The organism is Bacillus sp. 491mf (assembly GCF_900112415.1).
Classification (GTDB): Bacteria; Bacillota; Bacilli; order Bacillales; family Bacillaceae_G; genus Bacillus_A.
This window is the reverse complement of sequence record NZ_FOLV01000020.1, coordinates 1-57671: the sequence shown is the minus strand read 5'-3', so window position 1 is coordinate 57671 and position 57671 is coordinate 1. Positions and strand designations below refer to the sequence as shown.

The 57671-nt window shown below is 36.7% G+C and carries 66 protein-coding genes and 3 riboswitches; of the genes, 46 read left to right on the top strand and 20 right to left on the bottom strand.

Features of this window, described 5'->3' with window-relative positions:
* Positions 1–17: 17 nt before the first annotated feature.
* Positions 18–118, top strand: a riboswitch (TPP riboswitch).
* Between the two features lie 86 nt (positions 119–204).
* From tenA to kdpDN, 18 genes are all read left to right on the top strand, one after another.
* On the top strand, positions 205–900 hold the full coding sequence (gene tenA, locus BM211_RS17070; RefSeq protein ID WP_035433040.1) for a thiaminase II: 696 nt from the start codon (positions 205–207) through the stop codon (positions 898–900).
* Positions 869–1612 (top strand): ABC transporter ATP-binding protein, encoded by a 744-nt coding sequence (locus BM211_RS17065; RefSeq protein ID WP_035433038.1) that lies wholly within the window; start codon positions 869–871, stop codon positions 1610–1612. Before tenA ends, BM211_RS17065 begins: the two co-directional genes overlap by 32 nt.
* Complete coding sequence (locus BM211_RS17060; RefSeq protein ID WP_035433036.1) at positions 1609–2361, top strand: ABC transporter permease; 753 nt, start codon at positions 1609–1611, stop codon at positions 2359–2361. Before BM211_RS17065 ends, BM211_RS17060 begins: the two co-directional genes overlap by 4 nt.
* Positions 2358–3359, top strand: coding sequence for an ABC transporter substrate-binding protein (locus tag BM211_RS17055; RefSeq protein ID WP_090998703.1), 1002 nt, complete (start codon positions 2358–2360; stop codon positions 3357–3359). The genes BM211_RS17060 and BM211_RS17055 overlap by 4 nt, the downstream gene beginning before the upstream one ends.
* Before the next feature lie 10 nt (positions 3360–3369).
* The gene (gene tenI / locus BM211_RS17050; protein ID WP_035433032.1) at positions 3370–3999 is read left to right on the top strand and encodes a thiazole tautomerase TenI; all 630 of its coding nucleotides are present in this window, start codon (positions 3370–3372) and stop codon (positions 3997–3999) included.
* On the top strand, positions 3983–5092 hold the full coding sequence (gene thiO / locus BM211_RS17045; RefSeq protein WP_035433029.1) for a glycine oxidase ThiO: 1110 nt from the start codon (positions 3983–3985) through the stop codon (positions 5090–5092). The genes tenI and thiO overlap by 17 nt, the downstream gene beginning before the upstream one ends.
* Before the next feature lie 143 nt (positions 5093–5235).
* Positions 5236–5439 carry a sulfur carrier protein ThiS gene (thiS, locus tag BM211_RS17040; RefSeq protein ID WP_035433028.1) on the top strand — a complete coding sequence of 68 codons (204 nt, stop codon included), beginning with the start codon at positions 5236–5238 and terminating at the stop codon, positions 5437–5439.
* A 2-nt stretch (positions 5440–5441) separates the two neighbouring features.
* Positions 5442–6212, top strand: a complete 771-nt coding sequence (locus BM211_RS17035) for a thiazole synthase (RefSeq protein ID WP_090998701.1) — start codon at positions 5442–5444, stop codon at positions 6210–6212.
* Complete coding sequence (locus BM211_RS17030) at positions 6205–7224, top strand: thiazole biosynthesis adenylyltransferase ThiF (RefSeq protein ID WP_090998699.1); 1020 nt, start codon at positions 6205–6207, stop codon at positions 7222–7224. The genes BM211_RS17035 and BM211_RS17030 overlap by 8 nt, the downstream gene beginning before the upstream one ends.
* Before the next feature lie 14 nt (positions 7225–7238).
* The gene (gene thiD / locus BM211_RS17025; protein WP_090998698.1) at positions 7239–8051 is read left to right on the top strand and encodes a bifunctional hydroxymethylpyrimidine kinase/phosphomethylpyrimidine kinase; all 813 of its coding nucleotides are present in this window, start codon (positions 7239–7241) and stop codon (positions 8049–8051) included.
* A gap of 91 nt (positions 8052–8142) precedes the next feature.
* A riboswitch (cyclic di-AMP (ydaO/yuaA leader) is annotated at positions 8143–8287 on the top strand.
* A 94-nt stretch (positions 8288–8381) separates the two neighbouring features.
* Complete coding sequence (locus tag BM211_RS17020) at positions 8382–8783, top strand: hypothetical protein (protein ID WP_035433023.1); 402 nt, start codon at positions 8382–8384, stop codon at positions 8781–8783.
* 16 nt (positions 8784–8799) lie between these two features.
* Positions 8800–9024, top strand: a complete 225-nt coding sequence (locus BM211_RS17015) for a hypothetical protein (RefSeq protein WP_035433020.1) — start codon at positions 8800–8802, stop codon at positions 9022–9024.
* 423 nt (positions 9025–9447) lie between these two features.
* A riboswitch (cyclic di-AMP (ydaO/yuaA leader) is annotated at positions 9448–9591 on the top strand.
* Between the two features lie 99 nt (positions 9592–9690).
* Entirely contained in the window at positions 9691–9795 is a 105-nt protein-coding gene (locus BM211_RS17010) for a hypothetical protein (protein ID WP_035433018.1), read from the top strand.
* Positions 9792–9872: a K(+)-transporting ATPase subunit F gene (gene kdpF, locus BM211_RS17005; RefSeq protein WP_020062503.1), complete on the top strand. Its 81-nt coding sequence runs from the start codon at positions 9792–9794 to the stop codon at positions 9870–9872. The genes BM211_RS17010 and kdpF overlap by 4 nt, the downstream gene beginning before the upstream one ends.
* A gap of 19 nt (positions 9873–9891) precedes the next feature.
* Positions 9892–11559 carry a potassium-transporting ATPase subunit KdpA gene (kdpA, locus tag BM211_RS17000; RefSeq protein WP_035433015.1) on the top strand — a complete coding sequence of 556 codons (1668 nt, stop codon included), beginning with the start codon at positions 9892–9894 and terminating at the stop codon, positions 11557–11559.
* 13 nt (positions 11560–11572) lie between these two features.
* A complete protein-coding gene (kdpB, locus tag BM211_RS16995) occupies positions 11573–13663 on the top strand; it encodes a potassium-transporting ATPase subunit KdpB (protein ID WP_141771661.1) in 2091 nt (696 codons plus the stop codon).
* An 18-nt stretch (positions 13664–13681) separates the two neighbouring features.
* Positions 13682–14260, top strand: coding sequence for a K(+)-transporting ATPase subunit C (kdpC, locus tag BM211_RS16990; RefSeq protein WP_090998694.1), 579 nt, complete (start codon positions 13682–13684; stop codon positions 14258–14260).
* A gap of 61 nt (positions 14261–14321) precedes the next feature.
* The gene (gene kdpDN, locus BM211_RS16985) at positions 14322–15467 is read left to right on the top strand and encodes a KdpD-like non-kinase potassium sensor (protein WP_035433009.1); all 1146 of its coding nucleotides are present in this window, start codon (positions 14322–14324) and stop codon (positions 15465–15467) included.
* Positions 15468–15522: 55 nt separating this feature from the next.
* On the opposite strand, the gene BM211_RS16980 is transcribed toward kdpDN, so the two are convergent.
* Positions 15523–16710: an MFS transporter gene (locus tag BM211_RS16980; protein ID WP_090998693.1), complete on the bottom strand. Its 1188-nt coding sequence runs from the start codon at positions 16708–16710 to the stop codon at positions 15523–15525.
* Between the two features lie 156 nt (positions 16711–16866).
* Between BM211_RS16980 and BM211_RS16975 the strand changes: the two genes are divergently transcribed.
* Positions 16867–17337 carry a MarR family transcriptional regulator gene (locus BM211_RS16975; RefSeq protein WP_090998691.1) on the top strand — a complete coding sequence of 157 codons (471 nt, stop codon included), beginning with the start codon at positions 16867–16869 and terminating at the stop codon, positions 17335–17337.
* 338 nt (positions 17338–17675) lie between these two features.
* Positions 17676–18530 carry a patatin-like phospholipase family protein gene (locus BM211_RS16970; protein ID WP_035433002.1) on the top strand — a complete coding sequence of 285 codons (855 nt, stop codon included), beginning with the start codon at positions 17676–17678 and terminating at the stop codon, positions 18528–18530.
* A 33-nt stretch (positions 18531–18563) separates the two neighbouring features.
* Here BM211_RS16970 and BM211_RS16965 read toward each other — a convergent pair whose 3' ends face one another.
* Positions 18564–19865 carry an NCS2 family permease gene (locus tag BM211_RS16965; protein WP_035433000.1) on the bottom strand — a complete coding sequence of 434 codons (1302 nt, stop codon included), beginning with the start codon at positions 19863–19865 and terminating at the stop codon, positions 18564–18566.
* Positions 19866–20098: 233 nt separating this feature from the next.
* Here BM211_RS16965 and BM211_RS16960 point away from each other — a divergent pair, with 233 nt between their 5' ends.
* From BM211_RS16960 to BM211_RS16950, 3 genes are all read left to right on the top strand, one after another.
* Positions 20099–20962 carry an SDR family oxidoreductase gene (locus BM211_RS16960; protein WP_035432998.1) on the top strand — a complete coding sequence of 288 codons (864 nt, stop codon included), beginning with the start codon at positions 20099–20101 and terminating at the stop codon, positions 20960–20962.
* A gap of 378 nt (positions 20963–21340) precedes the next feature.
* Positions 21341–22114 (top strand): L,D-transpeptidase, encoded by a 774-nt coding sequence (locus tag BM211_RS16955; RefSeq protein WP_035432995.1) that lies wholly within the window; start codon positions 21341–21343, stop codon positions 22112–22114.
* A gap of 126 nt (positions 22115–22240) precedes the next feature.
* On the top strand, positions 22241–22495 hold the full coding sequence (locus BM211_RS16950; RefSeq protein WP_035432993.1) for a hypothetical protein: 255 nt from the start codon (positions 22241–22243) through the stop codon (positions 22493–22495).
* 52 nt (positions 22496–22547) lie between these two features.
* Here BM211_RS16950 and BM211_RS16945 read toward each other — a convergent pair whose 3' ends face one another.
* From BM211_RS16945 to BM211_RS16915, 7 genes are all read right to left on the bottom strand, one after another.
* A complete protein-coding gene (locus tag BM211_RS16945; protein WP_035432991.1) occupies positions 22548–22763 on the bottom strand; it encodes a DUF1540 domain-containing protein in 216 nt (71 codons plus the stop codon).
* 75 nt (positions 22764–22838) lie between these two features.
* Positions 22839–23255, bottom strand: a complete 417-nt coding sequence (locus BM211_RS16940; RefSeq protein WP_035432989.1) for a thioredoxin family protein — start codon at positions 23253–23255, stop codon at positions 22839–22841.
* 4 nt (positions 23256–23259) lie between these two features.
* Positions 23260–23685 (bottom strand): disulfide formation protein C, encoded by a 426-nt coding sequence (locus BM211_RS16935; protein ID WP_035432987.1) that lies wholly within the window; start codon positions 23683–23685, stop codon positions 23260–23262.
* 153 nt (positions 23686–23838) lie between these two features.
* Positions 23839–24726: an LCP family protein gene (locus tag BM211_RS16930; RefSeq protein ID WP_090998689.1), complete on the bottom strand. Its 888-nt coding sequence runs from the start codon at positions 24724–24726 to the stop codon at positions 23839–23841.
* Positions 24727–24848: 122 nt separating this feature from the next.
* A complete protein-coding gene (locus BM211_RS16925) occupies positions 24849–25088 on the bottom strand; it encodes a YhdB family protein (protein WP_035432982.1) in 240 nt (79 codons plus the stop codon).
* Between the two features lie 168 nt (positions 25089–25256).
* Positions 25257–25766, bottom strand: coding sequence for a PCYCGC motif-containing (lipo)protein (locus BM211_RS16920; RefSeq protein WP_035432980.1), 510 nt, complete (start codon positions 25764–25766; stop codon positions 25257–25259).
* A 108-nt stretch (positions 25767–25874) separates the two neighbouring features.
* Positions 25875–26474 carry a hypothetical protein gene (locus BM211_RS16915; RefSeq protein WP_035432978.1) on the bottom strand — a complete coding sequence of 200 codons (600 nt, stop codon included), beginning with the start codon at positions 26472–26474 and terminating at the stop codon, positions 25875–25877.
* Between the two features lie 282 nt (positions 26475–26756).
* On the opposite strand from BM211_RS16915, the gene BM211_RS16910 reads away from it, so the two are divergent.
* From BM211_RS16910 to BM211_RS16900, 3 genes are all read left to right on the top strand, one after another.
* Positions 26757–27443: a response regulator transcription factor gene (locus BM211_RS16910; protein WP_035433055.1), complete on the top strand. Its 687-nt coding sequence runs from the start codon at positions 26757–26759 to the stop codon at positions 27441–27443.
* Positions 27430–28839, top strand: coding sequence for a sensor histidine kinase (locus BM211_RS16905; RefSeq protein ID WP_035432976.1), 1410 nt, complete (start codon positions 27430–27432; stop codon positions 28837–28839). Before BM211_RS16910 ends, BM211_RS16905 begins: the two co-directional genes overlap by 14 nt.
* Positions 28840–29011: 172 nt before the next feature.
* Positions 29012–29572 (top strand): nitroreductase family protein, encoded by a 561-nt coding sequence (locus BM211_RS16900; RefSeq protein WP_035432974.1) that lies wholly within the window; start codon positions 29012–29014, stop codon positions 29570–29572.
* Between the two features lie 450 nt (positions 29573–30022).
* Here the strand turns inward: BM211_RS16900 and BM211_RS16895 are convergent, their stop codons facing one another.
* The 3 genes from BM211_RS16895 to BM211_RS16885 form a co-directional block, all read right to left on the bottom strand.
* Positions 30023–30655, bottom strand: a complete 633-nt coding sequence (locus BM211_RS16895; RefSeq protein WP_090998687.1) for a type 1 glutamine amidotransferase family protein — start codon at positions 30653–30655, stop codon at positions 30023–30025.
* A 75-nt stretch (positions 30656–30730) separates the two neighbouring features.
* The gene (locus tag BM211_RS16890) at positions 30731–31693 is read right to left on the bottom strand and encodes a helix-turn-helix transcriptional regulator (protein ID WP_090998686.1); all 963 of its coding nucleotides are present in this window, start codon (positions 31691–31693) and stop codon (positions 30731–30733) included.
* A gap of 231 nt (positions 31694–31924) precedes the next feature.
* A complete protein-coding gene (locus tag BM211_RS16885; RefSeq protein WP_090998684.1) occupies positions 31925–32266 on the bottom strand; it encodes a DUF952 domain-containing protein in 342 nt (113 codons plus the stop codon).
* A 166-nt stretch (positions 32267–32432) separates the two neighbouring features.
* Between BM211_RS16885 and BM211_RS16880 the strand changes: the two genes are divergently transcribed.
* The 5 genes from BM211_RS16880 to BM211_RS26540 all read left to right on the top strand — a co-directional run bounded on the left by BM211_RS16880 (position 32433) and on the right by BM211_RS26540 (position 37484).
* On the top strand, positions 32433–33851 hold the full coding sequence (locus BM211_RS16880; RefSeq protein WP_035432966.1) for a SpoVR family protein: 1419 nt from the start codon (positions 32433–32435) through the stop codon (positions 33849–33851).
* 150 nt (positions 33852–34001) lie between these two features.
* Positions 34002–34490, top strand: a complete 489-nt coding sequence (locus BM211_RS16875) for a DinB family protein (RefSeq protein ID WP_090998681.1) — start codon at positions 34002–34004, stop codon at positions 34488–34490.
* Between the two features lie 119 nt (positions 34491–34609).
* On the top strand, positions 34610–35872 hold the full coding sequence (locus BM211_RS16870; protein ID WP_090998679.1) for a neutral/alkaline non-lysosomal ceramidase N-terminal domain-containing protein: 1263 nt from the start codon (positions 34610–34612) through the stop codon (positions 35870–35872).
* A gap of 203 nt (positions 35873–36075) precedes the next feature.
* The gene (locus BM211_RS16865; RefSeq protein ID WP_090998677.1) at positions 36076–37335 is read left to right on the top strand and encodes a helix-turn-helix transcriptional regulator; all 1260 of its coding nucleotides are present in this window, start codon (positions 36076–36078) and stop codon (positions 37333–37335) included.
* On the top strand, positions 37332–37484 hold the full coding sequence (locus tag BM211_RS26540) for a hypothetical protein (RefSeq protein WP_177206957.1): 153 nt from the start codon (positions 37332–37334) through the stop codon (positions 37482–37484). The genes BM211_RS16865 and BM211_RS26540 overlap by 4 nt, the downstream gene beginning before the upstream one ends.
* Positions 37485–37732: 248 nt before the next feature.
* Here the strand turns inward: BM211_RS26540 and BM211_RS16860 are convergent, their stop codons facing one another.
* Complete coding sequence (locus BM211_RS16860; protein ID WP_090998675.1) at positions 37733–38275, bottom strand: peroxiredoxin family protein; 543 nt, start codon at positions 38273–38275, stop codon at positions 37733–37735.
* 13 nt (positions 38276–38288) lie between these two features.
* Entirely contained in the window at positions 38289–38819 is a 531-nt protein-coding gene (locus BM211_RS27590) for a MauE/DoxX family redox-associated membrane protein (protein ID WP_090998673.1), read from the bottom strand.
* 376 nt (positions 38820–39195) lie between these two features.
* Here BM211_RS27590 and BM211_RS16850 point away from each other — a divergent pair, with 376 nt between their 5' ends.
* The 7 genes from BM211_RS16850 (at position 39196) to BM211_RS16825 (ending at position 45706) form a co-directional block, all read left to right on the top strand.
* Positions 39196–39489 (top strand): PqqD family protein, encoded by a 294-nt coding sequence (locus tag BM211_RS16850; protein WP_090998671.1) that lies wholly within the window; start codon positions 39196–39198, stop codon positions 39487–39489.
* A complete protein-coding gene (locus BM211_RS16845) occupies positions 39470–39862 on the top strand; it encodes a lasso peptide biosynthesis B2 protein (RefSeq protein ID WP_090998669.1) in 393 nt (130 codons plus the stop codon). The genes BM211_RS16850 and BM211_RS16845 overlap by 20 nt, the downstream gene beginning before the upstream one ends.
* A 48-nt stretch (positions 39863–39910) precedes the next feature.
* Positions 39911–41752, top strand: coding sequence for an asparagine synthetase B family protein (locus BM211_RS16840; RefSeq protein ID WP_090998667.1), 1842 nt, complete (start codon positions 39911–39913; stop codon positions 41750–41752).
* A gap of 58 nt (positions 41753–41810) precedes the next feature.
* On the top strand, positions 41811–41951 hold the full coding sequence (locus BM211_RS26535; RefSeq protein ID WP_177206955.1) for a hypothetical protein: 141 nt from the start codon (positions 41811–41813) through the stop codon (positions 41949–41951).
* 121 nt (positions 41952–42072) lie between these two features.
* Positions 42073–43809, top strand: coding sequence for an ABC transporter ATP-binding protein (locus BM211_RS16835; protein WP_090998665.1), 1737 nt, complete (start codon positions 42073–42075; stop codon positions 43807–43809).
* 52 nt (positions 43810–43861) lie between these two features.
* The gene (locus tag BM211_RS16830) at positions 43862–44728 is read left to right on the top strand and encodes an ABC transporter permease subunit (protein WP_090998663.1); all 867 of its coding nucleotides are present in this window, start codon (positions 43862–43864) and stop codon (positions 44726–44728) included.
* On the top strand, positions 44729–45706 hold the full coding sequence (locus tag BM211_RS16825; protein ID WP_090998661.1) for an ABC transporter permease: 978 nt from the start codon (positions 44729–44731) through the stop codon (positions 45704–45706). It begins immediately after the preceding gene.
* A 148-nt stretch (positions 45707–45854) separates the two neighbouring features.
* On the opposite strand, the gene BM211_RS16820 is transcribed toward BM211_RS16825, so the two are convergent.
* From BM211_RS16820 to BM211_RS16795, 6 genes are all read right to left on the bottom strand, one after another.
* Positions 45855–46337, bottom strand: coding sequence for a CcdC family protein (locus BM211_RS16820; RefSeq protein WP_035432954.1), 483 nt, complete (start codon positions 46335–46337; stop codon positions 45855–45857).
* A 13-nt stretch (positions 46338–46350) separates the two neighbouring features.
* Positions 46351–46749: a DUF2871 domain-containing protein gene (locus BM211_RS16815; protein WP_035432952.1), complete on the bottom strand. Its 399-nt coding sequence runs from the start codon at positions 46747–46749 to the stop codon at positions 46351–46353.
* 57 nt (positions 46750–46806) lie between these two features.
* Entirely contained in the window at positions 46807–47178 is a 372-nt protein-coding gene (locus BM211_RS16810) for an HsmA family protein (RefSeq protein ID WP_090998658.1), read from the bottom strand.
* A 223-nt stretch (positions 47179–47401) separates the two neighbouring features.
* The gene (locus BM211_RS16805) at positions 47402–48115 is read right to left on the bottom strand and encodes an ABC transporter ATP-binding protein (protein WP_090998655.1); all 714 of its coding nucleotides are present in this window, start codon (positions 48113–48115) and stop codon (positions 47402–47404) included.
* Positions 48115–49179 carry an ABC transporter permease gene (locus tag BM211_RS16800; RefSeq protein ID WP_090998653.1) on the bottom strand — a complete coding sequence of 355 codons (1065 nt, stop codon included), beginning with the start codon at positions 49177–49179 and terminating at the stop codon, positions 48115–48117. The genes BM211_RS16805 and BM211_RS16800 overlap by 1 nt, the downstream gene beginning before the upstream one ends.
* A gap of 460 nt (positions 49180–49639) precedes the next feature.
* Positions 49640–51841, bottom strand: a complete 2202-nt coding sequence (locus BM211_RS16795; RefSeq protein WP_090998651.1) for an MMPL family transporter — start codon at positions 51839–51841, stop codon at positions 49640–49642.
* A gap of 201 nt (positions 51842–52042) precedes the next feature.
* On the opposite strand from BM211_RS16795, the gene cdr reads away from it, so the two are divergent.
* The 8 genes from cdr (at position 52043) to BM211_RS16755 (ending at position 57524) form a co-directional block, all read left to right on the top strand.
* On the top strand, positions 52043–53707 hold the full coding sequence (cdr, locus tag BM211_RS16790) for a CoA-disulfide reductase (protein ID WP_090998649.1): 1665 nt from the start codon (positions 52043–52045) through the stop codon (positions 53705–53707).
* Between the two features lie 178 nt (positions 53708–53885).
* The gene (locus BM211_RS16785; RefSeq protein WP_035432943.1) at positions 53886–54149 is read left to right on the top strand and encodes a metal-sensitive transcriptional regulator; all 264 of its coding nucleotides are present in this window, start codon (positions 53886–53888) and stop codon (positions 54147–54149) included.
* Positions 54150–54237: 88 nt separating this feature from the next.
* Entirely contained in the window at positions 54238–54807 is a 570-nt protein-coding gene (locus BM211_RS16780) for a sulfurtransferase TusA family protein (protein WP_090998646.1), read from the top strand.
* Between the two features lie 48 nt (positions 54808–54855).
* Positions 54856–55986, top strand: coding sequence for an MBL fold metallo-hydrolase (locus tag BM211_RS16775; RefSeq protein ID WP_090998644.1), 1131 nt, complete (start codon positions 54856–54858; stop codon positions 55984–55986).
* 28 nt (positions 55987–56014) lie between these two features.
* Positions 56015–56242, top strand: coding sequence for a sulfurtransferase TusA family protein (locus tag BM211_RS16770; RefSeq protein ID WP_090998642.1), 228 nt, complete (start codon positions 56015–56017; stop codon positions 56240–56242).
* A 13-nt stretch (positions 56243–56255) separates the two neighbouring features.
* Positions 56256–56624 (top strand): rhodanese-like domain-containing protein, encoded by a 369-nt coding sequence (locus tag BM211_RS16765; protein ID WP_090998640.1) that lies wholly within the window; start codon positions 56256–56258, stop codon positions 56622–56624.
* Between the two features lie 15 nt (positions 56625–56639).
* Positions 56640–56936 carry a rhodanese-like domain-containing protein gene (locus tag BM211_RS16760; RefSeq protein WP_090998638.1) on the top strand — a complete coding sequence of 99 codons (297 nt, stop codon included), beginning with the start codon at positions 56640–56642 and terminating at the stop codon, positions 56934–56936.
* Positions 56937–57044: 108 nt separating this feature from the next.
* Complete coding sequence (locus BM211_RS16755; protein ID WP_090998636.1) at positions 57045–57524, top strand: DsrE/DsrF/DrsH-like family protein; 480 nt, start codon at positions 57045–57047, stop codon at positions 57522–57524.
* Positions 57525–57671: the final 147 nt, after the last annotated feature.

The following is a 57671-nucleotide window of genomic DNA, read 5'->3' as shown; positions in this document are numbered from 1 at the left end:
TTCTTAACAATTTTATAGAACACCACTAGGGGTGCTTAAAAGCTGAGAGAGGTAAAAACCTTAACCCTTATAACCTGATCTAGGTGATGCTAGCGTAGGGAAGTGGAAACAACAAATGAGTTTTTCTTTTGTTTGCTGTGGCCACTTCTTATATGGAAGTGGCTTTTTTATTTGGAAACATACATACAGGAAGGGGAAGCGGAGATGACATTTTGTGAAAGACTATTTGAAAAGGTGCAACCTATTTGGGAGAAGAGTCACAATCATCCATTTGTAACAGGGATGGGAGATGGAACGTTAGAGAAAGATAGATTTCAATATTATATTGTTCAAGATTATTTGTATTTGTTAGATTACGCAAAGCTATATGCAATTGGTGTTGTCAAAACAACAAATCCAAAAGTGATGGCGAAATTTGCTGAACAAATTGATGGAATTTTAAATGGGGAAATGACGATTCATAAACAATATGCAAAACGCTTAGGAATTTCTGTTGAAGAGATGGAATCCGCAAGGCCATCAGCTATGAATCTAGCATATACAAACTATATGATGTCTGTTTCTCAAAACGGTACACTGGCTGAGCTAATTGCAGCATTGCTTCCATGTATGTGGAGTTATTGGGAGATTGGAAAGCGTTTAAATGCGATTCCAGGAGCACGCGATCATGAATTTTTTGGTGAGTGGATTCAAGGATATAGCTCTGAGGAATACGGGAATCTTTGTGTATGGTTAATTGATTTATGTAATGAAATTGTAATTGGGAAAACAGAAGAAGAACGAAATCGTTTAGAAGAGATCTTCTTATATTCCAGCCGTTTTGAATATTTATTTTGGGATATGGCATATCGTAAGGAGATGTGGGGGTTTGAAGAGCAAGAACATACTACAATTTCATAACGTTTCTTTCCATTATGATGAGAAACCGATTATAGAGGGTCTTAATGCTGCAGTACAAGAAGGGGAATTCATTAGTATTATTGGGCCAAGTGGCTGCGGGAAAAGTACATTGTTTCGGCTTATTACGGGACTTGAGAAAGAAAATGCTGGCACGATTGATGTAATGGGAACAACTCCTGTTGGCTATATGCCGCAAAAAGATATGTTACTCCCGTGGCGAACCATTATTGAAAATGCAGCTTTGCCTCTTGAATGCCAAGGAATGAAGAAAAAAGAAGCGCAAATGAAAGCACTAGAGCTGCTGGCGCAGTTTGGACTGCAAGGATATGAAAAGAAGTATCCAAAAGATTTATCAGGCGGAATGCGGCAACGCGTATCGTTTATTCGGACGTTGTTAACGGGAGGCGACCTCTTACTATTAGATGAACCGTTTAGTGCACTTGATGCATTAACGAAGGCATCTCTGCAAGAATGGTTGTTTGAACAATGGAAACATTGGCAAAAAACGATTTTGTTTATTACACACGATGTTGATGAAGCGCTGTATCTTTCTAATCGTATTTTTGTCGTAACAGAGCAGCCGATTACATCATTAACTGAGCGAGTTGTACCCCTTGGACAAGAGCGCTCTCGAAAGGATTTGCATCGCCTGGAAATGCTAGCGTTAAAAGATGAACTTATTGGCATGTTGCAAAGACAGGTGCTTGTATGAAGCGAATTATAGATTATGTTCCGGCTATTATTGTAACTGCTATTTTGCTGATTGGATGGGAAATAGGGGCACGGATTCTTGATGAAATGTACATTTTGCCGTCTCCAAGTGCCATTGTTCGAAAAATATGGGATTTGCGGGATATATTGCTTACGGTGCATTTACCAGCAACGCTTTCTGTTACAGTGATCGGCATTGTCATTTCTATCGTATTAGGCGTTGGGTTAGCGATGTTGATGAGTATGAGCTCATTTGCTGAGAAGGCATTTTATCCGCTCTTAGTTGCTTCACAAACGATTCCCGTTACAGCTTTAGCACCATTATTTGTTTTATGGTTTGGTTATTCGATTTGGAGCAAGGTTGTTGTCACAGTACTGATTACGTTCTTTCCTATTGCAGTGAATACGTATGATGGCCTTTGCAGTACGAAAAAGGATTGGGAAGAGCTTTTAATTACATATGGTGCAACAAAAAAAGATATATTTTTCAAATTGAAATTGCCGTCTGCGCTTCCCTATTTTTTTTCAGCTTTAAAGGTAGCTGTGCCATTTAGCGTGATTGGGGCAGCAATTGGTGAGTGGCTCGGGGCACAAGCGGGGCTAGGCTATTTTAGTAAACGAATGATGACACAAATGGATGGTGCGGGTGTGTTTGCGCCAATTGTTTTATTGTCATTACTCGCTATTTTCTTTGTATTACTCGTTTCGATATTTGAGAAGAAATTGATTAGTTGGAGGAAGCATTCATGAAACTAGTAAAACGCATCTTTGTGTTTACATTATTAATTGCGATGATTGCTGGGTGTTCTAGTAATTCAGCATCAGAAAAGAAAAAAGGTGAAAAAGAAGTAACTGTTATGCTCGATTGGTACCCAAATGCAGTGCATAGCTTTATTTATGCAGCAATTGAAAAGGGCTATTTTAAAGAAGAAGGTGTGAAGGTACATATTAAATTCCCTTCTAATCCAACTGATCCATTAACGTTAGCAGCAGCAGGAAAAGTAACGGTTGGATTGTATTATCAGCCTGATGTTGTAATTGCGAGAGCGAATGAACACATTCCAGTGAAATCTATCGGTGCCGTTGTTCGTTCTCCTTTAAACCACGTTGTCTCGCTAAAATCAGCAGGTATTTCTTCTCCTAAAGATTTGGAAGGAAAAACAATTGGATATTCAGGGACACCGTTAAGTGAAGAATATGTAAAAACGATGATTAAAGGAGACGGGGGAAACCCAAATAACGTAAAAGTAGTCGATGTTGGTTTTGATTTAGTACCGGCTCTTACTACGAAAAAAGTAGATGCTGTTACAGGGGCATACATTAACCATGAAGTTCCAGTCATGCGTCATGAAGGTTACGAGCCAGCATATTTTAACCCAGCGGATTACGGTGTACCGAACTATCATGAACTTGTATTTGTAACAGGCGACAAAACATTGAAAAAAGATAAAGAAACATTACAAGCCTTTTTACGCGGGGCGAAAAAAGGTTATGAATTTATGAAAAAAAATCCAGATGAAGCATTAAACATTTTATTAAATCATCAAGAAAAAGAGAATTTCCCGTTGATTCCAGAAGTTGAAAAAGAAAGTATGAAAATTTTATTAGACAAAATGGAAACGAAAGATGAACCATTTTTATCAGATACAGCAAGTTCGTGGGAAAAACAAAACAAGTGGTTAAAAGAAAAAGGAATGACAAAAGAAATGGTTCCGGCAAATGAGTTGTTTGAAAACATTTTAAAGTAGGCGAATGGATATGAAAGCTGAGCTTCACGTTATATCAAATGGTCGTATGTCATTTGAAGAGTTAGCGAATATAGCAACTGATATTGAAAGTGAAATAGATTATTTGCACATTCGTGAGCGAGAGAAAAGTACGAAAGAGTTATATGAAGGTGTGGAAAAGCTCTTATATAATGGGTTTCCTTCTTCTAAACTTGTCATCAATGATCGGATTGATATTGCAATTTTATTCAATATTAGACGTGTACAACTTGGATATCGCAGCGTGGATGTAAAGTCTGTTAAAGAAAAGTTTTCTTATTTACATGTTGGTTACTCCGTTCATTCATTTGAAGAAGCTGTATTTGCTTTTCAAAGTGGCGCAGATTCTCTTCTATATGGACATTTGTTTCAAACGAACTCTAAAAAAGGAGTTCCGCCAAGAGGATTAGCTGGGATTACTGAAATAGCAAAACGCTTAACAATCCCAATCAACGCTATTGGAGGGATTACTCCTAATCATACAGCAGAAGTACTTGGCACCGGGGCTAATGGTATTGCAATTATGTCTGGAATTTTAAGTGCCGCAAAACCAAATGAGCAGGCCAAATTATATAAGGAAACGATACGAAAGTGGGCGAGAAATCATGAAAAAAATATATGATGTTGCCATCGTTGGCGGCGGTGTAATTGGAAGTTCGGTTGCACATTTCCTTGCTGAAAGAGGTTATAAAGTTGCCATCATTGAAAAACAAAAAATTGCTTCTGAAGCCTCTAAAGCAGCAGCAGGATTATTAGGTGTCCAGGCGGAGTGGGATGAATACGATCCGCTATTTGAATTAGGCAGGAAAAGCCGCGCAATGTTTCCGAAACTTGCAAGTCTATTACGTGATAAAACCGGAATTGATATCGGATATGAAGAAAAGGGGATTTATCGCATTGCTCAAAATGAAGAAGAGAGTGTCCGGCTTCTTCATATTATGAAATGGCAGCAGCAAACAGGAGAAGAGTCCCATTTTATCTCAGGAGAAGAACTACGAAAAAAAGAACCCTATTTATCTACTTCGATTATTGGCGCAGTTTACCACCCAAAAGATGGTCATGTCATTGCCCCGGAGCTGACGAAGGCATTCGCTCACTCCGCTGCGATATCTGGTGCGGACATATATGAAGAAACGGAAGTGTTTGATATTCAAATGAAGAATCAGCGTGTCACAGGATTACTGACATCAGAAGGTGCGATCGCCTGTGAAAACGTAGTAATTGCTGGAGGTTCGTGGAGCACAAAACTATTACAATATTTTCATCATGAGTGGGGGACATATCCTGTAAAAGGTGAAGTCGTTGCGGCGCGCAGTCGTAAGCCGCTTCTACAAGCTCCTATTTTTCAAGAGCGATTTTATATCGCACCGAAGCGCGGCGGACGTTATGTCATCGGGGCAACAATGAAACCTCATACATATAACAAAGCGGTGCGCCCTGAAAGTATTACTTCTATATTAGAGCGTGCATATCGGATTTTGCCAGCATTAAAGACAGCAGAATGGGACGGAGCCTGGGCAGGGTTACGTCCGCAATCGAATCATAATATGCCGTATATCGGCAGGCATGAAGAGATTACTGGTTTATACGCCTGTACGGGCCATTATCGAAATGGAATTTTATTAAGTCCCGTTTCAGGAGAATATATGGCTGATTTGATAGAAGGAAAGCAAGAGAATCGTTTACTAGATTCGCTGCTTTCACAATCTATATAAATCAATCTAAAACCTCTTTCTTTCTTTTGGAGGGCGAGAGCAAGAAGCGGTTAGGGCCTATTAAAACAAAGGGAGAAAGCAAACAGCGGTCGTGTTTTGCTTTGCATAACCGCGATGTATATTTTTCGTAAGGAGATGAAAGCTTGAACTTAAAAATTAACGGAAGACAAGTAGATGTACCAAGTGAGGTTAAAAGCGTAGCTGATTTGCTTGTTCATTTAGGATTAGAAACGAAAATTGTTGTTGTAGAACGCAATCAAGATATTTTACAAAAAGAGGATCATCAAGATACATCTGTTTTTGAGGGAGATCAAATTGAAATTGTAACATTCGTAGGAGGCGGTTGATTATGTTAAAGATTGGGCCATTTACTTTTCAGTCTAGATTGTTATTAGGAACAGGGAAATTTTCCGACTTTGATGTGCAAAAGAAAGCGATTGAAGTATCAGAAGCAGAAATTTTAACGTTTGCGGTGCGTCGGATGGATATTTTTGATGCAGAGCAGCCCAATTTACTAGAAAAAATTGATGTAACAAAGTATACACTTCTTCCAAATACAGCGGGAGCAAAAACAGCAGAAGAAGCAGTGCGCATCGCCAAACTAGCGAAAGCGTCAGGGTTATGCGACATGATTAAAGTAGAAGTAATTGGTGATGATAAAACGTTATTGCCAGATCCAGTTGAAACGTTAAAAGCGTCAGAAATGCTATTAAAAGAAGGGTTTATCGTCCTGCCGTATACGTCTGATGATGTTGTGTTAGCACGTAAATTACAAGAGTTAGGCGTCCATGCGATTATGCCTGGTGCATCGCCAATCGGCTCTGGTCTTGGCATTGTAAATCCATTACATTTAGGCTTTATTATCCAGCAAGCTACTGTTCCCGTTATTGTTGATGCAGGCATTGGTAGTCCAGCTGACGCAGCATTTGCGCTGGAATTAGGTGCAGATGGTGTGTTATTAAATACAGCTGTTTCGGGAGCAAAAGATCCTGTGAAAATGGCAGAGGCAATGAAGCTTAGTATCCAGGCAGGAAGATTAGGCTTTGAAGCAGGACGTATTGCTCGGAAGCGCTGCGCGATTGCAAGCAGCCCGTTAGAAGGAATGAGCGTTCTTGAATAATCGATATTCCCGTCAAGTGTTGTTCTCTCCAATTGGAGAAGAAGGACAGCAAAAAATAAGAGAAAAACATGTACTGATTATTGGAGCAGGAGCACTTGGTAGTGCAAATGCAGAGATGCTCGTTCGCGCTGGAGTTGGCAAAGTGACGATTGTTGACCGTGATTACATTGACTGGAGTAATTTGCAGCGTCAACAGTTATACTGCGAAGATGATGTGCAAAACCATTTACCAAAAGCAGTGGCAGCTAAACGGCGCTTACACGCCATTAATAGTGATGTAGTTGTAGAAGCTTACGTACAAGATGTAACAGCGGAAGAGTTAGAACAACTGATCACAGGTGTAGATATTATCATCGATGCAACAGATAATTTTGAGACGCGTTTTATTGTAAATGATATATCCCAAAAGTATTCTGTTCCATGGATTTATGGAGCTTGTGTTGGTAGTTACGGTCTTTCTTATACAATTTTACCAGGAAAGACGCCGTGCCTCTCTTGTTTATTACAATCGATACCGCTCGGCGGAGTGACATGTGATACGGCGGGAATTATTTCGCCTGCCGTATCCATTGTTGTATCACATCAAGTTGCGGAGGCATTAAAAATTTTAGTAGAAGATTATGAGGCACTGCGTGATGGGCTTGTGTCATTTGATGTATGGAAAAATGAATATTCATGCATGAACGTACAAAAATTGCGAAATGAGCACTGCTTATCGTGCGGAGAAGAAGCCGTTTATCCGTATTTAAGCAAGGAGAATACTTCTAGGGCAGCTGTTTTATGCGGTAGAAATACAGTACAAATTCGTCCGCCACATAAAGAGCAGCTTCATTTGTCTATGTATCAAAATTTGCTGCAAAATCGGGTAACGGATTTAACAGCAAACTCTTATTTACTATCATTTTCTGTTGAGAATAAACGGTTAGTGGCATTTCAAGATGGCCGTGTGCTTGTGCACGGAACAAAGGATATAGCGGAAGCAAAAACGATTTATCATCGTTACTTTGGGTAAAAAGGGTGAGGGAAATGAAAGTGAATAAAGCATTAACGATTGCGGGCTCTGATAGCGGCGGCGGTGCCGGGATTCAAGCAGATTTAAAGACGTTTCAAGAACTCGGTGTGTACGGAATGACAGCCATTACAGCGATTACGGCCCAAAATACGCTCGGTGTACAAGGAGTGTATCCTGTTCCTACAGAAGGAATTGAAGAGCAGTTACATTCTATTGGGACGGATTTAACGCCTGATGCAGTAAAACTTGGAATGTTATTTAGTAGTGAAATTATTAGAGTCGTAGCTGAAAATATTAAATCATTTTCATGGAATAATATTGTGCTAGACCCTGTAATGATTGCTAAAGGCGGAGCGTCATTATTACAACAGGAAGCTGTTACAGCATTAAAAGAACATTTGCTGCCGCTTGCAACGGTAATTACGCCAAATGTCCCTGAAGCAGAAGTATTAACAGGAATGAAGATTGATACGATTGAAGATAGTAAAGAAGCTGCGAAAATGCTGCATGATTTAGGGGCGAAGTTTGTCGTCATGAAAGGCGGGCATGCAGCATATCAAGGGAATAAAGTAATTGATTTATTGTTTGATGGAAATAAGTTTATGGAATATAGAAGTAAACGGATTGCGTCTCTTCAAACACATGGAAGTGGTTGCACGTTTGCGGCAGCTGTAACAGCCGGACTCGCGAAAGGTTATGAAATTGAAGAGGGAGTTCGGGAAGCGAAGAGCTTTATTAGTATAGCGATTGAAGATGAGTTGAACATTGGAAGCGGTCACGGACCAACGAATCATTTTGCATATGGACGTAGAAATATGCGTGTATAAATATGTATTTTTGAAGAAAGCCAGTTGGAAAAATTGGCTTTTTTCATGTTTACTTTTTCCAAAATCAGGAGTAATATATCAGCCAGAATCTATTTTTTGAACGCTGAATCCGAAATTTGGAGCGGAGGAACCAATTTTGTGCATTGTCACTTGGGGTGAATCCTTTTTTGAAGGTAGGGCTACTCTCAAAGCCCGAATCCGACAGCTAACTCCGTAAGCGTGTTGAGAGAGGATGGTGCAAGTGAATACATCAATTCATCGATCCGACTAGCATAAAAAGAATTTTAATCGATAGTTAAAAATTCTTTTATGTGAAGGAGGATCCAGTGCATGGATGAGGAAAAAGAGTACATGCTCATTTGTGTAGGTGAAGTTGCGAAAGTAAAGAGTTTGCATGATTTAATACCTTTTCAAAGTGAAATGGTTATTTTTACAGCAAGTGAATATGTGGCAAGTGAAGTGAAAGCATGTGGATTTCAACAAGCATATTGTTGCCCAGATGACCCGAGCATGATTGTGAAAGTATGCAAAGCAGTTAAAAAAATCATTTTGCTAGGAGATGAATTATCCACAATTAGCTTCTTCGCCGAACGTATTCGCTCTTCATTTACCGCGCCTATTACAGTCGTCACGCGAAATAAACAATATCCTAAGCACCTCTATAAAACGATTGGAATTCAATTAGTGGTGTTTACAACTTGTGATAACATTTCGTTTTTGACTTTAGAGTAGGGCGGAGGAATCGGATATGAAAGTATTACTTTGCCGTGAATTAGCAAAGCGCTGGGCGTTATCGTTAGAGCGAGTACAGGAGTTAGCTGAACATGATCCATTCTTTCCGAAGCCATATGTAATTCTTCCGCCAGAAGGTATCTGTTTATATTTAGAACAAGATATTATTGAATATGAGAAGCAACATGCGGAATTGGTGAGAGTATGTATTCGGGGGCGTAATTTACGGTCTTTTTTATGATTTAGCCCCTTTCTTTTTAGGGTGGGCGAGAGGTTCTGGCCGTGCATAGTAGCGGCCAGGGCCTTTTTTGTGCCACGAGCGGGGTTTAAAACAAAAGGAGCAAGCGAGTACGAGGTCTTGGCCGTTTATAGTAGCGGTCAGGGCTTTTTTTGTCACGTGTGAGGTTTAAGACAAGGAGAGAAGAGCAGGTTATGTTGTGTTTGATTTATAGAGATAATCTTCTGTTTTTTACTTGTAAAAGAACGTATACATAATGAAAAAGGAAGAAAATGAAAGAAAAAAGATGATAAAGATGTATTTATCCTTGATGTAAGCGTTTAAAAGGGGGGATATTTTCATATTTTAGTTATTTTCCCTCTTTACAAGTAAAATTTAGAGGAGTATATTTACATTCATAAATTGTTCATAAAATTTCCAAAAAACAACCTGATATCGCTGAGTCCAGAAATGGAGCGGGGGAACCAATTTTGTGCATTGTCACTTGGGGTGAATCTTTCATGATGAAAGTAGGGCTACTCTTTAGGCCCGAATCCGACAGCTAACCTCGTAAGCGTTTGGAGAGGAGGTTTACTTTTGTGTTGTTCATTTTCGAACACTGAGTAGATCCTCAGTGTTCTTTTTTATGCTTTTGATGGTAAAATTTTACATTTTAGTGAGGGATGAAGAATGTTAGATATCGCTATGATAGCAATTTTAGTTGTGTTAGTTGGGACAATGATCGGTCTTGTAAGATGGTCGGATAACGTTGTGAAAGAAGGGAAGAAGCAATGAGTATTGCAGTATCCATTATTGTTGGCTTACTTACTGTGTACTTAGTTTATGCGCTATTAAATCCAGAAAAGTTTTAATTAGGGGGAAGGGTTTATTATGATTTGGATTGCCGTTTTGGTCACAATGTTATTATTTGTTCTTGTTGCAAAGCCAACGGGGATTTATTTAGAGAAGGCGTTTCAAGGGAATCGTAAATTGGATAAAGTGTTCGGACCTTTTGAAAACATTATTTTTAAAATTTCCGGTGTGAAGCCTTATAACCAGAGCTGGAAGCAATATGCATTGTCATTAGTTGCGCTTAATGGATTTATGATTGTTGTTGTATATTTCATACTTCGTTTGCAAGGCGTATTGCCATTAAATCCAGCTCATGTTCAGGGGATGGAACCTACACTTGCTTTTAATACAGCGATTAGTTTTATGGCAGATACAAACTTGCAGCATTACAGCGGTGAAAATGGTGTATCGTACTTATCACAATTAATTGGAATTACGTTTTTAATGTTTACAGCACCAGCGACAACATTAGCAATTGTAATGGCTTTTATAAGAGGTTTAGCAGGGAAAGAACTTGGAAATTTCTTCGTAGATTTTACACGTGCTTTAACGAGAGTTTTTCTCCCAATTGCATTTATAGCAGCGCTTGTCTTCGTTGCACTTGGTGTACCGCAAACGTTAGAAGGAGCAGCTACAGCTCATACAATTGAGGGTGTGAAACAAAGTATATTACGTGGCCCGGTTGCTTCTTTCGTTTCTATTAAGGAATTAGGGAACAACGGCGGAGGATTTTTCGGTGCAAACTCAACGCATCCATTTGAAAACCCAGGTCAAATTAGTAACATTTTACAGATGATGTTAATGATGCTGTTACCAACGGCTCTGCCATTTACGTACGGAAGAATGGTCGGGAATAAAAAACAAGGACGCGTTCTTTTCGTTTCTTTATTCATCGTATTTTTAATGGGATTTACAACGATTGTGACGTCAGAGTTACATGGAAATCCAGTGTTAAATGAAATGGGGATGCAGCATAGTCAAGGCAGCGTAGAAGGAAAAGAAGTTCGCTTTGGAACAGTCTTTTCGTCACTGTACGCAACGGTAACAACGGCAGCGGAAACAGGTGCTGTTGATACAATGCACGATACGTTGACACCAACTGGCGGTTTAGTACCACTTGTCAATATGATGTTAAATACAGTATACGGCGGGGTTGGTGCTGGATTTATCAATATTATTATGTACGCAATCATCGCGGTCTTTATATCGGGGTTAATGGTCGGACGTACACCAGAATTTTTAGGGAAGAAGATTGAAGGAAAGGAAATGAAATTGATTGCGGTAACGATCCTATTTCATCCTTTACTTATTTTAGGGTTTTCAGCACTGGCTCTTTCCACTCATCTCGGAACAGATGCAATTTCAAACTCTGGCTTTCATGGTTTGACACAAGTTGTATATGAATATACTTCTTCGGCAGCGAATAATGGTTCTGGCTTTGAAGGGTTAGGAGATAATACAGCATTTTGGAATATTACGACTGGTATCGTGATGTTTTTAGGACGTTATTTCAGCTTAATTACAATGCTCGCTGTAGCGGCTTCATTAAAAGAGAAGACGGTAGTACCAGAAACAATCGGAACATTCCGAACAGATAACGGTTTATTTGGCGGTATTTTCATAGGAACAATTGTAATCGTTGGGGCATTAACGTTCTTCCCGATGTTAGTGTTAGGACCAATTGCAGAATTTCTTACATTGAAGTAATGGAGGAGACATGATGAAACCTGTAGTGGTAAAAGATAAACAACCGAATCAATCGGTTATATCGGTCGTAGAAGATGAAGTAAGACAAGCAAAAACGATGGATCGTGACATTATTACAAATGCGATAAAAGAAGCTTTTGCGAAATTGAATCCACGAGTAATGGTGAAAAATCCGATTATGTTTGTGGTGGAAATTGGATTTTTTCTAACATTAATTTTATCATTTCTACCTAATGGATCTAGTAGTATTCCAGGGTGGTTCAATATAACGGTTTCTCTTATTCTATTATTCACTGTTTTGTTTGCTAATTTTGCAGAAGCATTAGCAGAAGGGCGCGGGAAAGCGCAAGCTGATTCGTTAAAACAATCGAAAAAAGATGTATTTGCAAATGTAATAAAAGAAAATGGAAGTGTCGCTAGAGTTTCAGCAACTGAACTGAAAAAAGGTGATGTTGTTCTTGTCAAACAAGGTGAAATGATTCCGAGTGACGGAGAAGTTATTCGCGGTTTAGCGTCTGTAGACGAATCCGCAATTACCGGGGAATCCGCACCAGTTATGAAAGAGGCGGGCGGCGATTTTTGCTCCGTTACAGGCGGAACAATGGTGGTAAGTGATGAAATTACAATTCGAATTACAAGTAATCCTGGTGAATCTTTCTTAGATAAAATGATTTCTTTAGTAGAAGGGGCATCTCGTCAAAAAACACCAAATGAAATTGCTCTTAATACGGTCTTAATGAGTTTAACGCTTATTTTCTTAATCGTTGTTGTGACATTACCAATCTTTACGAATTATCTTGGCTTCCAAATTGATACATCTATACTCGTTGCGCTTCTTGTTTGTTTAATTCCAACAACAATTGGTGGTTTGTTATCGGCAATTGGGATTGCAGGGATGGACCGTGTAACGAAGTTTAACGTGTTAGCGATGAGCGGTAAAGCAGTGGAAGCAGCTGGTGATATTAACACCATTATTTTAGATAAAACAGGGACAATTACATTCGGTAATCGTATGGCACATACGCTTTTACCAGTAGGAAATGAAACAATTGAACAAGTGGCAAAATGGGCAGCGCTTAGCTCGGTGTTAGATGAGACGCCAGAAGGACGTTCAGTTATTGAATACGTACAATCTAAAGCATTCTCTTATAACGGTACACTTGCTGAGCAAGGTGAGTTTGTTCCATTTAAAGCGGAGACACGTATGAGTGGTGTGGACTTAACAGATGGTGTAAAAATACGAAAAGGTGCGGTTGGCGCTGTGATTGAATGGGTACAATCGCAAGGCGGTACAATTCCGAAAGATTTAAATCAAAAGGCGGATTTAATTGCGAAAGAAGGCGGTACACCGCTCGCAGTTGCAGCGAATGATCGTATTTACGGATTAATTTATTTAAAAGATACTGTAAAACCAGGGATGCGCGAACGATTTGAACAGCTTCGTCAAATGGGGATTAAAACAGTAATGTGTACAGGTGATAACCCGCTTACTGCCGCAACGATTGCGAAAGAAGCTGGTGTGGATGAATTTGTGGCAGAATGTAAACCAGAAGATAAAATTGCGGTAATTAAAGCAGAGCAAGACAAAGGAAAGCTTGTTGCGATGACAGGTGATGGTACAAATGATGCACCGGCTTTAGCGCAGGCCGATGTTGGTTTGGCGATGAATAGTGGTACAGCAGCAGCGAAAGAAGCCGCAAATATGATTGATTTAGATTCAAACCCAACGAAAATTATTGAGGTTGTAGGGATTGGTAAGCAGCTATTAATGACACGCGGTGCGCTAACAACATTTAGTATCGCTAATGATATTGCGAAATACTTTGCAATTATCCCAGCGATGTTTACATTGGCAATTCCGCAAATGGAAGCACTGAACGTGATGAAATTACATTCACCGTTATCAGCGATTTTATCAGCGCTTATCTTTAACGCGATTATTATCCCGGCGCTTATTCCACTAGCGATGAGAGGGATTGCTTATAAACCGATGAGTTCTAATGCATTGTTAGGACGTAACCTACTTATTTACGGACTTGGTGGAGTCATTGTTCCGTTCGTCGGTATTAAGCTGATTGACATGATTGTCGGATTGTTTATTTAAAGAAAAGGGGAAATGAAAATGTTTGAAAAACAAAAGATACTTTCACCTGTTATTCGTATAACCTTTACATTTCTTGTTATATGCGGGCTCATCTATCCACTGCTAGTTACAGGAGTTGCACAAGCATTTATGAAAGATAATGCAGATGGAAGCCTTATCTATAATGACAAAAATGAAGTCATTGGTTCGGAATTAATTGGTCAAAATTTTACAGACCCACGTTATTTCCATGGACGTGTCTCTAGTATAGAATATAAAGCAGAAGCATCTGGATCGAATAACTATGCACCATCTAATCCAGATTTAGTAAAACGTGTAGAAGAGAGTGTGGAAAATTGGAAGAAGGAAAATCCAGCCGTTCCTGTTACAGAAGTTCCGATGGATTTAGTAACGAATTCAGGTTCAGGATTAGACCCAGACATTAGTCCACAAGCGGCTTACGTACAAGTAGATCGCATCTCTAAAATAACGAATATTCCGAAAGAAAAAATTAATAAACTGATTGAATCGCAAATAGAAGGAAAAGCACTTGGATTGTTTGGTGAAGATCGCGTCAACGTGTTGAAGTTAAATGTAGAATTACAAAAAATGATGTAACAATACTACCTCAATCGCTTAGATTGAGGTAGTATTGTTTGGCTAGAAAGGGTGCATTTTGATGTATGCGGATGACTATAAGCCAACGTTTCAAAGGCGAACGCCAGAAGAATATTTAGAATACATTCGTCAACTAAATAGAGGGAAGTTAAAGCTGTATGTCGGCGCAGCTCCTGGAGTCGGAAAAAGTTATAAAATGCTTTTTGATGCAAGAGAGATGCGAAAAGAAGGTATTGATGTTGTAATTGGTCTCATTGAAACGCATGGCCGAAAAGAAACAGAAGAGGCGATTGCTGAGTTAGAGGCTGTTCCGTTAAAAGAGATTCATTACAAAGAGAAAGTGTTTCCGGAATTGGATGTCGAAGCAATTATAAAACGGGCACCGCAAGTTGTCATTGTGGATGAGTTAGCCCATACGAATATCCCTGGTTCGAAACATAAAAAACGCTATCAAGATGTCGAAGAATTATTGGATGCTGGCATTGATGTTCTGTCTGCATTTAACATTCAACATTTAGAAAGTGTTCACGATATTGTTGAGCAAATTACAGGGGTCAAAGTAAGAGAGCGCGTTCCTGACTTCATTTTACAAAAGGCCAATGAAATTCAACTTGTTGATGTAACGCCAGAAGTACTTCGAAAACGATTGATAGACGGAAAGATATATAAGGAAGAAAAAATTGGGCGGAGCTTAAATCACTTTTTTACACTAAATAATTTAGGGGCGCTCCGCGAATTATCACTTCGAGAAGTTGCGGATGATATGGACGAGAAAATTAGTCAATTTACTGAGGAACCAATTGGAGTGAAAGAAAAAATTCTTGTTTGCGTGCAGTACAGTTCCACAGCAGAAAAGCTCATTCGCCGCGGATGGCGCATGGCAACCCGTTTAAATGCAGAATTATATGTACTAAATGTAGAAAGAGAAACGATTGAATCTATATCAGAAGGAAAGAAACAAGTGATTGAAGAATGGAAAGCGTTAACGAATCAATTTGATGCAACCTTTTTATTAGAAGAAGCAAAAGGTAGTAAACCGGCCGATATAATCATTAAAGTAGCAAAAGAACGACAAGTCACCCAAATTCTGCTTGGACAATCAGCAAGAACAAGATGGGAAGAAATTCGCAAAGGTTCCATTGTAAATGAAATTATGAGACTGACGAAGAACATTGATATTCATATTGTGGCGGATCAAAGAGGGTAGGGAAGAGAATCTCTAAAGGTGGTTTTTAGAGATTCTTTTTTATGTTCACTGAATTCTAGATTTCTTCTTTTCTTGTATGAAAATGAATGAAATTCTTCATTGCATATAAGAGAAATAATAGAAAGACTACGGATCCTGAAAAGAAAATCCAAAAGTAATTTTGATCAAATACTAGAAAACTGCCAAGGAGCGGGCCTACTCCCATTCCGAAATACCGAATAAAGTTATATATACCAATAGCAGTTGCACGTTCATCAACAAATTCTTCTGTTAATAAGGTTGTATGAGTTGGCATTGATAATCCCATGCTGAATCCGTATAGAGAAGTGACGATGATAAGGATAGGGATCGTAATGTTATAGGTAATAGAAAATAATAAGATACATGCAATATGAAAGAAACTTGTAAAGAGTAAAGCATGTTTTGTCTGGATTTTCTTTTGTAACATTTTATAACAATAACTACCTACCATCATACATAATGACATGGGAACAAAGATGAGCCCAATTGTATGTGGATGAAGATGAAATAAAGTTTTTAACATCGATGGTAAAAAGACAAGGAAGCAAAAATAAAGATAAAATTGCATAAAACCAATTACGACAATGGTAAAACCAATCTTATTTTGTAAAACTCGAAAGTAGTGTTTCGTTGCTTGTTGTTTTATAGAAGAAACTGGTTTTGTTTCTGGAAGTAACACAATGTTTATAAGTAATAAAATGATACTAATCGCTGCTAAAAAGAGAAAGATAGAAATGTGCCCATTTCTATTTCCTAAATAACCTCCCATTAAAGGACCAATAGCAGGTGCCAGTGCTAAAAGTGTTTGGTACATGCTCATTGCTTTGCCGTGCTCATTTCCTTCATATAAATCTCCAATGATGGTAGCTGAAACAACTGGGATAGCTGCTGTTCCAAAGGCTTGAATGGCTCTAAAGACAAGAAATACGTAAATGTTTGGTGAAAACACACAACCTATTGAGCCAATGAAACTCATCGATAGCCCTGGAATAAGGATGTATTTTCTTCCTTTTGTATCAATAAGGGGACCGTATACAATTTGCATAATGGCAAGTACAAAAGTAAAAACGGAAACAGTCAGATTGACCCAATATAATGATGTGTGAAATGCCCCTTGAATCATTGGCAAGATGGGGGTATACATATTTTGTGCGAGAGAACCTAATAAAGCGCTAATACAAATGACATAGAAGATAGTTGTTCGGTTTGTTGTAGTTGCCATCAATACTCCTCCTTTTTAGTTTCCTTGGAAACTAAAATAATTTTAACACGATTTTCTTTTTTGTAAATAGATAATATGGGTTTTGTTTTTAATCTGAAATTCTATGCGGTATAATTGTTTCTAAGGAAACGTAAATTGTGTTTGGAGGGAAACAAATTGAACCGAACAGCTGAGCAAAAACAAATACTAGTCGATATTCAAGCACTTATTCATAAGAAGGAAGAATATAAGAAAGAAGTACAGGAACAGTTTTTAGGGGAAATGGGGATAAATGATATTTCATTATCAGAATTACATGTGATTGCCTGTATCGGACAACAAGGCCTGATGAATGTAACAGCAATTACTGAAAGTATGGGGATGACAAAAGGAGCTATTTCTAAAATTTGTACAAAATTATTTAATAAAAACTTTGTTGAAAAGATGAAAATGTTGAATAACCAAAAAGAAATATTTTTCCGTTTAACAGACAAAGGAAGAGAAATATATCATGCTCATGAAACGTTACATAATGAAGCGGAAGAAGAGTGGTTATCACTTTTAGACAAATATACAAAAGAAGAGCTGGAGGTTATTCACCAATTCATAGCGGATGTAACGATGCATATAGGAACGAAGGGGAAATAACGGGAAGTAATATGGTTAAGAGGGAAGGTGTTTTTTATGTTAACAATGATAAAAAATAACGTATCGTTGATTGCAGGAATTAGCCTATTAATATTGGTTGTGACGAATTCTTTGCTAAAAAATGATGTAGCGGTAATTTGTATAAATTTAATTTTAGTTTCAATTAATTTAATTTTGTATTTTATATCTAGAGGTTTTAAAAAAGTGAATTAGCAAGAAATATTTTCTTTCAGTCAAGTCGTCTGAGTATGGTTTTCTAATCGTTTTTTATATAATAGAAAGAGATAGTTAACAACGTGAATCATTATACAGTATATATAAAACGAGGAGAGAGAGCCATGCTTGAAAATACGGGTTTAGTATTAGAAGGCGGCGGTATGCGCGGCGTATATACAGCTGGTGTTTTAGAATATTTTATGGAGAATAATTTGCATTTTCCATATGTGATTGGTGTATCAGCAGGTGCGTGTAATGCAGCGTCGTATCTTTCAAAACAAAAAGAGAGAAATAAAACAGTAAACATTGAATATGTGACACATCCAAGATATTTATCGTATAAAAACTTTTTGAAAAAGCGTCAGCTCTTTGATATGGATTTTATCTTTCATGAAATTCCATTGCAGCATGTGCCGTTTGATTTTGAAACGTATTTTAATACGGAGCAACAATTTCTTGTTGGAACAACGGATTGTGAAACAGGACAACCTGTCTATTTTGAAAAAGGCCGTTCACAAGAAGACTCATTAACGGTATTACAGGCATCAAGTTCATTGCCTTTTGTCGCACCTGTCGTAGAATTTTCCGGGAAAAAGTTATTGGATGGCGGCATCTCAGATCCGATTCCTGTTCGAAAAGCGCAGGAAGACGGTTACAGAAAATCAGTTGTTATTTTGACAAGGAATAAAGGATATATGAAGAAAAAATCAAAATTTGGTTGGATTGCAGGGAAAGCATATAAAGAATATCCTAAATTAGTAGATGCAATGCTAACTCGCTACGAAGTTTATAATGAGACTCTTCATTATATTGAAAACGAAGAAGCAGCTGGAAATATATTTGTGATTCGGCCGACAGAGCAATTACAAGTGGATCGTATGGAGAAGAATCCAGACAAATTACAGCGCTTGTATGATCAAGGATTTCGAGATGCTGAGAAAATGCATGGAGATTTGGTGCAATTTCTTAGTAAGTAAAAAAGGTGACTCAAAATTGTGAGTCACCTTTTTTTAATGCGGTATAAACACTAACTGATAAGCAAACAAAATAGCAAATACATATACAAGCGGATGAACCGCACGGAATTGTCCTTTTGCTACTTTCATAAGCGGGTATGAAATGAAGCCAAGCGCAATACCTGTTGCAATGCTTGATGTAAGCGGCATGCTTAAAATTACTAAAAATGCTGGGAAAGCTTCATCGAATGCATCCCAATCAATATGACGAACTGCGCCCATCATTAAGCTACCAACAATAATTAATGACGGCGCTGTAATAGCGGAAACGCCAGATACTGCACCAACAAGTGGTCCGAAGAATGCAGTTGCTGCAAATAATATTGCAACAGTTAATGTTGTTAAGCCTGTACGACCACCAGCCGCAACACCAGCAGAAGATTCAATATAAGCGGTTGTTGGTGTTGTACCGAACATAGAACCAATCGTTGCTGAAATAGAATCTGAAAGAAGAGCGCGTCCAGCATTTGGAAGTTTTCCATCTTTCATAAGGCCACCTTGCTGTGAAACGCCAAGAAGTGTACCTGTTGTATCGAATAATGTTACAAGGAAGAGCGAGAAAACAACGCCGTATAATCCGTAGTGAATAACATCAGACACTGCTGTTATTGGATTGGAAACAATTACGCCTTCTGGTAAACCAGGCAGAGAGGTAACTCCGCTTGAAAACGATAATTGTCCAGTAAAGTAAGCGATAATTCCTGTTAAGAACATACCGATAAATAATGCACCGTTCACGTTTAAAGACATTAGTACTAACGTAATCGCAAGTCCAGCTAATGCAAGTAAAACAGACGGAGAGTGAAGGTCTCCAAGTCCAACTAAATTGGAAGGATGTTTTGTCACAATCCCTGTTAAACGCAAGCCGATAAATGCGATAAATAAACCGATACCAGCTGTAATAGCATGTTTTAAGTTTTCAGGAATTGCTTCCATTAATTTTGTACGGAAAGAAGTTAATGATAGCAAAATTAAAATCATACCTGCTACGAATACAGCAGAGAAAGCAATTGCGAATGTCATGCCTTCATGAGTTTTTACAACTGAGTAAGCAAAGTAAGCATTTAATCCCATACCTGGTGCAATTGCAATTGGTAAATTTGCGAAGAATGCCATGCATAATGTTCCGATAACAGCAGCGATGATTGTTGCTGTAAATGCTTGTTCAAATGGAACGCCTGCATCACCAAGGATGACTGGGTTTACGACAATAATATATGCCATTGTTAAGAAGGTAATAATACCAGCTGAAATTTCAGTTTTAATAGAAGTTTGATGTTTTGAAAGGTTAAACATAAAAACATCCTTTCTTTTTACGAATAATTGTTACAACAGTTATATATAATATTCGTTATTTTGTTTTTTGGCAAGGGATTTATCGAAAAAAATTCATTTTTTCGGTGTTTTATGTTGGAAATTCGAATGTTAAACACATTTTCTATGTATATATTTCGTTTTTTGTAAGAATTAAGTATATTTTTTGATTTCGTACATCATAAGAAAGACATATGATAAGGAGGTTTTACAGTATGACGGAACAACCGAAGAAAACACTCCCCCCGCAACATCAAGAGAAACAGCCGGGAATTGAGAAAATCATGAATCCACGCCCGAAATGTATAGATGAGAAGTATGTAGGAAGCGGGAAGCTTAAAGGGAAATCCGCATTGATTACGGGAGGAGACAGCGGAATTGGGAGAGCGGTAGCGATTGCTTTTGCGAAAGAGGGGGCAAATATCGCCATTGCATATTTAGATGAACATGAAGATGCAGAAGAAACGAAGCGCTGGGTTGAACAGCAAGGTGCACGGTGCGTGTTAATTCCGGGAGATATAAGTGATGAGCAGCATTGTCAGCAAGTTGTAACGGAGGCTGCGGCGCAATTGGGTGGTTTAAATATTGTCGTGAATAATGCCGCGCAGCAATATCCGCAGCAAGGTTTAGAGTTTATTACAGCAGAGCAACTAGAAAAGACGTTTCGGATTAATATTTTCTCGTACTTTTATATAACAAAAGCGGCACTTGCTCATTTAAAACAAGGGGATGTTATTGTGAACACCGCTTCCATTACGGCGTATGAAGGAAATGAGCAGCTTATTGATTATTCAGCAACAAAAGGAGCGATTGTTTCTTTTACACGTTCATTGGCAAAATCTTTAGTTCCCAAAGGCATTCGAGTTAACGGCGTTGCCCCAGGGCCAATTTGGACACCGCTGATCCCGTCAAGTTTCGATGAGAAAAAAGTATCTGAATTTGGCAGCAATGTTCCAATGAAACGGCCAGGACAACCGTATGAATTAGCACCGGCGTATGTCTATTTGGCTTCAAGTGATTCTACTTATGTTTCCGGGCAAATTATTCACGTTAACGGAGGCGTAATTGTTAACGGTTAGGGAGTTTTTATGTCGGGATGTGTCGAGGAATCTTTATTTTGTGTCGAAGCGCCGATATATCAAAAATAGCGCCGATAAATGTACCATTTCCGCCGATATATTGTAAAAAGCGCCGATATTTTTGAGAACTGGCCTTAAGGTCAGCTCTCGTTCATAAGAATTGGATTTATCCCGCATTAATGGGCAGTAACACTCCCACCTCAAAATTCAGCAAAAGCAAAGAAGTTAGGTGGGAGATAAACTGCCCGTAAAAGCCCGATTGGTTCAACTAATAATCAGTGGGGGATGAAAAAAACCCCCCACTGATTAAAGTTTCACTTTATAGTAAAAACTAAATGAACCATAGTATTTTCATGATGAGATTTTGAGGTGACAATGATGAAAAAAGCATGTTCACTTGCATTATTGTTTCTTTTCTTTTTTTTATGTGTACCGATCACTTTTGCTGAGAAGGCAGATCATTTATTGCTTATCAATTTAACAACAAATCAATTATCTTTTTTTAAAGATGGAAATTATGTGCGAACTTTTCCGATTACAACTGGCAAGAAACATACACCTACACCAGAAGGATCGTTTTGCATTATTAATAAATATAAAAATAAAGAATATCATCGAAAAAAAATCCCGGGTGGTGCACATAATAATCCACTCGGAACTAGGTGGATGGGCTTAAATAAAAATGAATATGCCATTCATGGGACGAATCGTGAATGGTCGATTGGCCAGCGTGAATCAAACGGGTGCATTCGTATGCATGACCGGGATATTCAATGGTTGTATGAGCGAATTCCACTACAAACGAAGGTAATTATTACTCGTTTTCATACATCACCTGAATATGCGGCGCATCAACTTGGATACCGGGTTGTTAGCTGGAACGGACGTGTGTTAGAGGAGGAACAGATCGGGAAGATTACAACGATCGATCAGACGAAAATATATTGGCAAGAACCGAACGGGAAATTTACAGAAATTCAAACCGTATTACCGAATGAAGTATATCCTGTGTATTCGATAGGAAAGAACGGGCTATATTATATAGGAAATAATTTGTATATTATGGATGGCAAAGAAATAACGGTAAAATATGAGCAGGTTCCTTACTCTATATTAAGTAACATATATAAACGAAAATATGAGGTGAAATAAAGGATACCATTTGGGCATGGTATCCTTTTTTTATTGCCAGTAAAGGCCCAATTTGGAAGTTTCACTTTATATCGCACTTGAATCCCTCTTTGAATAGAATGTTGTAAAGATGAGGGGGAGTATAGGGTGGAAAAGGAAGATGGTAAATTTGCATTTAAAATCTTTTTAATTACATTATGCTTATTCGCTATATATTTGTTTATTTCATTTATCTTTTCGATGTACATTCCGTATGTAGACTTGTTGTTATTAGTAGGATTTGTATGGGCATTTGTTGAAGCGAGGGAGTGTGAAGATAGTATATATCGCTGGGTTACATTAATTGGAACGGCCTTTATTCTTATTGTATATATTGCAATAATGCATGATGCTTGGAAGTAAGGGAGCGCATAAAAAGAAAGCCCATCTCATACAGTACGAGATGGGCAGCGGTTTAGTGTTTGGGCTGAAATGTATGACAACATGTTTCTACGCTTGTTGTTGCCGAACTTTCTACTGCTTGTCCAGATAAAATTGTATCTGTATATGACTCGTCTTCTGAGTGTGTATCCTCTTGAGAGTCCGGTTGTACGAAGATGGCAGTTGCTTGACAAAAGTTTCCTTGTCCCCAAAATGAGCAGTTAGAGACAGAGCATCGTACTTCTGGCATAGAATCCCCCTCCTTATACAAGTAGTGTGAGATTTTTGGGCACACTTCATGTATACAGAGAGTTTCCTTTTCTTGTTACTTTTTCATGTTTGTAAACCACTTTTTAAAGTTTTCTTTCGGCTGTTCTCCTTCAATGCGGCTTACTTCTTTACCTTCTTTAAAGTGAACGATCACTGGTGTACCTGTAATTTTAAATTCATCCCACACAGCATCTGGTTCATTTTCTAAGTCGATCACTTTCATATCAATGTTCATATCTTTTGCCATTGGAACAATAATTGGTGATACTCTTTGGCAGTGTGGACAACTTGTTTTATAGAAATAAATTGTTTGATCTTTCTTTTCTTGGATATTTTTTCGAAGATCATCTAAAGAAATTTTATTTGTATAGTAATCGGTTTTTGTTTCTTCTTTGTTCTCCATGTTTGATACAGCAAAAATAGTAATTAATAAAGCGATGACAATACCGCCAAAAAGAAACATTTTCTTCATTACTTCATCTCCTTGTTTGTTTTAATAAAAGAAAACTACAAATTGAAATGATGATAAACGCAATTAGTGCTAAAAATGGAATTGTGATGAAGCCAAACCAGTTAATATATTGTCCTGTACATGGAACTCGTCCGCATACTGCACCGGCTTCTGAAAAAGCAGGAACCTTTTGAATAGCATAATGGTATAGCGAGATACAAGCGCCGATGCTTGCGATTGGAAAAGAATAGATGGCGATGCGATAATCTTTACGCGCCACTGCAATTCCAAGAAATAACACAAATGGATACATAAAAATACGTTGGTACCAACATAATGTACATGGTTCGAATTTCATAATTTCGGAAAAATATAAGCTTCCGAGTGTAGCAACAAACGCAGTTCCCCAAGCGGTAAATAACAGAGCTTCTTGTTTTTTTTTACGGTCCATTTTTTATACCTCTCTTATAATAGTTACACACAAAATTATAGTACGAGAAGGAGAAGAAAGGAAAGTAAAACATTCGACAAAATAAAAGTTTTTTGCGCTGAAAACTCGGAAATGAAAAAACAAGGTGAGATACACCTTGTCTGTTAAGGGATTTTAGTGGTTTACAGCTTTCGTAGAATTCATAAAAAAGTCTTGAATCGCTTCTTTATTTTTTTGTGAATGAAGTTCTAATACTGCCCCGGCATGTTCGTATGTTTTCGGTTCGTATCCGTTTGCGATTGGGACTCGCATCGTTTCTACTTTTTCAATAGGATGAGCGAGAACGTTACTGCCGAGTGAGAATAACGTTTGCGTATCCATGCTCGTTTGAATATAAGGGAGAAGGTCATGAACGATCATAGGTAATTGGAAGACGCCGTCTACAGATTGCACTTTTTCGGTAAAGGCTGTTTGCAATGCTTGCAGTACTTCTTGCTGGCGCCCTACACGTCCAAAGTCACTTTCGGCATCATGACGGAACCGTGCATATTTTAATAACTCTTTTCCGTGTAATCGCTGAGGACCAGGCTCTACATGTAATCCCATATCATTGATGATTGTCTGCGTGACGTTTACGGAAATTCCTTCTGGTGCGACAGTATCTACAATTTTTTCAAATGCAGCAAAATCCACTGTCACGTAATGAGATACATCGATTCCGAAGTTATGTTGAATCGTTTTTCGTAATAATTCAGGACCGCCATAATAGTAGGCGGCATTAATTTTATTATACTTTTTATCGTATGTAGGAATCTCTACGTAGCTATCGCGCATAATAGAAGCAAGCTTGACCGTTTTTGCTTCTTTATTATACTGTGCGATCATAATTGTATCAGCTCTAGCTTGTGATTCTCCGCGTGAATCGCTGCCGATAAGGAGTACGTTCAGTAATCCTTTTTCGTTTTTCGCTCCTTGAAATTTAGGAGCTGTTTGCTTTGGTGATTTTTGACAACCAGCTATCAATAGTACGATAAGTAAAAGTAAGTAAATGTGTTTTTTCACATCATCACGTCCGTTTGCTTCATTTTCATAATATGTATTATGAACAACCTGTTGGTAAAATATACTAAGACGCTATCCCAGTGCATCGGGATAGCGTCTTATCGTAGTAGGAGTTTAGGTTGTTACATATAGATTTGTTCTGCATATGATTTCTGCGTAGCATGATCAATATATTGAAACAACAGTTGAAGTTGTTTATCAATTTCTGGTAAATCTTTGCCGTATTGATACGCGTGTAGGAAGTGTTCAATTCGCTTTGAAAACAACTGATCTTCTGTTTGTACCATAAGTACAAGCAGCTTCTCCCAATTGCAACAATATGTGTAATAAAGTGCTTTATCGTAGTCGGTGTATGTGTGCATTGTGTGCCTCCTTTTAATGAGGAGTTATATATAGTGTGTGACAGAAAGAAGGAAATACACTTGAAAGAATTTGTTAACAGAGCGAGGGCTTGGCACAAAAAGACGAGGGAGATAATCCCTCGTCTTTATTTCGCTTAAATGGGGAATATGTTAATACATCATAAAAAATCAGCTTTTTGGCATCGGAGTAGGCGTCGGTTTTGCATAGCCTTCTTTATATTTATTATCAATGTATTTTCGAATTTCAAGCGGTGATTTTCCTTTTTCTTGTAACCTTGCCGATTCTAATGCGATTTCAAGGCAATTTACACAAGTTGTTGCATGAGAATCCCAAACAACTTGGCCATCTTTTTTGATTTCACGAATGAAACAGTTTTTATTGCTTTTATGTCCTACGCTCTCACCGCATCCACAGTAGCATGGAATCCATTGAAGTAATTCAGCGTGTTGTCCTGCCACAGCATAAATCTTTTTAATTTGCGCATCATTTCCAGATAAGAAAGAAGGAAGTGTGTCGATTCCTTTTGTTGTTTCGGCAATATCTCTTTGCTCTTCTGTATGATGTTGATGTGATGAACTCGTTTCTTTTACTGGTTGTTTTTGTTCAGCATTGTTACAGCCAATCATTGTAAATGCGAGTATTCCTGTCATACAACATAATAAAAGCGGCTTTTTCATTTAGATTCCTCCTTTAGATTCCTCCGAAAATGGACAGGTATATAAACATATATTAAGCGCAGCTTAATTTTAGAAGTAAAAAAGAAGGAGCGAATATACACTCCTTCCTTATCTTGCTTTTTTCATTTTTAATTCTGCTTTTAATTTCTTCATTTCTGTTTGTATATCCTCTTTTTTCACGTTTAATTTTTCAGCAATTTGTTTTACATTCATACCATCTTTCTTCATTTTTAACACATCATTTAAAGGCGTGTTACTTTTTTGTGAAATAATGTTGAGCACTGCAAGTTGGAACAATGATACTTCATAGTCACGCATTGTTTGTTTCACTTGATCTGGCGTCGATTTTTGCATGTCTGCTACTTTTTGAAACAACTTCACTTTTGCCTCTTTACTCAGATGATGTTTATGCAGTTTCTTCTTATCAACGCCAAAGTGCTTAGCAGTCTCTTTCCAATTCTGGTTTTGCTTATAGTAGTCTAATACAGTGTTAATATCTTTTCCGCTTAACTTAGCAATGCGAGCTGCTTTCCCAATTTCACGCTTTTGATAGCCTTTTTCCGTTAATGATTTGTATTGCTCTTCAGAAATGAATTTATGGTGCTTCGTAGCTGTTTGTGAGCTATCCGTAGAGGCGTATGCAGTTAGCGACGTTGCTCCGCATAATAGTGATACCGCTAACATTCCTGTTACTAGCTTTTTCTTCATAGTTAATCACTCCTATATATAGTTGATTGCTTTTGTTATAGCTTATCCAAAAAGTATGACGAAACTATGAACAAATTATGTTTTAAATAGGTACAAATTGAAAAAACGACGTCAAAAACCCTTTCTGTTTAGGGAGGAAGAGAGCATCTGGCCATGCATAGCAACGACTAATAAGTTTGAAAATTAGAATGGATATATATAAGGAGAAGTAGAGAGTTGTTTCTATGGGATAAGAGCTTTAAAATGAAGAAAAAGATTTCAATGAATGGAGAAGATGCTGCGATGCATGTATTAATTGTAGAGGATAATGAGAGTGTGTGTTCCATGCTTGAAATGTTTTTTATGAAAGAGAACTTTCAAGCCACATTTGTCGCAGATGGTTTAGAAGCATATGCATTGTTTCAAAAGAAAGAATGGGATTTGCTTATTATAGATTGGATGATTCCAGGGATGGACGGTATAAAACTATGTCAAAAAATAAGAGAAAGCAGCGACGTTCCGATCATTATGTTAACCGCAAAAGATAGTGAAGCGGATCAAGTGCTAGGATTAGAAATTGGAGCAGACGATTATGTTACAAAGCCGTTTAGTCCGCTTACATTAATCGCAAGGATGAAGGCAGTTGTCCGTCGTTTAGCAAAAAATCAGATGAAAAGTGAAACGAATCATTTTCGTATTAATGAAGAAACGAGAGAAGTATTTTTAGACGGTGAGAAAGTAAACAATTTAACGCCAAAAGAATTTGAATTACTCGTCTTTTTTACGAAGCACCCGCGCCAAGTATTTCGCAGGGAGCAGCTGTTAGAACGCATTTGGGGCTATCAATTTTACGGAGATGAACGAACGGTCGATGTACATATTAAACGGCTTCGCAAAAAAATTAGAACTGACTCGCATATATGGATTCATACTGTGTGGGGCGTCGGTTATAAATTTGATGAAGTGGTAGCTGGCTGTGAAAAAGATTAAATATTTTTATCAGCTGTTGTTTAGTTACGTTTTTGTTTTACTTGTTGCCTTTATTCTATTAAGTGTCATGTTTTTAAGTTTAGCTAAAAATCTTGCTTACGAGACAAAGGTAGAAGAGCTTACTTCTTATGGGACGAAAATTATTGATGAGCTTGAAAAAAAAGAGATGGATATTCATGTTGTGAAATTGAAACATTTTTCTAGTTTACTACGTGCACGTGACACGAAGTTTTTCATCTTTAATGAAAAGGGAGAAATTACGCAATCACCCGTTCATGTAAAGAAAAATCCATTGTTAAGTGCGGGAGAATGGAAGCAAATTCAACAGGGTGAAACAGTGAAAATAAAACGAGACGTGAACAGATTTGAACAGCCTGTATCAATTGTCGCGATTCCATATATGAGAAATGGTGAACTGCAAGGCGGCGTGATGTTAACAGCTCCTATTCACAGCACGCTTGAAACAATTACGGAATTGAATCGTTATTTATTCATTGCAGCAGGTGTGACGTTTCTAATTGTACTCGTAGTCAGTATTTTTTTCTCGCGCTCTTTAGTAAAACGGGTCCAGCGTCTTCGCGGGGCAACCGCAATGATCGCAAAAGGTCAGTATGATGTACATATTCCTATCGGACAATATGATGAAATTGGCTTGCTCGGAAATGATTTTAATAATATGGCACAGCAGCTTCAAAAAGCACAGACAGAAATCAATCGTTTAGAAAAGAGAAAACGTCAATTTATCGCTGATGTTTCCCATGAATTAAAAACACCGCTCACGACAATAAATGGTTTAGTAGAAGGGATGAAGAATGACCTCATTCCAGAGGAGAAAAAGCAGCGCTGCTATGAAATGATGGAACAAGAAACGAAGCGATTGATTCGTCTCGTTAATGAAACGTTAGACTATGAAAAAATTCTTTCAAATGAAGTTACACTTCAAAAAGAAGAAATTGACGTAAAGGAAATCTTTGAAGTCGTTAGTGAACAATTAGAACTGCAGGCAGAAGAAAACAGAAATAAAATTGAAATCGATGTTTTGGCTCACATATTTGTTTACGCTGACTATGACCGATTGCTGCAAGTTTTACTAAACATCACAAAAAATAGTCTGCAATTTACAGAGAACGGAACGATTCGATTACGAGGAAAAGAAGAAGGACAAACAGTAACGATTGAAATTGTAGATACAGGAATAGGAATGAAACAAGAAGAAGTCGCTGCCATATGGTCGCGTTTTTATAAAGCAGATGCCTCTAGAACGAATAGCTATGGTGAATTTGGATTAGGATTATCAATTGTAAAGGAACTTGTGAAACTACACGATGGAACGGTAGAAGTAACGAGTGAACAAAATAAAGGAACAACGTTTATCATACGTTTTCCTAAATTATGAAAATCGTCTTACATAAAGTAAGGCGATTTTCTTTATATAGTCATAAAAAGAAACGGGTTTTTCTGTATTAAATATTGATTTGTATAAGGAAACTAGATTATAATTGAAATTGATAATCCTTATCAATTAAAAAGTATACATATAGATAGAAAATGATGAAGGAGAGGAAAAGATGACAACTTATACTTCCATCGCAACTGTTGTGAAAGAAAGAAGATCCATTCGTACATTTACAAATAAAACAGTAGAAAAAGAATTGTTAATAGAACTATTAAACGATGCAACATGGGCGCCGAATCATAAGAACCGCGAGCCTTGGCAATGTAAATTATTTATAGAAAACGGCCGCAAAACATTAGTAGACGCTGTGTTAAGCTCGTTTTCAGCAGAAGAAAGACAAAAGCGCGGAAACATGTTAACAGAACGGTTTATGAATACACCAGCTCAAATCGTTGTTTACATGGATGAAGACCCGCGCCAAGTGCAGCGTGATGAAGATTATGCTGCGGTATGTGCATTTATACAAAACTTCCAGCTACTAGCTTGGGAACATCGATTAGGAACGGTTTGGAAAACGGGAGGGCTCATTTACAATCCTGATTTTATGAAAGTAATCGGTTTAACGAAGGGACAGCGAGTTGTTGGTATTTTACATGTTGGCTATTTTGATAAAGTACCAGAAGGGAAAGCGCGTACGCCGATTGTGGAGAAGTTGGAGATTGTTGAGGGATAAAGCGAAATTTCCAGCAGTGAGGGGGCTTTAGCCTTCACTGCTGGTTTGAAATAAAGTTTGATTAAAAGTGTGCTGCAAACGTTGATTTTATTTCCGGATAGATTTAGTTTTTATCCCGCTATTCGTGGGCAGTAATACTCCCACCTCAAAATTCAGCGAAAGCAAGGTCCAGCTCTAGCGGCGCCCCCTCGGACGAGGCCAAAAGCGCCTCTCTGTCAGGGGCGTGGGCGTCCTACGATTCTGAACGAGCCGCTTCCGCTTTTCTTAAGAAGGCCCGTAAAAGCCCGATTGGTTCAACTAATAATCAGTGGGGGATGAAGAAAACCCCCACTGATTAAAGTTTCACTTTATAAAAAAGACTGATTATTTTCTAACAGTGTTATTTCACAGTCACGCCTGATTCTTGAAGAACAGTCCATCATTATTAGCAAAAGAACATGCTATTAAGGCTCATCTAGTTATTGAATTCATTAACTGGAAGAAGTATTCAGGTTTATGAGTCTTATGTAGGTTATACCATGAACGCAATGTATCTGGTGCAAATACATCTAAAATTTTCAGTACTTCCACCGCAAATTCTAGAGGGGCTATTCCTGATGCAGTAACCAAATTCACATCAGATACTGCAGGCCCCATCTCATAAAATTTTTCTCCTTTATAATTAGGACAGACCATTTTAATATACTCTAAGTTATTACTTGTATGCTTTCTAGAGTTTAGGTATCCAATATTCGCCAGTCCCTCAGTTGCACCACAAATTGCAGCAACAATAGTGCCAAGCTTTAAAGCTTCGCCAATTTTTTTTAAGATAGGTTGGTGAATATCTTCTCCCCAAGTAGTTCCTCCAGGTAAAATGATAAGATCTTTACTCTCGAGAGTACACTCATCAAGGGAAATATCTGGTTTTATATTCAATCCTCCCATTGTAGTAATAATTTCTTTAGTAGTTCCTACTGTAACTACTTTTAAAGGTGCTAAATCTTTTTTGAAATATCTTCCTGAGTTTAGTTCAGCAATTAAATATCCATATTCCCAGTCTGACATTGTATGAAATACATAAAGATAAACTTTTTTTGTTTGCATCCAATCACACTCCAATCACTATTGATATAGCCTATTATAAAATAACTTCCCTGACAGCTAATGTCAGGGAAGTTATCATACTTGATGAAATTGTATTAATTCCGACAGAACTTCAATAAGTCTTTTCTTAAGACTTATTGGCTCAATAATTTGAATGGATTTGCCGTACGGTAAAAGTAAATAAGGTACATATGTATGTATTATATTTTTTTCAAGAAGGAATACAGCTTGATTCGGAGTTCGTTCATGTAAATAATGTCCTAAAAACCAATGTTGGCAAACATCATGTAACGTACTTTTATTTCCATTAATAACTAAAGAAATAATCTCCTTCTTATCTTCTATAGTGGGAAGAAGGTTTTTCAAAAAAAAGTCACGTGCTGAAAAATTTTCTGGCCGGTTAAACTTATTTCCAGTTAGCATTAGACTCTCAATTCTCTCTACTCTAAAACTGCGGATATCATTTCTAAGATGACAAAATCCAATCATATACCACCTATTATTCCAATAAATAATTCTGTATGGATCAACCAATCTATACTTTGATTGCTCTTCGCCATTTTTATGGTATTGAATTTTTACAGAATATCCGTCAGCTACGGTCTGCTCCAGCTCCTTCAAGAAAGGTTCCATCGAGAGGGAACTGATTCGATTTATTACTTCAAGACTGGTTAAATGTTGGTTTATCTTTGTTTCTTGCTCTTGGTTTGAATATTTACCTAGCTTTGAAATAGCTCTATTTAGTGCTTCTCCTCCATAATATCCGGCCTCTTTTGCAAAAACAGCAGCGTGAAATAGTGATGTTTGCTCCTCAGAATCAAAAAAAAGAGGAGCTTCAATAAAATTATTCAATAAAGTATATCCACCGTTATGTCCTGTGTCTGAAATTATAGGTACACCACTTGTCGAAAGTGTATCAATATAACGATACACAGTCCTTATATTCATCTCTAACTTTTCTGAAATTTGTTTTGCAGTAATTTTTTCACCTGAGCTAAGCATCCATAGAATTGCTAGTACATTGTCCATCTTAGGCATATAAAGCCACCTCAATATGGAATTTATTATTTATCATATAATTTTTTCCCCTTAATTCGTGTTAAGTAAATTTTACTGTATTAATCATTAGAATTTAACGTGTTTTCCTTGAATTATACTATTCTACCTTAGTAGTTTAATATAACTCTTTTGTGGATTAAGAAAAAATCCTGCCAATATTTCGACAGGATTTTTGAACAAACTTTAATATAAATGATTAATTTGTTTTTGTTATGCAAGTTCTGTTGGAAGAGTGAACGTACCATCTTCATGTTGATGTAATGTGTAGATATTCGTAATCGCACTCGTATGAATGACACCATAAATGTGAGGATATTGTTCTCCGTTTGCAGCGAATTCGTACTTAATTTCAGCTTCCACACGATCGGCATCAATTGCTAACAATATAAGAGAAGATTCTGATGCAAAATGTTTATGAACAACTTGTAATGATTGATTCAGAAATGAACAGTGAATGAAGCCTTCTTCGTGTAAAGAAGGTTCGACAATTACTCCTTTTTCCTTTGCGTTCTCCCATGATTGTATTGTCATAACTTTCATGATTGTTTTCATAATATTGCCCCCTTTGTAATGACTGTTTTTCTAAAGAAAATTTTACATGTTTTTCAAGTGAATCGCATCTACAAAACAAAATAAATGGAGGGAGTTTCTATAATCTTCATGAAAGCTTGCTTCTATTCATACACTTTCATAAGGGAATGTGTAAGGAGGGAAAAAGATGAGAAGCAATGAGGAGAAAGCATTGCAATATGCAATTGCGGAAATTACGGAAATCGCCACAGGGTTTGGCTTAGATTTTTATCCGATGCGTTATGAAATTTGTCCAGCAGACATTATTTATACATTTGGTGCGTACGGGATGCCAACGCGCTTTTCGCATTGGAGCTTTGGAAAACAATTTTATAAGATGAAACTTCACTATGATTTAGGGCTGAGTAAAATATACGAGCTCGTCATTAACTCGAATCCGTGCTATGCCTTTCTATTAGATACAAACGCACTCATTCAAAATAAACTGATTGTTGCTCATGTATTGGCACATTGTGACTTCTTTAAAAATAATATTCGATTCTCTAACACAAAACGGGATATGGTCGAAAGTATGTCGGCAACGGCAGAGAGAGTGAAAAATTATGAGCATAAATACGGAAAAGCAGAAGTCGAAACGTTTTTAGATGCAGTGTTGGCTATTCAAGAGCACATTGACCCTTCACTTATGAGACCAAAGCTGTCGTGGAGTGCAGATGATCATGATGAGGAAGAACAAACAAGAAAGGCCCCTACGCCGTACGATGATTTATGGAACTTAGAAAATCGAAATAAGAAACGCGAATTGCCTAATGCACGGAAGAAAAGAAAAATTCCGCCGCAACCAGAAAAAGACTTACTTCTCTTTATTGAACAATACAGCCGCGAACTAGAAGAATGGCAGCGCGATATTTTAACGATGATGCGTGAGGAAATGCTGTATTTCTGGCCGCAGCTTGAAACGAAAATCATGAACGAAGGCTGGGCTTCGTATTGGCATCAACGCATCCTCCGCGAAATGGACTTAAGCTCAGACGAAGCAATCGAATTCGCAAAGCTAAACGCCGGAGTCGTGCAGCCATCAAAAACAAGTATTAACCCGTACTACCTCGGTATCAAAATTTTCGAAGATATTGAAGAGCGTTACGATAACCCGACAGAAGAAATGATACGACAAGGCGTAAAACCGAACTCCGGAAGAGAAAAAATGTTTGAAGTGCGCGAAATTGAATGGGACGTATCATTCCTGCGAAATTACTTAAACAAAGAACTTGTCATGCGCGAAGATATGTACTTATTCCAGCGCCAAGGAAAAGATTATAAAGTCATTGATAAGGATTGGGAAAATGTCCGCGATCAGCTCATCAATATGAGAACAAACGGCGGTTTCCCATATTTAATGGTCGAAGATGGAGACCACTTAAAGAACGGAGAACTATACATTAAGCATTACTATGAAGGAATTGAACTAGATTTAAAATATTTAGAGAAAGTATTGCCGTACATTTATCAATTATGGGGAAGAACAGTGCATATGGAGTCGATTGTGGAGAGTAAGAATGTTGTGTTTTCTTATGATGGGAAGATGGTGCATCGGAAGTATGTGTGAGGGCCGCTGGAATCAGCGGTTCTTTTTTATTTTTGAAATACCATTGGCGTTTATCAAAAAAGGAGAAGCCTTATTTAACCGAACGTACATTCTTGTTATTTTCTGTAAATTTGGTATTATTAATTTATAAGTGCAAAGGGGGAGATTAAAATGAATGAGAATGACTTAATTCTTTTGAATTTTGAAGAAGTTAGACGTAGAAGTATTAAAGTATGGAGAGCCATTCCTAACCACATGTTAAATTGGAAACCTGATGATGAAGCTTTTACATGTGCAGAAATGATTAGACATGTTCTGGAATCTGAGTATAGCTATTATCAAATAATCCAAAATTGTGGAAGTGTACAGAACCTTGATGAACCATATTCTTCGAGAAACTTTACAACCATTGAAGCGGAACTCGAATTTTCATTACCATATAGAGAAAAATTCTTAAACTTGATTAAATTTCTAACAAAAGACGATTTAGTAAACGTTAAAATTGACCGGTCAGATTTAAGTGATAAAGGATTTACAGGATATATTCGACCATTAGGTGATTTTTTAATGAGAGTAGCTTATCATGAGGCGGTGCATACAGGACAACTATTAGACTATATGCGGAATATGGGAATGGAACGTCCTGATATATGGGATTAATATTCGACGAACTAAGACTTTCTTAAAAAAGGAGAACCTTCTATGGGACTCTTATTTCAATATACAAAACCAAATACTGAATGAAATAACCAATTACATAAATAACTGGAGAGATCCAAATGAGTAAAGTAGGAATATATAAAGTAGATATCACACCCCCTCTAGGTATCGACTTCATCGGATACCATAGAGAAACAGGAATTCGTAATATTGATGAACACATTTATGCAACAGCATATGTGTTTGAAAGCAATCAAACAAAGACCGTATTTATAAGCATTGACAACATAGGAATGTTAATAGAAGATACTGTAATCATTCGGGAACAAATCGCAAATGAGCTAAATGTTCCATTAGAAAACATAATGGTTGTGTATACTCATACGCATTCTGGTCCCGAAACAGTTGGCGATGATGAGTTAATAATGCCTTATAAAACAATTCTCATCACTAATGTAATAAGAGCGGCTATTATCGCAAATGACAATATGCAAGCATCTGAAGTTGGGTGGAACGTAACGTTAGGGGAAATAGGGATAAATCGAAGAGAGAAAACACCTGATGGCAAAGCAAAAATGGGTGCTGATGTAAATGGAGTTGTGGATAAACGAATCGGAGTTCTAGCTATTAGAAACGATCAAACAAAGGATTTAACCGGAATCATTGTATTTTGTACTGCTCATCCAAATGTTTTAAAGGGAGATAGTGATATATTATCAGCCGATTACCCAGGTTTGGCAAGGGAGATCCTTGAAAGAACACTTAACTGTCCTGTAATAATTGTTCAGGGGGCCGCGGGAAATGTGAATGCCAAATATCGTGGTTCAATGGAATCATTAAAACAAATGGCTTACGTAGTAAGTGGAAATGTCTTAACGATGTTGCCAACAATTGCGTACAACTCAATTTCAAAGTTGAAAACTATTTCAAGCACATTACCAATGAAATTAAAAGATATTCCCGAACCCGATGGAATAAAGCAGATGGCACAATTAGCGGAAACACATTGGGGCGTAAATACTGACCAATGGCTTACGATCATGTTAGATAAATACAAACGAAATATGAGACAGTTAGCGATTGATTTAGAAATTCAGTTATTTCAAATCAATGAAGGTTCATATTCTGGAATACCAATGGAACCATTTTCAGAAACAGCCCTAGAAATTAAAGAAAGATTGAATAACGAACTTGTCTTTTTTGGCGGCTATACGAACGGTTATGTTGGTTATCTACCTACAAAAGAAGAATATACATACGGAGGATATGAAGTAGAACTCAATCCTGTGGTGTATGGACCGGTTACAAATTTGTGGATGCCTCCAGAAGAGGGGACTGCTGAGCTTGTAGTGGAGAAAGTTATGGAACTGTATAATTCTTAAAATCTAGCATAACAGCTTTATAGATATTAGAAGAGTGTAAGTAAAGCCACGCTAGTAATTAATGAAAAAGAAGAGGAGGTACGATTAACGTGACAAACGATTAATGGTATCTTCCTTTTTTTATGGAATCTTATATTTTATTGAATATTCAGTGAATAGTTGATAAAATTTTACATAGGAATTATTGGAAGGGGGGGGAGTATATGGGTATTGGAAAAATTATTTACTATCATCGAAAAAAACAGTGCAAGACACAAGAACAATTATGCAGGGGAATATGTTCAGTTACACATCTAAGCAAAATAGAGAATAACTCAAAAGAAGCAAATTTAGATACTTTAAAATTATTATGTGAGCGATTAGGAGTATCTGTTGAAGAGGAAGAGAGAAAAATCCAAGATTTTCAGAAGAAAATAGATGCTTTTTATGATGCAATAGAACGGCTAAACAAAGGAAAGGCAAACTCTTTATACAACTTTTTGAACAATCACAAAGAGTATATAAGTTGCACAAAGCTTATTTTTTTATATGAATTATGTGAATTACGATACTATTTGTTTCTAGATCAATTGGATGAGGTTGAAAAAAGGTTTGGCGGCATTAATAGGTATAAAAGAAAATTTTCCCAGTACGAAAGGTATTTATCAGATTTTTTATATGCTATATATTATTTTAAAAGGAAGGAGTTAACGACTTCATTAAAAGTATTAAATGATATTAGTGAATCCGTTGAAATTTATAGCGATAAAATAAAAGAATATTATTATTACCAAGCTTTAGTACATAGTAAATTGAATCACTCCACTTTAGCTATATATTTCGGTTATAAAGCTTTAAAGGTGTTTCAGGAAACGAGTAATATTTATCGTATCTTACATGTTAAAACAATTATTGCAATTCATCTTATAAGGACAGGTGAATATAAGACAGCTGAAACAGTGTTATTGGAGATGCTAGATGATGCTGAATTGATACAAAATGTTTCAGAAACGGCAAGAACTTTGCATAATTTAGGTTTTTTGTATTATTCTCAGAAAAAACCAGCTGAAGCATTGGATTATTATTATAAATCATTGCAGTTAAAGCAAAAATATACAGAAGACTACTACTTAACGCTAGGAAATATTGCACAAATTCTTGTAGAAATGCAAGAGTATAAAAAAGTAGTTGAGATGTTAAAAGAGGAACTTTATATTTTGGAAAACAAAGAAAGTCCTGAATATGTGAGGTTAAATGTGTTGTATTTACAAGCATTAGGAGAGGAAGAACTTTTAATTCACTATTTAATTCGTCATGGTCTACCTATTATGGAAAGGGAAAATCAACTAAAAGAGGCTTTAGAATATGCAGAGAAGATTTCTTTTTATTACGAAGAAAGTGATCTTTTATTATCTAATCAGTATCTTCGTATAAGTAATAATATATTAAAAAGCTTGTTAAGTAATAAGGGGGAATATAAATGAGAAAGTTAATGAAATATTTTATATTATGTACCATTTCTTTAGTTTTGTGGGTAGATGTTACTATCCACTATAATATATATCCTAATCAAAGCAACGGAGTTCTGCTAGATAATAAGCCTCAAGATCCACCTGGGGTTGTTGGAAATTAATTATTTCTATGAAAGTACAATGGTTCTTACAAGTTATAGTGTAAGAATCATTTATGCTTCTACTAACAAGAAGCAACTTTTGTGTTGGTATCAACGCTTTTTTTACGAAATAAACCTAAGTTCAGTTAATTACTTAATTTATATTTAAATCTAGGCTGAAATCGAAACACGCAGGAGTTTTCCCTGCGTGTTATTTTATATGCTGCAATCTATTTACCATTATGATATTCAAATATGAAATTGATGAATCACGCTGTTTGTTCTTCTAGATAATTGTCTAAGAGGTCTTGTAATACTTCAATATCGGGTATTAAATTTCGATTTTGAACAAAACCAGTTTGATTTACTAATATGGCTTGGGGAACGGTTCGCATTACGTATTTTCGGAAAATTTCTGGGCTTTTTATGTATATTAGAGATGGGGATAACAACTTCTGTATTCCGGTATCATCCATGACAGTATTTTCGTTAATGATTACGAACTGGATATCGTAACGAGACGTAAGGTGTTGCATATGTGGAAGTATCCCTTTACAAATTGAACAATTTGTATCTATAAACAGTAAACATACGTTTTTTTCACGGAGAAGACTTTTTAATTGAACTTCATGTCCCTGTATATCAAGAGCTGAAAAATGCGGAGCTTTATCTCCAATTCTTACTTCTTTGATACCTGGAGAGCGCTGTATAGTGAATTTTAGCATTTTAGACAACCAAAATAACACAAACATTTGAAGGGTGATTAATAAAAAAGCAATAAATAATAATAGGTATATTAGGTCCTGGCGCACTAGGCCATCCTCCTTATCTATTATAGTATGTTTTGAATGTCTCTATATTGTCTTTAAATATAGAAAGAAGCAAGATGATATTAGTAGCTACAAAGAATGAGAAGACAAGTGTAACAAAAGATAGAGACGAAATTTGGATTGTATAATTAGCAAAAAAAGTAACCCATAAAGAAGAAATAAGAGCTACATTTCGCCAGACTAAGGTAACGCTGAGTTGCTTACTGTTAAGGATACCCCCACACCCACATGAAATGTTTGTATGTTTACGTAATAGATTGATAGAGATCCCTACAGTGTATACAAGCAAAAGAGTAGTTCCTATTATGACAGTAAGAAGTCTGACGTTAAGAAGAAATAAACAGCAAGATAAATATAATTCCAAAAATATAGTGATAATTGTGAAAGGTGCTACAGTATATTCGGGTATGAGTTTGTAGTTCTTTACAATCAAGAGATGTTCCTTAAATTTCAGAACTTTATCCAATATGCTAATTGAGAATAGCAGTCCTAGACTGAAACAAAGTGTAGTAAATATAATCTCCATATTCCCCTCCTTATTGTTATTTACTTTCCATATAATGTATATTTTTAGATTCAATCTTTATAGGAGACAATTATATCAAAATCATTCAGTATATCGAATCACTCTAACACATTTTATATGTTGGGAAAAATATATGTAGGGAATATTGGTGTATTATGTGGTCGAAAGTTGTAATTCTTTTGTTTTCGGGAACAATTTTCATAAAATGTATAACAAAGTAGTTCTTTTATTGAGTGAATTTTCCCAATACTCAATTTTTGTGTCGGATGATATATTTGTTTCACGGAAAATATTTAGAATTTTGATTTGTAAAGTACTATCAGTAAAGAGTTCATAAAGTAAAAACACTGAATAGTTAGATGTCAGGAGGTATTGTATGGATATACAAAAAGACTCGCGTATTACATTTAAGAAAGAAATATTTACTTCCAAAGGTGAAAATAATTTTGTCATATTAAATTATGAAACAGGGATATATTTGGGGTTAGATGAGATGGGGGCTATGTTTTGGGAGCTACTAAAACGTTTTGAGGAACTACAAGTGATTGTGAATCATGTAATCAATGAATATGAGGTAGAGGAAGATCAGGTTTGGCAAGATTTATATCGTTTTATAGAAAAATTAGTTCATCATCAAATTGTAACGGTAAATGAGCATGTTAAAGGTTAGGGTACAAGTCTTTCTACTTCTATTTTATATTGATTATCTTTTGGATAAGAAAGGATTAAAAGAAACGTGTGAATGGATAAAAACAAAGAAACGAAAGGTAACACAGGACTCGGTTAAGCCAGAAGAGTTATATAAGATATGTGAGATTATTCAAACGGCATGCAATAAGCATTTTTTAAAAGACAAAGCGCTATGTTTACATCAGTCTTTAGTCGGTTATTACATACTTTCAAAAAATGGGTACAACGTCAATATGTGCGTCGGGGCATCTAAAGTAAATTTTACTGCACATGCTTGGATAGAGTTTCAAGAGCGGGTAATTAATGATACACCAGATGTAAAAGAAGCACATAATGTGCTGTTTTCTATCTGAAAATTTTTTCGCATGTAGATTAGAGAAAACAAAGAAGGGGAGGTTTATTTGAGTACAATTGCAGGTATCGTTACCTATTCCAATCCAAATAATTTTACCCCTTATATTAATGAAATGCTGAGTGTGGCAAAACACAGGGGAATACATTCAAAAGAGACACTACTATGTGCATCTAACGTCGCTTTAGGACAAGCTTTATTATTCACTACACCAGATGCAAAGTATCAAAAGATTTCTTATAAGGTCAATGGACGTAACTACTTTATTACCTTCGATGGTAGATTAGATTATAAAGAAAATTTGCAAAGAAAATTAGGATTAGAAGTGAAAAGAGATGAACCTGATGCTTATTTAGTAGTATATGCCTATGATTGTTGGGGCGAAGATTTCTTACAGGAATTGCATGGGGACTTTGCTTTATCTATATGGGATGAGACGAAGCAAAGCTTATTGCTTGGACGAGATCGCGTAGGGCATCGACACCTGTTCTATTATTTCGATGGTTCTACATTAGTATGGGGGTCTGAAATTAAACAAATATTGATGCATAGTAATGTAACAAAGAAGCTCAACTTACGTTATTTACAAGGGTATTTGTTAGATAATCCGAAGGTAGAAGAGGCTACAGCATACCAGGGTATTTATCGATTGAAGGCAGGGCATTATCTCACGCTTTCTCAAGGGAAGTTATCTGTCGACCGATATTATCATTTTAAACCTCTACCGATTTCCTATAAGAAAGAATCTGAGTACATAGAAGGATTTCGACATTTGTTTGCAAACACGGTTCATAATCAAATTAGAAGTGACGGTGCTGTAGGAATTTCATTGAGTGGCGGTTTAGATTCTTCGTCTATTTTTTCGACTATAGCTCAATTAGACCAGGAATTCAATTCGAAAATTAACATGAAAGCCTACACTTATGTTTTTCAAAAACAAAAAGAGGCAAATGAGGAACCTTATGTTTTATCCGCTTTACAAAAATATCCTAGTGAATCAAGGATGATAGATGGAGACCATCATTGGAATTTCAGAGGTGACTTCTCGTATTTACAATCTTTTGATGAGCCATATCACTTATTCAACTATAAGTTTGGATCAGAAATTCTTCAAGTTATGAAAGAGGATGGGGTTCATATACATATGAGCGGTATGTATGGAGATCAAGTATTGCATGGATCGCCGTACTATTTAGCGGGCCTTGCTAAGAAAAAAAGGTTCGCAACTTTATTAAAAGAGTTAAAGCTCTGGCGAGAAAGTGCTATTCCACTTTGGGAACTGTTCTACAAGTACACACTCAAGCCGAAGTTCCATCAATCTGAGGAATTTATCCCTCCTTGGGTTAATTGTGAGCGTATAGACCCAAGTCTTTTGCAGGAAAGATTTTCGTCGACATATAACGATTGTAAGTGGACAGAGGAGGAAGTGATAGAATATTTCAATTTCTTAATTTATAGAACAGGTAGGGAATGGACAAACCAGTATGTTGCTCATGCGAATGGAATGGAAGTTCGTGCGCCATTTCTTGATTCTAAGATAATGGAATATCTTGCTGCAGTACCCGTTCATTTAAAATATAATCCAAAACATAGTAAATATATTTTGCGCGAATCCATGAAAGGGATTCTTCCGGAGAAAATTCGAACCCGAACTACTAAAGGTGCCCATACAACATTTATGTTAAGTGGGTTTAAAAAAGAATGGCATCAAATTAGTTCGTACTATCATTGCCCTACTTTGACAGAATTGGGATTAGTTAATCCAAAATCCCTTATTGAGATTTGTGAAAAATATTATATGGGGTTATTTACAGACTTTAAGTTTTATACAAGTCTTATGAGAGCATTATCCTTAGAGATTTGGATTCAGGGTAAACTGGATTATTTATAGTAGTTTTTAACTTGGCAGGTATTCGAAACAAAAAATAAAATTTAGGGGGAAATGAAAAATGAAAAAAACGTACACATCTCCAACTCTTGTAGAATATGGTAAGGCAGTTCAATTAACTCAAGCAAAATGTATAGGTGGGTATCCAGAGAGTTATGATGGTTATGACTACTATAAGCCAGACAGATGTCGTCCTTATTAAACACCATAAGTAACATAAGCAAGATCTAAGTATTTATAACTAATTTGTTTGGTGCCTGCCAAAATTAATATTAAAAGGCTTTGTTTAAAACAGAGCCTTTTTAAACTAATAGGGTGGAGAAATGAATAGAAAATATTGGCGCTATATCAAACCATATACATGGTTTTTTTTATTATTAGTTTTTTTAATTTTTTTGGGAACAGCTATCCAATCGTTTTTTCCATATGTGACAAAAATTATTATTGATGATGTATTTGGAAAAGAAAAGTTTGACTTATTGCTAAAAATTCTATTACTTATCATTAGCTTGGCTTTCATTTCTGCTATACTAGATATAGGAAAAAATTTACTGAATACTTACGTCGCAGAAAAAGTGGTTATGCAGGTTAAATCTGATTTTGCGCAGCATATTCGTGGGTTAGCATATCCTTTTTATGAGAAAAGAAGCACAGGAGAACTGGTATCAGTATTTCAAAATGATACAATGCTGATTTCTCATTTAATGAAATGGATATTACCTTCTTTTGTCCAAACGTTGACACAGGTTATAATTAGTTTGATTATTCTGTTTTCGTTAAGCTGGAAGCTTACCCTGATTAGCTTAGCTATTGTACCTATACCATTTATTGTGAATTATTTTATTGCAAAGCCGTTAAAAAAAATTTCATATGAGATTCAAGAACAAATTGCGGTAAACTCAGAAAAAATTAGCGAAAGTCTCCATGCTACCAAAGAGATTTTATTGTTTAATAGGCAAAACTGGGATATTTTAAGATTAAAAAAATCCTTTCAAAGGTTAATTCCACTTGAATTAAGAAACACATATATTCGTTCTGTATCTGTTAGTATCAATACTTTAAGTTATTGGATTATTTTTGCGCTTTTATATTGGTTTGGGAGCCATTTTGTTCAAAGTGAACAGCTTACTTTAGGGACGTTGGTCGCATTTGTTACTTATATTATGAGTTTATTTGCACCGATTAATCATTTATCTCTATTGTATGCCGATATCCAATCTTCTTTTGGAGGATTACAACGTATATCAGAGATTATGAATATGAGTAAGCCTCAACATTATCCATCTGAACAAGGGAATATAGATTTTTCTGGACAAATAGAATTACGCAACGTGACGTTTTCTTATACAGATGGTGTAAGTACTTTACATGACGTGAGTTGTATTCTCCCTAAAGGTAAAATTACAGCAATTGTAGGAGAAAGTGGTGCAGGAAAAAGTACTTTAATAAAACTGTTGACTGGATTGTACTTGCCAAATAAAGGTGAGATTTTAATAGGAAATCATTCTTTACAAAGTTGTTCTACAAAGCAATTCCGAGAACAGATAGGAGTGGTTCTTCAGGAAAATCATTTTTTCTCAGGTTCTGTCTTTGACAATGTTCTCTTTGGAGATCTCCTAGCTTCTAAACAAGATATTTATCACGCATGTAAAATAGCACAAGCTCACGATTTTATCTCAGATTTACCAGAAGGATACCTTACAAATATGGGGGAAAATGGGCATGTATTATCTGGAGGCCAAAAGCAAAGAATTGCCCTAGCTAGAGCGCTCGTAAGGAAACCTCAGGTGTTGATATTGGATGAGGCAACGTCTGCTTTAGATCCGCATTCAGAATATTTGGTGAACAAGGGGTTGTTAACACAGTTTCGAAATAAAATGACTACAATTCTTGTTGCTCATAGAATAGAAAGCATAAGGCATGCAGACTACATTATCGTATTGAAAGACGGAAAAGTAGTAGAATCAGGGACATATACAGAATTGCTTCAAAATGGTGACGAGTTTTGTAAAATTTATTCTCAAGAACATGATAATCATAAGGCTAAGCAATTTGTATAAGTGGGGATGATGAGAAGAAACTTGAAGAGAAATAGAGAAGGGGAAGGGCGTTATGAAAACAATCACAATCCAAAAAGTTACCACAGCAATCACACAACTCATTCTAGCTGTCGCGGGTATTCTTTGTTTAAGTTCACTACCGAGTTTGTTTAAAGGAATGGAAATGGATATAAATAATTATTTTAAAGCTCTTGGGGGCTTATGTAAAAAGCTATTAGATTTTTCTCATTTGACGTATGGGAAAAGTTTACGGCCGATATTTCCGCAAGTTTTTGAGTTTTATTGGCAGTCTTTGGGGCTGTTTATGCTGGCACTTTTCATTTCGGTTGTATGTGCTTTTTGTTTTACCTATCTGATTATTCGCTTTTTCTATGAGAAATTGAAAAGAATGAAGTTTGTGTTGGTTATATTAGAATCAGTACCTGATTTGTTCATCATTATGTGTTTTCAAATTTTGGTGCTTTGGTTATTTAAAAAAACGGATATTATGGTGTTTAATATTGCCACTACATGGAAGAATCAGTCCATTTTGATGCCTGTTGTTTGTTTAAGTATTCCCCCCACGATTATGTTGACTCGTATTTTTCTGCTGCAAGTAGAAGCAGAGCTGCAAAAAGATTATATTGCGTATGCTCGTGCAAAAGGGTTGAATTTCTATCACATATTTCGTCATCATGTGCTCCGCAATGTGTTGTTTACGATGTTTCATTATTCCAAAACGATTGTATGGTTTATGTTTTCAAATTTGTTGATGGTTGAGTATTTGTTTAATGTTCCTGGTGTTGTGTATTTTGTTTTGAAATATCCATTTCCAGAAGTGTTTGTTGTAACGCTTTTGTTGCTTTATATTCCATTTTTTATTCTTTACAAAGCGTACGATCTATTTGTACCTGCTGTTATGAGAGGGGAGGGAGTATAGGTGATTAAACATCTTGTACGGGAAAAACAATTTCTGTTCAGTTTCTTGTTTTTAGTCATACTGATACTTGCTAGTGTTGCGAATACGATTTTCAATGATGGTCAAATTAGACAAGTGACAGCCCTTTATGAGAATGGGAACTTGATTGGGGCGCCGCCATTCTCACCGTCTACTCATTTTTTGCTAGGTACTGATATACATGGATATGATTTACTTCATGTCATTATACAAGGTGCAAAGTTTACCATTGGTTTATCGGCGTGTATTGCCATGCTGCAGGTCGGATTTGCAATTGTGTTTGGCGTCGGGATTGGTACGTTTTTGAAAAGCTGGAGCAGTAAGATTGAATCGTTTTTTGATAGCTTTACGATTATGCCGCTGACGATTATAGCGTACTTTTTGCTAGTAAATGTGATGTCGATGCCGATCGATGGATTTCAGCAGCCGTTTTATCAACGTGCTCTTTTTGAAATGTTTATTCTGACCATTCTTGCGCTTCCGACAACGTCTTTTTATGTCGCGAATGAAGTGAAAAAACTATTCACAACAGAGTTTGTGGAAGCTGCCTCTGTATTAGGCGGATCAAAATTTCACATTTTACGTAAACATATATTCCCACAGCTTCGTTCTACGTTAATCATTTTATTGGTTCAGCAATTCAATAAAGTTCTTCTCGTTTTAGCGCATTTAGGAGTACTAAAGATGTTCTTCGGCGGAACAGTGATTGACCATAGTCCTGCAAAAGAACCGCCACGGACGTTATCATTTGAATGGTCTGGGTTAATTGGAGATAAATTTCACATGCTTTCTATTCACCCTTGGATTGCGCTCGTTCCCATTATCTTTTTCTCTTTAACAGTCGTTGCGGCTAATTTGATGTTAGTAGGATTACAAAATGCATTTGAAAAATCAAATACTTCAAAAGTGCAGAAAGTAGCATATGATCTAGTAGAAGAAAAACAGACTTCTAATTTTTGAAACGGATATAAGTTGTTGCTGTTAACATAGCCCGTGGCAGAAAAAGGCCTTGCCCGCTCCTATACATGGCCAGACGCTCTTGCCCACCTAAAAGAAGAAAGGTTTTCAATAAAAAAAGCCCGATACAATATCGGACTTTTTTTTATCATTAAACACTCTTGCTTACAAAGTTCATTTCCTTTTGTAATCTCATAAATGAACGGTACATGCCAATTCTCCAAGAGACGATCATTGCAAAAGCAAGTAAGAAGAACATACCGCTTAATTGTCCTAAATCAATTGATTGACTTAAATATTCTTTCATACCGAGGCGGACAACAAGTAAACCGACTAAAATAAAGATAAATGCTTTAGAAGGTATTAAATAGATGTCTGTTCCACGTATTTCAAATTTTGATGTTTTAATAAGAAAAATAGAGAAAAATAAACCAACGATCACTGCTTCGAGAATTTCAGATGATGTTAAGCGAAATTCTGGTAAGATGTACATGCATGCTCCCGTACTCATGAAAAAGGGCGGGAGGATAATTTTTTTAAGTGTTACAGGTTTCTTTGCTGATTTTAAGCGAAGAAACATCATTCCAACAGCCATACAAAGAGCAACAATACTTGATAAAACAGGTAAGCTCATGTTTGACCTCCTTTTATCCTTTGAACGATTTTTTTAATAGAATCATAAACCAAACGAGAGCGATACCAGTGATTGTATGAGACGTTCCAGCAATATGACTTAATCCTTTAAAATCAGCTCCATTGAGTTGAAGAAGTCCGCGCGCTGCCATTGAACCAATTGTTAAAACTAGTCCTAAATTATAGACGATGAACCACATGTTAAAGCTTTTTGCCTCATGGAACGCAAATGATTTTGATAGAGCAAAGGCAAGCAAGAAGAATATAAATCCAAGAACTAGCACATGTGTGTGCAACTTGAATAGTGAAGTCGTACCTTCAATTCCTTGTGCTTTTGAGTATTCTCTCGCGAATACACCTGATAGTAAACCGATAATTAAATAAGTGAATGCTGCATTATATAACTTTTTCATCATATACCTCCTAGATAGCATTAGCAATAGTTATTTTTGGATAGTAGACTGCGATTATTAGTGGTTTGTCATTCCGTATATAAGGCCAGAAATATATGGGATCAGCCAAATGAACCAGACGATAACACTTAGCTTGTGGAATGTTGTCATCATTTTTGTATCTTTTTTGATTAACACAATTGTTGCCCAAACAGCGTGGAATAACATCAGTAAAATAGCGGTTAGGCCTGTGATTCCGTGGAAACTAAACAGGGATCCTGCCTCGGCCATTTTTTCCATTAATGTCGTTCCGAGTGTATCACAGACGAGCCCGAGCCAAAAAATGACGACATGCCAAGGTTTTAATGTCTTTTGGAATTTTTCACTCCATACGCCAATTGTATAAAAAATGAGTGCAGCTGTAATGCATGCAATAGCAGACGCTAACACGTTCATCATTCCTTTCTAACTGTCATGTTCCTTATATCAAATATGTTACATGAGAATTATGAATAGAATATGAACGCAATATTACATGTGAGATTGGCTTGATTATTATATTTAAATTGTATTATGTTGTAAACAAAAAATGAAGAGGTACTTGTGAATAAAGAAAAAACTTTCTTATTCCCTATGGAAATAGGGCTAAGAAAGTTTTTTAGATTATTGCGATTTACACTTCGTTTTCTCGTAATAATTTTCCGTCGCGAAGCGTTAAAATTCGATCACATACATCAAGCATTTTTTCATCATGTGTAATCATAATCGCTGCTTTTTTATTTTTCTTCACTTCTTGTTTCATTAATTCAACGACTTCTCTTGCGCGTTTTGAGTCAAGGCTCGCAGTCGGTTCGTCAGCTAAAATTAAATCGGGATCATTCATGAATGCACGAGCGATTGCTACACGTTGTTTTTCACCGCCTGAAAGCTGATTTGGATGATGATTCATGCGATGTCCTAATCCAAATGTTTGCAGTAATTGTTCCGCAAGCTTACTTGCTTCTTTTTTATCTTCTCCTTTTAACTTAGCGATATACAGAAGTTGTTCTTTCACCGTTAAGAAAGGTACGAGGTTTGCAAATTGGAATATAAATCCGATTTTTCGTAAGCGAATATCGGTCATTTCTTTTTCTGATAAGCTTGTTATATTTTGACCTGAAACATAAATGTTTCCTTTTGAAGGAGAGAGAAGTGCACCTGCAATGGAAAGCAATGTACTTTTCCCTGAGCCAGATGGACCAACGATACCGATGAATTCGCCCTCTTTTACATCTAACGTAATAGGGTGCAGGGCAGTTACTTCTGTTTCACCTTGGCCGTATGTTTTGCTTACTTGATCAAGCTTTAATAATGACGATGGGTTATCCCATTTTACTTCCGTTATCATTACATGCCACCTCCGATTGCTTCTAATGCATCTACTTTTAATACTTGATATAGAGAAATTAATGTACCTAGTATACTAATTACGATAAAGGCACCTGTATATTGTAAGATTGTTGTTGTTGTTAATAAGAACGGCATACTAGCTGGTAAAATAGCCTCTACCGCAAAGATTAAACCAATGCCGATAATAAGAGCAACGCCAGTTAAGACTATAGATTGTACAACTAACGTATTTGCTAAATATGAGTTTTTCGTTCCGATTGCTTTTAATACACCTAATTGATGTGTTTTTTGTAATGTAATGACATAGAAGAATACGCCAATTAACAATGCTGAAATAACAAGTAAGAACGTGATAATCATCGTTAATGTTCCTTGTTCTTCTTTATAACCTGGAATACTTTGTAGTACTTCTTTTTTATCAACAACTTTTGCGTTATCGCTTTTTTTATCAGTATTTAGAGCGATTACACTGTAATCTTTTTGATTTGGCAGGGCAATAGCGTCCCATACATTTTCATTCATGTGAACAACAGGTGAATGACTAAACATTTGATTTTGCGAGAATCCGACAACTTTGAAAGCTTTTTTAGAAATAGGATCTACTAGTTGATCTCCAAGTTTAATTCCTTTTTCTTTAATTGATTCATCAGCGACAACTTCATTGTCTGCTAACGTCCCATTTTTTCCTTCAATTACTTTTGGAGCAATGAATGAATCTTGTTTGCTTGAGAAAATAGCAACATCAACTTTATTTGAAGTTCCTTCTTTTTCAAATGTTGATACTTTAATATGCATTGGAACTGCATCTTTTGCATCAACTTGTGCCAATACTTTATCGACATCTTCTTTCTTAATTTGCGAGCGTAACAATTTACCATCTGCATCATCTGATAGGATAAATTTGTTTGCTTTCATTTCGATAATAGAAGAGGCATTATCATGAGATAAACCATTTGCTAGACCTGATATGATAAGTACAAGAAATGATAATAACATCATGATTGTACCGATTAATCCGTAACGTAATTTCGATTGTTTTAATTCTTTAAGTGCTAAAAACATAAGGTTCGTTCCTCCTTGTTTCGTTCTATGTTCTTATCATAAAGAGGAAATATGAACGGAATATGAACAGAAAGTTACAAAAGACGAGTTTGTAGGTTATGTATAGATGAAAAACCGACATAAAGATCAACATAAAAACCATTTTTTTAGATGGGCGAGAGCGTCTGGCCGTGTTTGAAGCGGTCAGGGCCTTTTTTTGCCACGGGCCATGTTAAAACAAATGGAGCAAGCAAGTAGCGTTCATGTTTTATTCTGGATAGCAGCGGCTTATATGTCGGAAAATTAAAATGAATATATAGTAATCCTTCCTCCTATAAAGAAGAGAAGTGGGGAGGAAGAAAAAACTGATGGAGTTTTACTTTTATCGAATAAGAAATGTTTATGAACGGAAGATGAACACGTTATTACAATTGCGAAGAAAACAAAAAGTGTGCTGAGTGCACACTTTTCATTTTTACGGCTATTTCATATCTGTTGGAAGTGAAGAAATATGTTTGGAACGTCTTGGTTTGAAAAAAATTAAAATCGAAGGGAGCAGCATACCGCGCACAAGAAACGTATCAATTAAAATTCCCATTGTCATTGTCAAACCGAACAGAAAGAGTTCTTGAAGGGGCTGAGTAATGAGCACAGCGAATGTAGCTGCGAGTATAATACCAGCTGATGAAATGACGCCTCCTGTTAACGCAACTCCGCGTGCCACTGCTTCTTTCCATTCATATTTTTGCGCTTCTTCTTTGATGCGGGATACGAGCATAATATTGTAGTCGACTCCTAATGCAATGAGAAACACAAAGGTGTAGACAGGGAGGCGATAGCTAATTGAGTCGTAGCCTAAAATGTAATGAAAGATCATCCAACCTAGTCCTAGCGTTGCGGAATACGAAAGTAACATAGTTATCATCATTGTGAATGCGATAATAATTGACCGTGATTGGTATGTCAGCATAATGAGAATGAAAAGGGAAATGAGCGAGAACGTCACAATTGTATCCTTTTCATTTAAAGATCGCACATCTAATTGCTGTGCGGTTTGCCCGCTATAATGTAAGGAATATTGTTTGGAATCAAAGCCACTATTCGTTAACAAACTGTTGCTGTTTTCTCGTAGTAGACGGATTGTATTTAAAGCAGCTTGGTCGTAAGGATTGTCTTGTAAAGTTAATTGCAGTTTGATGGCATGTTTTTCTTCCGATAAGAAATTTTTTGGTAAGTTTGCATTTGGTGCTGCGGAAGTGATTTCCGGCGTGACGGTGTTTACACCATCTAATTTTTTCATTGCGCTTGATAATGAGGTTAATTTATCAAGAAAGGACTGGTCTAAGACAATTTCTTTATCTGATTTTAAAATGACAGTGACAGGTGCTAATTGTCCTGGTGGAAAGTTTTCCTCTAACATTTCAAATCCTTGCCGCGATGAAGTATCATTCGGAAATGACTTCAATAAATTAAATGAATATTTCATAGATCCAACGTTTAGTGAAGCAAGAATAAGCATGATTAACAGTATACTTGCTGTGATGGAAGGCTTTTTCTTTACAAAAGTGCCTATATTTGTCCAGAAGCCGCCTAGCTTTTCTTCTTTTTCGGCTACTTTTGGAATGAACGGCCAAAATGCTTTTCGACCTACGAGTGCAAATAGAGCGGGAATGAGTGTAATGCCTCCAAGAAGAATGAACACCATAGCAACTGAAAAGACTGGGGCGAAGTTATGATATGCATTAAAGACAGCAAAGAACAATGTAAGCATCGCAACTAGCACTGTTCCGCCGCTAAAGAGAATCGGTTCCATTACTTGCGTTAATGCAGCTTGCATCGCATCGTACTTTGAACTCGTCTTTTTTAACTCTTCTTTATAACGAGCTAAGATGAATAAACAATAATCCGTTAAAACAGCAAAGAGTAGAATCATCATAATGGAAAGAGCTTGTTTTTCAACAACGAACCATCCGTTTTGACCTGCCAATCCTAAAATGCGATCGACTACTGCATATACAATACCGGCAATGATTAATGGAATGATAGCAAGCAATGGGGAGCGATAAATGATGATTAATATAATGAGAATTAATCCGATTGTTGCAAACATTAATACGAAGTCAGCATTTTTGAACAGCGTAATCGTATCCGCTGCAATTCCAGCTGGACCTGTAATCTCAAGCTTTAAGTCACCGATATCCATTTGTTTTACATGGTTTCGAATTTGATCTAATGTCTCATAAATTTGATCGGATTCTAAATCTTTCGTTAAGGCAACATTTAAAAGAATGGTTGTGTTATCTTTGGAGAACATTTTATCTTGTGTGGCTTTTGGAAGCTTATGAAATGGTAAGGCACTTACGACATGTTTTGGTTTATCATCTGAGGAAAGCCATTTGCTAATTTCTGAGATTTTTGCACGATCGGCTTCAGTGATTGCGTTTTTTCCATGAAAAACAAGGAGGGCGACGGCCCCATCTTTAGATGGAAATTGTTCGTCTACTATCTTTTGCGCTACAGCAGACGGCGTATCTTCATGGATGCTTCCTTCACCACTGCTTGTTGCGTACTTTTTGGCTGATGGTGCGATGAAACTTAAAACGCCAATAGCAAGAATCCAAGCGATTAACACTATTTTGGCACCCTTTGGACTACTTATGAAGCGAGCAAGTTTAGGAATCACATATATAACCTCCTTATTCTATTTTCAGGAAGATTTTAAAATAAGAATATGAACGGAATATGAACAGAATGTTACAAAAATTAAGATTCTTTTTTGTTTCGAATTTGTGAACAAACAGAAAGTTGGAGTTTGAAGTGTTGCACAATTATTTTTTTATGTTTATTATATACCTATACGGGTATAAGTAAGGAGGAGAAAAGAATGAGTAGAAAAATTGTTGTAGTGGGCGGAGTTGCTGGCGGAGCATCAGTTGCAGCGCGTCTACGTCGTTTAAGTGAAGATGATGAGATTGTTATGTTTGAGCGCGGAGAGTATATTTCGTTTGCGAATTGCGGGCTGCCATATTATATTGGCGGAGTGATTCAAGAAAGACAAAAGTTGTTAGTGCAAACAGTAGAAAAAATGTCTAAGCGCTTTAATTTAGATATTCGCATTTTAAGTGAAGTAATCAAAGTTAATAAAGAAGAAAAAACAGTTGTGGTGAAAAGTGTAGTTACCAATGAAACTTATGAAGAATCTTATGATGTTTTAATTCTTTCACCGGGTTCTAAGCCGATGGTTCCACCAATTCCAGGAATTGACGAAGCGAAAGCATTATTTACATTACGAAATGTACCGGATACAGATCGTATAAAAGGATATATTGATGAACAAAAACCGCGCCGCGCGACTGTTGTAGGCGGAGGCTTTATCGGCGTTGAAATGGCGGAAAACTTGAGAGAAAGAGGCCTTGATGTAACGCTTGTAGAAATGAACAATCAAGTCATGCCGCCGATTGATTATGAAATGGCAGCATATGTACATGAGCATATGACAAAACATGGTGTTCAGCTCATTTTAGAAGATGGGGTAGAAGCTTTTGAAGAAGCAGGAACGGTTATTCGTCTGAAAAGCGGTACGAAAATTCATACAGATATGATCATTCTTTCTATCGGTGTAGAGCCTGAAAGCAGCTTGGCAAAAGAGGCAGGATTGGAACTAGGCGTTCGAAATACGATTAAAGTAAATGAAACGCTGCAAACTTCTGATCCATCTATTTATGCGATTGGAGATGCGATTGAAGTAAAAGATTTTGTCACGGAAACAGAAACAATGATTCCACTTGCAGCGCCGGCAAATCGTCAAGGGCGTCTATTAGCGGATATTATTCATGGCCATGCAGATTCTATATATAAAGGAACGATGGGGACATCCATTGCAAAAGTATTTGAATTAACAGTCGCTTCAACAGGGGTGAACGAAAAAGTATTACAACGTTTAGGTTTGCCCTATGAGGTAGTTCACGTACAAGCGAATTCTCATGCTGGCTATTATCCAAATGCGTATCCGGTTTTACTAAAGCTTATCTTTAACAAGGAATCAGGAGAAATTTACGGAGCGCAAGCTGTAGGCCGTACTGGTGTAGACAAACGAATCGATGTCATTGCAACTGCAATGAAAGGAAAATTGAAGGTAATGGACTTACCTGATTTAGAATTATCATACGCTCCGCCGTATTCTTCTGCTAAAGACCCTGTAAACATGGTGGGGTATGCAGCAAGCAATATTATTGAGGGACTTGTTGATATCGTGCAATGGCATGAAATTGATGACATCGTGGAAAAAGGCGGATATTTAATTGATGTTCGTGAACCGAACGAATTAAAACAAGGCATTATTAAAGGATCTGTAAATATTCCATTAGATGAATTGCGCGATCGATTACACGAGATTCCAACAGATCAAGAAATTTATATTACGTGTCAACTCGGCATGAGAGGGTATGTAGCGGCACGTATTTTAATGGAAAATGGGTATAAAGTAAAGAATGTTGATGGTGGTTTTAAGTTGTATGGGACAGCTTTACCAAACCGCGTTGCGCATTAATATTTCAAGTGTGTTCATCATAAGTAATAAAGTCCTGTCAGTTTTGACAGGGCTTTATTACAAAAAAATAAAAAGAGGGGTTTACAAAATACCCTCTAGGGTATAATATACGTGTATAGGGTTAAATCAACATGTTACTTTAACATAAAACAAGTGAAAGTATGGAGGTGCTCATCCATTGGAATACGGTCAAGATATGAAAAATCGTTTGAAGCGAATTGAAGGACAAATTCGTGGTGTCCTTCGCATGATGGAAGAGGGAAAAGATTGTAAAGAAGTGATTACACAACTAACGGCATCACGCTCTGCAATGGATCGTACGATTGGATTAATTGTCGGAACGAATTTAGAGAAATGCCTTCGCGAGCAATTTGAAAAAGGCGATACATCTAATGAAGATGTCATTAAAGAAGCTGTACAACTACTTGTAAAAAGCAGATAATCTGTCAATTTTTTTGGCAGATTTTAAAAATGATTTTAATATACCCCTATAGGTATGTGTAAAATGAAGGTTTCAGGAGGAATGAAACATGAGTATACAAGTTAATACTACTTTGGATTGTAAAGGTTTAGCATGTCCGATGCCAATTGTCCGGACGAAGAAAGCAATGGATACGTTAGAAGAGGGCCAAGTAATTGAAGTAGAAGCGACAGATAAAGGCTCGGTAGCTGATATTCAAGCTTGGGCGAAAAATGTAGGACATCAATATCTCGGTATGAAAGATGAGAACGGTGTTTTGAAGCATTATTTACGAAAAACACGTCAAGAGGAAATGAAGGAAGCAGTTAAATATTCTCATACAATGACAAATGAAGAATTACAAAATAAATTAGCATCTCAAGAGGAATGCATTGTTTTAGATGTAAGGGAACCAGCTGAATTTGCTTTTGGTCACATTCCATCAGCTGTATTAATTGCGTTAGGTGATTTAGAAGAAAGATTGAGTGAGCTTGATAAAACAAAATTGATTTATGTCATTTGCCGTACAGGTAACCGCAGTGATCTAGCATGTCAGTTATTAGAAAAACAAGGTTTCTTGCATGTGAAAAATGTAGTCCCTGGTATGTCGCAGTGGTATGGTGCTTTGGAGAAAGAATAAAGAGTTTTTAATTTTTTTAAACAAAAATATACCATGGGGGGTAAATTGATGAGTGTTGTAGGATTACAAGCGAAAGATGTTGCTGAGAAGGTGTTGTTTGAAGAACTGTTTATTTTAGATGTTCGTAATGCAGCTGATTATGTGGATTGGAAAATCGAAGGGAAGCAAGTAGCATCTATTAATAAGCCATACTTTGATTTATTAGAAGGTGTAGACGGTATTTTGGCTGAATTGCCAAAAAATCAAGATATTCTTGTTGTATGTGCGAAAGAAGGATCTTCTATGTTTGTGGCGGAACAACTCGTAGAAGCTGGCATAGAGAATGTCTATTATTTAGTTGGTGGTATGAAGGCTTGGAGTGAGTATGTCAAACCAATTAAAGTAGGGAATTTAAAAGACGGCGGTAGCATTTATCAATTCAACCGTGTCGGAAAAGGTTGCTTATCGTATATGGTTGTTTCGAATGGTGAAGCGGCAGTGATTGATTCTGTACGCACAATCGAAGCTTATGAAAGTTTTGCGAAAGAACAAGGTGTTGTCATTACGAATGTTTTAGATACCCATTTACATGCCGACCATATTTCTGGCGGTCGTAAGTTAGCTGAGAAGATAAACGGCACGTATTGGTTACCACCAAAAGATGCAGAAGAGGTTGTATTTTCTTATGAGCCGCTTGTAGAAGGAACTGTCATTACAGTTGGAACAACAAAAATTGACATGCAAGCAATCTATTCACCAGGTCATACAATTGGAAGTATGTCATTTATCGTAGATGATTCCTATCTTTTATCAGGTGACATTTTATTTGTAGATTCCATTGGTCGCCCAGATCTTGCGGGTAAGGCAGAAGACTGGGTAAGTGATTTACGTAACACTTTATATAAACGTTACAAAGAATTATCTCAAGATTTAACTGTTTTACCAGCTCATTATTCTAAAGTGAGTGAACTGGATGAACAAGGCGTAGTTAGTGCAAAGTTGAAAGATTTATTTGTACAGAATGCAGGATTAAATATTGAGAATGAGGCAGAGTTTCGTAGAACAGTTACAGAAAACTTACCACCCCAGCCAAATGCATATCAAGAAATTCGTCAAACGAATATGGGGAAAATAAATCCAAATGAAGAAGAACAACGTGAAATGGAGATTGGACCAAATCGCTGTGCGGTTCATGAGTAAATAAAACATATTATCGGAGGTATATAAAATGAATGTAAAACAAGTATTAGATGCAAAAGGATTAGCGTGCCCAATGCCAATCGTAAGAACAAAAAAAGCGATGGATGCTCTGCAAACTGGAGAGGTGCTAGAAGTTCATTTAACAGATAAAGGTGCTATAAAAGATATTCCAGCATGGGCACAAACAGGTGGGCATGAAGTATTACAACATGTTGAAGAAGATGGAGTTTTAAAGTTTTGGATTCAAAAAGCGTAACAACAAGGAGGGTATGGATATGAATGTAGTATTGAACAGTGTTTTGATTGCATTGATTTCTTTGTTTATTATTTCTCGTTTGTTACCTGTTAAAGGAGTAAAAAATATAAGCGGGAAAGAACTAAAAGATGAGCTTAAGAAAAAGAATAAGCAATTGATTGATGTACGTACACCAGGGGAATTTAGAGGCAATCACATTCAAGGTTTTCGAAATATGCCATTAAATGAACTTGTACAAAAAGCAACTAGCTTAGATAAAAACAAAGAAGTAATTGTCATTTGTCAAAGCGGAATGAGGAGTAAACAAGCAACAAAAATTTTAAAGAAGTTAGGGTTTAAACATATTATAAATGTTTCAGGTGGTATGGGCGCTTGGCGTTAAGGAGGATATAGAAAAATGAAAGAAATCACTGCGAAAGAATTAGAATATAAACTCATGAGTAATGAAGCTGTAAACATTATTGATGTACGTGAGGTAGAAGAGGTTGCAGAAGGGAAAATTCTAGAAGCACTTCATATTCCACTTCGTTTATTAGAGTTTCGTATGCATGAGTTAGATAAGAATAAAGAGTACGTAATGGTATGTCGTTCTGGTGGTAGAAGCTCGCGAGCGGTTCAATTTTTAGAGAGTTATGGTTTCCAAGTGATCAATATGAACGGTGGTATGTTAGCTTGGGAAGGGAAAACAGAGTAACTGTTAAATAGATGAACGAAAGATACAAAGTCCTTTCATTTGCGAAAGGACTTTGTACGGATTATTAAATTACCTATACGGGTATGAGTAGTTACGGGAGGAGTCAATATGGAACAAAAGAAAACAACAACAATTGTGTTATTTAGCGGAGATTATGATAAAGCGATGGCAGCGTATATTATCGCAAATGGTGCAGTAGCGTACGATCAAGAAGTAACGATTTTTCATACATTTTGGGGGTTGAATGCGCTTCGTAAAGATGAGCCGATAAAAGCAAAGAAAAATTTCTTAGAGAAAATGTTTGGAAAGATGATGCCTCGCGGTGCAGATAAGATGGGGTTATCGAAAATGAATTTTGCAGGCATGGGACCGAAAATGATTAAGCATGTCATGAAAAAACATAATGCAATGCCACTGCCAGATTTAATTGATATGGCGAAAGAACAGGGGGTAAAACTAGTCGCTTGTCAAATGACAGTGGATTTATTAGGACTAAAAGAAGAAGAAATTATGGAAGATGTTGAATTTGCCGGAGTTGCAGCGTATTTAGCGGATGCATCTGAAGGAAATGTGAACTTGTTTATTTAAATTCAATCTCTAATGGGTAGTTGCACTTATCCCGCTATTCGTGGGCAGTAATACTCCCACCTCAAAATTCGGCGAAAGCATTGTCCAGCTCCAGCGGCTAGAATCTCCGGTCGTTTCGCCCCCTCGGACGAGGCAAAAAGCGCCTCT

What these genes read in the sequence shown, in the direction of transcription:
- tenA (WP_035433040.1), top strand. Translation starts at nt 205, where the DNA reads ATGACATTTTGTGAAAGACTATTTGAAAAGGTGCAACCTATTTGGGAG.
- BM211_RS17060 (WP_035433036.1), top strand. Translation starts at nt 1,609, where the DNA reads ATGAAGCGAATTATAGATTATGTTCCGGCTATTATTGTAACTGCTATT.
- BM211_RS17055 (WP_090998703.1), top strand. Translation starts at nt 2,358, where the DNA reads ATGAAACTAGTAAAACGCATCTTTGTGTTTACATTATTAATTGCGATG.
- tenI (WP_035433032.1), top strand. Translation starts at nt 3,370, where the DNA reads ATGAAAGCTGAGCTTCACGTTATATCAAATGGTCGTATGTCATTTGAA.
- thiO (WP_035433029.1), top strand. Translation starts at nt 3,983, where the DNA reads ATGAAAAAAATATATGATGTTGCCATCGTTGGCGGCGGTGTAATTGGA.
- BM211_RS17035 (WP_090998701.1), top strand. Translation starts at nt 5,442, where the DNA reads ATGTTAAAGATTGGGCCATTTACTTTTCAGTCTAGATTGTTATTAGGA.
- thiD (WP_090998698.1), top strand. Translation starts at nt 7,239, where the DNA reads ATGAAAGTGAATAAAGCATTAACGATTGCGGGCTCTGATAGCGGCGGC.
- BM211_RS17020 (WP_035433023.1), top strand. Translation starts at nt 8,382, where the DNA reads ATGGATGAGGAAAAAGAGTACATGCTCATTTGTGTAGGTGAAGTTGCG.
- BM211_RS17015 (WP_035433020.1), top strand. Translation starts at nt 8,800, where the DNA reads ATGAAAGTATTACTTTGCCGTGAATTAGCAAAGCGCTGGGCGTTATCG.
- BM211_RS17010 (WP_035433018.1), top strand. Translation starts at nt 9,691, where the DNA reads ATGTTAGATATCGCTATGATAGCAATTTTAGTTGTGTTAGTTGGGACA.
- kdpF (WP_020062503.1), top strand. Translation starts at nt 9,792, where the DNA reads ATGAGTATTGCAGTATCCATTATTGTTGGCTTACTTACTGTGTACTTA.
- kdpA (WP_035433015.1), top strand. Translation starts at nt 9,892, where the DNA reads ATGATTTGGATTGCCGTTTTGGTCACAATGTTATTATTTGTTCTTGTT.
- kdpB (WP_141771661.1), top strand. Translation starts at nt 11,573, where the DNA reads ATGAAACCTGTAGTGGTAAAAGATAAACAACCGAATCAATCGGTTATA.
- kdpC (WP_090998694.1), top strand. Translation starts at nt 13,682, where the DNA reads ATGTTTGAAAAACAAAAGATACTTTCACCTGTTATTCGTATAACCTTT.
- kdpDN (WP_035433009.1), top strand. Translation starts at nt 14,322, where the DNA reads ATGTATGCGGATGACTATAAGCCAACGTTTCAAAGGCGAACGCCAGAA.
- BM211_RS16980 (WP_090998693.1), bottom strand. Translation starts at nt 16,710, where the DNA reads ATGGCAACTACAACAAACCGAACAACTATCTTCTATGTCATTTGTATT.
- BM211_RS16970 (WP_035433002.1), top strand. Translation starts at nt 17,676, where the DNA reads ATGCTTGAAAATACGGGTTTAGTATTAGAAGGCGGCGGTATGCGCGGC.
- BM211_RS16965 (WP_035433000.1), bottom strand. Translation starts at nt 19,865, where the DNA reads ATGTTTAACCTTTCAAAACATCAAACTTCTATTAAAACTGAAATTTCA.
- BM211_RS16960 (WP_035432998.1), top strand. Translation starts at nt 20,099, where the DNA reads ATGACGGAACAACCGAAGAAAACACTCCCCCCGCAACATCAAGAGAAA.
- BM211_RS16955 (WP_035432995.1), top strand. Translation starts at nt 21,341, where the DNA reads ATGAAAAAAGCATGTTCACTTGCATTATTGTTTCTTTTCTTTTTTTTA.
- BM211_RS16945 (WP_035432991.1), bottom strand. Translation starts at nt 22,763, where the DNA reads ATGCCAGAAGTACGATGCTCTGTCTCTAACTGCTCATTTTGGGGACAA.
- BM211_RS16940 (WP_035432989.1), bottom strand. Translation starts at nt 23,255, where the DNA reads ATGAAGAAAATGTTTCTTTTTGGCGGTATTGTCATCGCTTTATTAATT.
- BM211_RS16935 (WP_035432987.1), bottom strand. Translation starts at nt 23,685, where the DNA reads ATGGACCGTAAAAAAAAACAAGAAGCTCTGTTATTTACCGCTTGGGGA.
- BM211_RS16925 (WP_035432982.1), bottom strand. Translation starts at nt 25,088, where the DNA reads ATGCACACATACACCGACTACGATAAAGCACTTTATTACACATATTGT.
- BM211_RS16920 (WP_035432980.1), bottom strand. Translation starts at nt 25,766, where the DNA reads ATGAAAAAGCCGCTTTTATTATGTTGTATGACAGGAATACTCGCATTT.
- BM211_RS16915 (WP_035432978.1), bottom strand. Translation starts at nt 26,474, where the DNA reads ATGAAGAAAAAGCTAGTAACAGGAATGTTAGCGGTATCACTATTATGC.
- BM211_RS16910 (WP_035433055.1), top strand. Translation starts at nt 26,757, where the DNA reads ATGCATGTATTAATTGTAGAGGATAATGAGAGTGTGTGTTCCATGCTT.
- BM211_RS16900 (WP_035432974.1), top strand. Translation starts at nt 29,012, where the DNA reads ATGACAACTTATACTTCCATCGCAACTGTTGTGAAAGAAAGAAGATCC.
- BM211_RS16895 (WP_090998687.1), bottom strand. Translation starts at nt 30,655, where the DNA reads ATGCAAACAAAAAAAGTTTATCTTTATGTATTTCATACAATGTCAGAC.
- BM211_RS16890 (WP_090998686.1), bottom strand. Translation starts at nt 31,693, where the DNA reads ATGCCTAAGATGGACAATGTACTAGCAATTCTATGGATGCTTAGCTCA.
- BM211_RS16885 (WP_090998684.1), bottom strand. Translation starts at nt 32,266, where the DNA reads ATGAAAACAATCATGAAAGTTATGACAATACAATCATGGGAGAACGCA.
- BM211_RS16880 (WP_035432966.1), top strand. Translation starts at nt 32,433, where the DNA reads ATGAGAAGCAATGAGGAGAAAGCATTGCAATATGCAATTGCGGAAATT.
- BM211_RS16875 (WP_090998681.1), top strand. Translation starts at nt 34,002, where the DNA reads ATGAATGAGAATGACTTAATTCTTTTGAATTTTGAAGAAGTTAGACGT.
- BM211_RS16870 (WP_090998679.1), top strand. Translation starts at nt 34,610, where the DNA reads ATGAGTAAAGTAGGAATATATAAAGTAGATATCACACCCCCTCTAGGT.
- BM211_RS16865 (WP_090998677.1), top strand. Translation starts at nt 36,076, where the DNA reads ATGGGTATTGGAAAAATTATTTACTATCATCGAAAAAAACAGTGCAAG.
- BM211_RS26540 (WP_177206957.1), top strand. Translation starts at nt 37,332, where the DNA reads ATGAGAAAGTTAATGAAATATTTTATATTATGTACCATTTCTTTAGTT.
- BM211_RS27590 (WP_090998673.1), bottom strand. Translation starts at nt 38,819, where the DNA reads ATGGAGATTATATTTACTACACTTTGTTTCAGTCTAGGACTGCTATTC.
- BM211_RS16850 (WP_090998671.1), top strand. Translation starts at nt 39,196, where the DNA reads ATGGATATACAAAAAGACTCGCGTATTACATTTAAGAAAGAAATATTT.
- BM211_RS16845 (WP_090998669.1), top strand. Translation starts at nt 39,470, where the DNA reads ATGAGCATGTTAAAGGTTAGGGTACAAGTCTTTCTACTTCTATTTTAT.
- BM211_RS26535 (WP_177206955.1), top strand. Translation starts at nt 41,811, where the DNA reads ATGAAAAAAACGTACACATCTCCAACTCTTGTAGAATATGGTAAGGCA.
- BM211_RS16835 (WP_090998665.1), top strand. Translation starts at nt 42,073, where the DNA reads ATGAATAGAAAATATTGGCGCTATATCAAACCATATACATGGTTTTTT.
- BM211_RS16830 (WP_090998663.1), top strand. Translation starts at nt 43,862, where the DNA reads ATGAAAACAATCACAATCCAAAAAGTTACCACAGCAATCACACAACTC.
- BM211_RS16820 (WP_035432954.1), bottom strand. Translation starts at nt 46,337, where the DNA reads ATGAGCTTACCTGTTTTATCAAGTATTGTTGCTCTTTGTATGGCTGTT.
- BM211_RS16815 (WP_035432952.1), bottom strand. Translation starts at nt 46,749, where the DNA reads ATGAAAAAGTTATATAATGCAGCATTCACTTATTTAATTATCGGTTTA.
- BM211_RS16805 (WP_090998655.1), bottom strand. Translation starts at nt 48,115, where the DNA reads ATGATAACGGAAGTAAAATGGGATAACCCATCGTCATTATTAAAGCTT.
- BM211_RS16800 (WP_090998653.1), bottom strand. Translation starts at nt 49,179, where the DNA reads ATGTTTTTAGCACTTAAAGAATTAAAACAATCGAAATTACGTTACGGA.
- cdr (WP_090998649.1), top strand. Translation starts at nt 52,043, where the DNA reads ATGAGTAGAAAAATTGTTGTAGTGGGCGGAGTTGCTGGCGGAGCATCA.
- BM211_RS16780 (WP_090998646.1), top strand. Translation starts at nt 54,238, where the DNA reads ATGAGTATACAAGTTAATACTACTTTGGATTGTAAAGGTTTAGCATGT.
- BM211_RS16775 (WP_090998644.1), top strand. Translation starts at nt 54,856, where the DNA reads ATGAGTGTTGTAGGATTACAAGCGAAAGATGTTGCTGAGAAGGTGTTG.
- BM211_RS16770 (WP_090998642.1), top strand. Translation starts at nt 56,015, where the DNA reads ATGAATGTAAAACAAGTATTAGATGCAAAAGGATTAGCGTGCCCAATG.
- BM211_RS16765 (WP_090998640.1), top strand. Translation starts at nt 56,256, where the DNA reads ATGGATATGAATGTAGTATTGAACAGTGTTTTGATTGCATTGATTTCT.
- BM211_RS16760 (WP_090998638.1), top strand. Translation starts at nt 56,640, where the DNA reads ATGAAAGAAATCACTGCGAAAGAATTAGAATATAAACTCATGAGTAAT.
- BM211_RS16755 (WP_090998636.1), top strand. Translation starts at nt 57,045, where the DNA reads ATGGAACAAAAGAAAACAACAACAATTGTGTTATTTAGCGGAGATTAT.